Origin of the sequence: Oceanobacillus piezotolerans, from assembly GCF_003665065.1 — a bacterium.
In the GTDB taxonomy this organism is placed as follows: Bacteria; Bacillota; Bacilli; order Bacillales; family Amphibacillaceae; genus Oceanobacillus; species Oceanobacillus piezotolerans.
Window position 1 is genome coordinate 692,060 of the sequence record NZ_RCHR01000002.1, and the last position, 57,671, is coordinate 749,730.

The following is a 57,671-nucleotide window of genomic DNA, read 5'->3' on the forward strand; positions in this document are numbered from 1 at the left end:
TCGAAAGCGAATTGAAGCTTATTTTGTTTCTAATACACCATCCAATCAGACCGATATGGAAGAGCAACAAGCCTCTTTTTTCAAACGTGTAATCCAGCCTTTCTGGATTTCTTTGAAACGGAAATACGCAAAAAGCTTAGAGAAAGAAGAAGCATCCAAGCTTGAACACCTTCTGTTGAAAGCTGGTCAGCCATTTGGATTAAGTCCGGTAGAATTTAAAATGGTGAAGCTGATATTAATGGTTGGTCTTCCTTTATATGGGCTATTAATCGGCCTTCTTACAGGCATACAGACAAAATATATTCTGCTCATTATGATTTTCTTCCTTGGATTGGCGATTCTATTGCCTAAACAGTATTTGAAACAGCGAATTCAAAAACGAAACAAGCTCGCTGGAAAAGAGCTCCCAGATGTGTTGGACCTTTTAACAATTAGTCTTGAAGCTGGATTAGGGTTTGATTCCGCCCTATCCCAGGTGGTCAGTAAGAAAAAAGGTGAAGTCATCAAGGAATTTAAGATAGCTCTAGAAGAAATGAGGTTAGGAAAAACACGAAAAGAAGCCTTATCTGCAATAAATGACCGTCTTGACTCAGAAGAAATGCGATCCTTGGTTTATAATGTGGTGCAAGCCGAAAAATTGGGGATTGGAATGGTGTCTGTTTTACGTGTACAGACAGAAGACTTACGGGAACAGCGCAGGCAAAAAGCCGAAGAGGCAGCGATGAAAGCTCCAATCAAAATGATGTTTCCATTGGTTCTCTTTATTTTTCCAACGTTGTTTATTGTTTTATTAGGACCTGCTATATTACAAATCATTGAAGCATTTACACAATAAAGTTCTTCATTGTCTACGTGTTTGAAATCCGAACTAATTCTATTGAATCTTAGTTTGGATTTATTAGTTTCTAATTCCATCTGATCCAAAAAACAGATAGTTGAGCGAATAACTAAGAGGTTTGCTGCAGTTTTCCCTAAGTTGCTCTGAATCTGTGGAAAATGAGCGGCCTTCGCTAAGGTCACTCCATCTTCCTAAAAAGTTCGGAACCTATCAAAAGCTCACCATCAACTCATCACATAGTCCCCTTCGTTTGCATCCCCTCCTCTAATATAAGAGAATTAAAGTAGATATTCTTCAAAAAGGAGATCACTCAAATGATTCCATTAAATATTCTAGATTACTCCCTTATTGATGAAGGAGAAACTGCAATAGAAGCATTACAAGATACAGTAAGCCTTGCAAAACTTGCCGAAAGACTAAACTTTCACCGGTTCTGGGTACCTGAACAACATCATGCATTTTCAATCGCAAGCAGTTCTCCAGAAATGCTGATGATGTATTTAGCAACACAAACTAAGCGTATTCGCATTGGATCGGGTGGTGTCATGCTCCCACATTACAGTCCTTATAAAGTTGCTGAAAATTTCCGAACACTCGAGGCCTTTCATCCTAACCGAATAGATCTTGGCATCGGCAATAGCCCAGGTGGCAGGCTCGTTCAGCGTGCTCTAAACGAGGGAAAGTCAAAGAGATTAACGTACGAGGAACAGACCGAGGATGTATTGCACTTTTTAAAGGATGATTCTTTGAAGGAACACCGTTTTGGAAAATTAAGAGCGACACCTATTATTAAGACAACCCCTGAGATATGGATGTTAGGAGCTGGTGGAAGCAGTACGAAAATTGCCGCAGAGAATGGAACAGCCTTTACTTATGCACATTTCATTAAACCGGTTGACAAAGGGCGCGAGGTAATAGCAAGTTACCGAGAGCATTTTAAGGCATCTCCATTCCATGCAAGCCCTCTCGTATCCATTGCCGTTTTCGCAATTATTGCTGAAACAACCGAAGAAGCAGAAGAACTCGCGCTTGCCTTTGACTATTGGATGCTATCCCTGGAAACAGCAAAAAATCCGACCTATTTTCCATCTGTACACACAGCAAAACAGCAAACGTATAGTGCATTTGAAAGGAAAAAAATAAGTAATACAAGGAAGAAAGCAATCATCGGAGATCCTGAAAAAGTGAAGGCGGAAATTTTACAGCTTGCAGAGTTTTATCATGCGGATGAAGTAACCATTATACCGAACTTCCCAGGGACGGCGAATCGGATGAAGGGAATTGAATTGTTGGCAGAGGCATTTGGAATGAAATGATTTTCGATCTCGGGAGAATCATTCGCGTCTTCATTCGCCTTGTGAACGCCCTTTTCGCTCACTGAGCTAATAAAGAATACCACCTCTCCAACTTCAATGGACAGTCTCCCATTTTTACCAGCAATTGCAAGCGAACCGAACAGCGCTTACCGCTGTTCGGTTCTTTAATAAGCTTACTATTCAGCCGTTCTAGTAGTTTGAGTCTGCAACGTATCCCAAAAAGCAACATCTTTATCGTGGATCGAACCATCCGAAATCGCTCTGGCTGTTACTTCCAAAGTGTTTACTGTTTGTTTGATCAAATAACCGTTACTTTTCTGACCGAGTACATAAGAGTCATAAAAATGGTCGGACATACCACGCATTTCAAAAAGTAGTGTGGAAATTCCGTACTCAACGGCAATGCCATTACGAGAAATGGTTTCAGCGGAACCTCCATTATATTTGCCTAGATGTCCCCAGCCAGTTGGATCAATCTCATCAAATACGACAGCACCTAATTGTTTAGATTTATGAACGACTTCAGGATCAGCGTTTTCCGTAGTTGGATAAAGAATCGATCCGGACACTAACTCTCCATCACGTTCACTTTGTGCTCCCTGATGATGAAGGTCTATCATATAATCAATATCATATTCACTTAATACATTATTATGAAGCGCCTGTGTTTCCGGGAAAATTTTATTGACATGGTCACGGTTTAAATCTTCCCCTACTGCATTGTATCTGGTTAAATGGCGATCTCCATCCGCAATATAATCATCTAAATCAAAATCGACGTCCCCCATTGCTCCATCGGGATTTAGCATGGGAACAATTAGCACATTAAGATTATCGAGAATCCCTTTTGTTTTCCCGGTTCCCAGGTGTTTAATAAATTCAAGCGCTCCTTCTGTCGTCAACTGTTCGTTTCCATGCTGCTGTGTGAGATAAAGAATTGTTGGGTTATCTGGGTTGGAGATGTATTTTACAAGATATAAATCCCGGCCCTTCATCGATTGACCAATCACTTCTAATTCCATTTGGTCCTGTTTTGCTTCCTGTTTTTCCAGAAAATTAACCATTTCATCATAGGTTTTAAGTATAGAAGTATTAACCTGCTCATTTCCATTGTAATTCGGACCATTACCTACTGCGTTGACAACTGGTGAAGTAAAGCTTGTCCCTCCTATAACAAGCGCCCCCGTAAGACTTAACGTTAATAATGTTTTGTTTAACCTCTTCATTTTATCCCTCCATCTAATCGTAATAATGTAATTTTTCGATAATCATGGAGATAAACCCTTTTAATAATCTAAAAATAAAGAATGTTACCTATATTAAATAATAACAAATGCGTTATGACTAGTTAATAATAGTGAGTAAAAAGAACAAAAGCTTATCTAGCAGCTCTCTGAAATATTTACCTTATTTAAAACTTAACCAAGATAGCGTTTAAGATCCTCGTCTAAAACAGTTAGGGCAAAGGAACGGTGAATAAAAGACAAACCGTACTATAGTTTCAATTATTCTATTTCGGAAGGAAATCCAATAAATAAAAAGAATATTCTTAATATCAAAGATTGGAGGGAATGTTATGAAGAAAAGAAGTAAGATTGCGTTGTTAAGTGGAGCCATCCTATTAAGTGCAGGTCTCGTAACACCAGCATTGAATTCTACAGTTGTATCTGCAAACCCATCAGAAGTTAAGAAACCATCTATCTCAGGGTTCATAAATCATGATGAGCTAAAGCGAAAAATGGAACAATTAGAACAAACAAGCAATGGAAATGTTGAGGTAAATATCGTTGGTTATTCCAACCATGGTCGCGAAATATATAAAGCAACCATTGGTTCAGGCGATAAAGTGGTATTCATCCAAAGTGAAATTCATGGAAATGAAAAGGTGGGTACAAAAGCGTTATTAAATATGATAGAAGAAATCGGAAAAAGCAATTCCCCTGAACTCAGACAATTAAGAGAGGAACTTACCATTGTGGCGATGCCAATGGTCAATCCGGATGCGACAGAATTAAACCGCCGCGGCAATGAAATGACATGGGATGAGGTAGTAGAGCAATTCCCACAGTTGGCAGGTTCGCAACCTTCTTGGAACTATTACACATACATTAATCAATATTGGGATTATGCATCAAACCCTGGATTTGATGTCAATAGAGATTTTAATCCTGACTTGAATTATGTTCCCCAACCAGATGACTTCCCGAACCGCTCATCAGAACCGGGCTGGTTTATTACTCCTGAAGCTCAAACCATCCGAGATGTTTACAAAGACTTACAAAATCAATTTGGTAAAGTAGACGTATTTGTCGATTTGCACCATCAAGGAGAATATGTCATTGAAGGAACAGATGATCCAGTAACATTATCCCTATCTGGTGTCTTTGTACCCGATCCAAACACACCAGAAGGAGAAAAATACCGTGATTATGCCGACACTTATAATGGTGAATTCTCTAAACAGTTAAATATTTCTGCTTATCAAGCATTACAGCAAATGGGCAACTCCCCATTTGGAAATATATCCTTGTATCCGCAAAACCTGGACTTGCCAGGAACTGCCCTTGGATCCTTTGCGCTAAATGGAAGTGGTGCTGTTTTGTTTGAAATCACCGGTCAAACCCAAAGCTATGGACAGAAGAAATTAGGCCAATTAACAAAAGCTGTCAAGACCGGCCTATACGGCATCCTAAATAGCGTTGCAACCGATGAAATCTATGAATTGGACGCAGAAGACTATGACTCTATTCCTTTAACAGAAAGGTGAAGCATGGAGACGGTTCTTTTGCTTCCTTGCTTGAGGATGACTCTGCTCTGGTCATCCGGTTTTGCAGGAATTATGCAATAGGGTAAGGGGCTGTTATTCTGAAGAAATGAGAAATAAGCCATACAGAAAAAGGAGTGGATCTTTCAAAATTAGGTGAAAACTCTGCACAACAAGCGGATTTTATTAGCTTGTTGTGCTCTTTTTTTATTAAATTAACAAATCCTCTTAAAGAGCTTCCCCTCAATTTATTGGAATTTGTCCAACGTTCAAAACCACTGAAAATTAATCCATGAAGATCGCCAGTTTCAGCCTCAATTCCCCCCCATCCTTCATGTTAAACACATAATCCATAGAATAAATTCCGTCGAAACAAAACTGTCCGATATCTTTCTCCATCACAACAACCACAAATTACCGGATCTTATGCACCTACCACCTTCACTTAAATAGGCCCAAAGAATCAACTTCTCCCTAATAAGTTTCTAAATAAATGAAGTGGGGTATTTATCCTCTGAGTGACAAAAATTTACATTAAACAACTTAATATTTAAGAAGGAGTGTACATAATGAAAAAGAAATGGACTTTTTTCCTATTTGCAATCTTACTGCTATTCATTAGTGGATGTTCCAATGATGCAGAAGCAACAAATGCAGATGGAAAAATCGAATTGGACTTTTGGACCTTCTGGGGTTCTGAGACTAGGAGACCAATTATAGAAAAAATGATAGATGACTTTAATAACTCCCAAGACGAGATTGTTGTAAAACATACATATGTACCATGGGGAGATATCTGGACGAAGAATCTGGCAGCAGTAGCGGCTGGAAACCCGCCTGACGTGATCGTCAACGATATCCGTTCTGTTGCTTTGCGGGCAGAAAATAACCAAGTAGAAGACATAACTGATTTAATGAGTGATGGATTAGAAGAAAAATTTGATCCTAAACTATGGGAAACGGTTGTTCACGAAGATAAAACATACGCATTGCCGTTTAACACCGATACCAGATTACTATATTATAACAAAGATGCATTTAGAGAAGCAGGACTTGACCCTGAGAAACCACCAAGAACATGGGATGAACTCAAGGAATATGCAGAAAAGCTAAATATTAAAAATGGTGATACCTACGAACAAGTTGGATTTTACCCAGGCTGGGGCGATTTTGGACCAATTTCATGGATGATTAATGCGGATGATGGTGTGCAATTGATCGATGATGGCGAAGTAAAAATCAATACACCTGCTAAACAGGAAGCATTGCAGTGGATAGTAGATTTTAAAGAAGACTTAGGTGAAGAAACGGTTCAAAATATGTCAGCTGAGTTTGGTAGTGAACAGCAGAATCCATTTATTAACGGCAAAGTTGCCATGTGGATAGAACCTGGTACTTTCTTCACACAGCTTGATCAATTTGCTGGGGACATGGATTATGGTGCAGCACTAATCCCTTCCTTTACAGAGGAGACAGGAAATTGGAGTTCTGGCGGTGGCTTTGTATTGGAAATCCCTAAAGGAGCAAAGAATCCAGAAGCCTCTATGAAATTTATCGAATATATGACAGATGTGGAAGCACAAACCTATTGGGCTGAAAATAACTTTGATAATGTAGCCAATATAGAAGCAAGTGAGAAGGCTCTGGACAACCTAGATGGAAAAGCAAAAGAAGTCTATCAGAAAACATTAGAAAGTCTGGAAGAAACCGACTTTTCAACTGTCCCGTTAGAATATCCGGATTATACGGACTTAGTAAATCCGAATATCGATGATGCATTGCAAGGTGATATGTCAGTGGAAGAAGCATTGGAAAAAGCGCAAAAAGATGTAGAAGCATCGAAACGGGAAACAGAATAAAACAAAAAACATAATCAAGTAATAAATGGCTCCCCATCGTTGTCAATCATGATGGGGGTCACTTGTTTCTAATTGGGAGGGTGGTTAAATATGGAAAGTCTACAAAGGGAAGATAGAGTTGAACAACGTCCGCTTCCATTAAAGAAAATAGAGACAACTAAAAACAAAAAACCTAATAACAAAAAAAGAAAACCTAGCAAACTAGCAGTAAGAGAGAATATTTGGGGATATATCTTTATTGCTCCTTGGATTATTGGACTGCTTGGGCTAACTTTAGGTCCATTACTATTCTCACTCGTTACTAGTTTTACTGATTATAACATTACTTCCCAAATGAATTTTATAGGGTTTGATAATTACATAAAAATGTTCACAGCTGACCCACTATTTTGGACTTCACTGTATAATACCGTCTATTTTGTTATATTCTCCGTTCCTTTAACAACGGTAGGAGGAATTCTTGTTGCGTTGTTATTGAATCAAAAGATAAGAGGTATAAAATACTTTCGGACGATTATCTATTTACCAGCCATTCTGTCGGGGGTTGCTATCTATTTCCTATGGATGCAATTACTGAGCCCGTCTACAGGTCTTGTCAATACAGTACTTGCCTGGTTCGGGATTGATGGGCCTGCATGGCTATTTGATCCAGAGTGGACAAAACCTGCCCTCATTATGATGAAATTATGGGGTCTTGGTGGCGGCATGCTCCTTTATTTAGCTATTATGCAAAACGTACCTAAAGAAATGTATGAAGCAGCAGAACTAGATGGTGCTGGTGGATTTAGGAAATTTATCCATATTACCCTTCCAATGATTACGCCAATCATTTTCTTCGATCTCGTAACGTCAACGATAGGAGCGTTCCAAATTTTCCAAGAGGCCTATGTGATGACTGAAAATGGAGATGGTGGACCATCAAGCTCGCTATTATTCTATAACTTGCATATGTGGAATAATGCCTTTGAAATATTCGATATGGGATATGCATCTGCCATGGCATGGATTCTATTCTTAATCGTGATGGTGTTTACTTTTATTCACTTTAAGGTGAGTAAGCGCTGGGTATATTATGAAAGTGGTGATGAGTGATGGAAACCTATGTTGGAAATAAGAAGAAGATGCGGATTAAAAATTTCTTTATCTATATCCTTTTGATTGGTGTAAGTATAATTATATTGCTTCCAGTATGGTGGATGATTTCCACCTCTTTAAAAAGCCCTGGGGAAATTGCACAATATCCACCAACCTTTTTCCCAGAATCGTTTCAGTTCAGTAACTATATAGAAGCCTGGCAAACTGCTCCATTTACAAGATGGACCCTTAACACGCTATTTATTGCAGGGATTGTAACAATTGGCAGCGTTCTGGCCAACTCATTTATCGCCTACGGTTTTGCGGTAATCCGCTTTAAAGGGAAAAAAATATTATTTGGTTTGGTGATGGCAACGATGCTGATTCCTGGATTTGTTACCTTGGTACCGCAGTATATTATTTTTTCCAAAATAGGTTGGGTCAACACCTATTTACCACTGATTGTACCAGCATTCCTAGGCAGTGCCTTCTTTATTTTCCTGCTTCGTCAATTTATCCGCACGATACCGCGGGCAATGATAGATGCAGCTAAAATAGATGGTGCCAATCACTTCCAGATTTGGTGGAAGATTATTCTTCCACTGATTAAACCGGCATTAATTACAGTAGCTATCTTAGCATTTAATGGATCCTGGAACGATCTATTAGGACCATTACTTTATTTAACAGATGAGAATCTTTATACACTGCAAATCGGATTGCAGACATTTAAAGGGCAAGTTTCCACACAGTGGAATTACTTAATGGCGATGTCTACTACTGTCCTGCTACCAATGATTCTATTATTCTTCTTCTTCCAAAAACACTTTATTGAAGGGAATAATTTATCAGGAGGACAGAAATTCTAGAAGCACGGGGACGGTTCTTTTGCTTCCTTTGAAGAGGCTTATTAGGAAGTATTTGAAAGATTAGCCGCAAACATGGGTGGAATCTCTATCCTTTCTGCAGATTGCGCAGCCTCAAACTTATGTCTTGCCGATGTTTAGCTTCTAATACTAAATTATATAAACCGAGCTCAACTTAAGGTGTTGTACCCCAGATGGTAATCACCACTATGTTGAGCTCGTTTCTATTCAACCAAGCAACAGGTTTCTTACTTCTTACGCTATATCTTTAGCCATGCCACCGGAGCAGATTTTTTCTTTTTCTCCATCTCCGAGTTTAAATTTTGAAGCTCCGAATCTTTTAATCCCTGTATTATTACACATTTGAAAACCATAAAACATTTATAAGTGTTTAGGAAAATATGAAATATACTAGCATAATTTCCCCAAGATAGTTTAGAAACCATTCAAGACATTTATAGGGAGAGCAAGTAAAACTTACCACCCTCTCTAATCTCGTATTCTAGTATGTCTATAGTAATTTTTTTCTATAAATTAATTGACCTGAAACGTAAAAACAGTTTGTTTATTATAAACTTCATCCTTGTTCAACAAGATTGACGGTAATCCCTTGGAATGTAAAGATGCAGGTGATGCTTGTGTTTCAAGACATACACCTAAGTACTTTTTAGAAACACCTCCGGAAAGTTCACAACCTTCTTCCAAATTATTGGAAGTATACATTACCACTCCGGGCTGGTTAGTCTGTATCTTTAATACTCTGCCACTAACTTCATCCTTCACTTCAATGTTTCCTTTTTCATTTTTATCAAATAGAAAGTAATGGTCATAACCGTTACCAACCACTTTGTTCTGTTCTGAATCGGAGGTTATTCCCTCGTTAAGGATTCGACCACGTGAGAAGTCAAAAGGGGTGTTTTTTGTATCTAGCATTTTACCTGTCGGGATCAATTCATTATTAAGTTCTAAATAATTATTACTGTTAATTCTTACTGAATGATGCTCAATTGTATCTTTTAAATTTCCAGATAGATTAAAGTAGGTATGATTTGTTAGTGTCAGAGGAGTTGTTTCATCTGTGGTAGCCAAGTAATCAATAACAAGCTGGTTATCATTTTTTACCACATACGTTACGTTGACCTTCAAATTACCAGGATATCCATTCTCTCCATCTTTACTAAAGTAAGAAAGTTTTACTCCAACGCCATTTGAAGTTTCAAATGGCTCGGCATCCCAAAACACTCGATGAAACCCTTCACCACTATGTAAGTGATTCGTCGCATCATTTCTTTCTAATTCATATTTTTTTCCATTAATTTCAAAACTTGCTCCTTCAATTCTTCCTGCCACCCTTCCAATGATTGCGCCAAAGAAATAAGGATCTGTTCTATATTCTTGATAATTGTCATATCCTAAGACCACATTTTCGAAGTCTCCATGTTTATTAGGAACAATGATTTTTTGAATGATACCCCCCAAATTTAATATATGTACCTCCATACCATGATCATTTCTTAATATAAAAGTTTTCCACTTCTCGTCTAGTTGTTTTATTTCGATATTCATATTCTTAATCTCTCCAATCCTATTTTCTTAGGAGAAATGGAAAAGGACATGGGAATACCAGTCCTTTTTCCACTACACCTATAGATTTTTCTTTATACACTACCTACATTTTTATTTTCATCTATTTTCTCTTTTTCTCCTGTCCACAAACTTTCTAATTGCTCAAGTGATCTCCCTTTGGTTTCAGGTACCATCTTCCAAACGAAGATTGCGGAAATAATACTCATTAAACCATAGAATCCGTAAGTTAATGGGCCACTAAATTCAATCATCGGTGGATACGTTGATGAAATAAAAAAGTTCGCTGCCCATTGCGCTGCAACCGCAAAGGCCATTGCCTGTCCTCTAATTTTGTTAGGAAATATTTCAGAAAGCAATACCCAACAAATAGGTCCCCAAGACATCATAAAGGACGCTGTATAGAAAATAATAAAGAACAATGTCCATATTCCAAACACTCCGTTTAGCGCAAGTAAGGCTACACCAAACATACCGATTGCCATACCAATTGAGCCAACCATTAACAGTGGTTTTCTTCCCCACTTATCGACGGTTTGTATCGCAATAATGGTAAACCCAACATTAACGATTCCCATTATTACTGTTTGCATCATGGATGCATTCTGACCAGCACCCATACTTTCAAAGATACGTGGTGCATAATACAAGGCTACATTAATACCAATAAATTGTTGGAAAACAGAAAGTAGAATACCTACAATAATAACTGTTTTCCCATAAGAAAATAGTTTTCCAGTAGTTGTTGTCGCATTTAATGATTCATTAATTTCAGATAGTACAACTTTCGCCTTTTCCTTAGATCCATTAATTTTCGACAAGACATTAAATGCTTGATCCCCTTTGTTTTTGGATACTAAATATCTTGGTGTTTCTGGAATATTGAATAATAGGATAAAGAATAATAATGCTGGTATTGCTTCTGAAGCAAACATTAATCTCCAACCAATATCATTTACCCATGCAGTTGGTTGACCATTTGCAATACCCCAGTTAACAAAGTAAACAACCAATTGTCCAAATATAACAGCGAACTGGTACCAAGACACTAATTTACCGCGAATTTCTTGAGGCGCAATTTCACCAATGTATGTTGGAGAAATTGCAGATGCCATACCTACACCGATACCTCCAAGAATTCGATATAAATTAAATGTGATTAGTAGGCTTGTTGTTGGCTCCCCCACATTAAAGAATAAGAACTCTGGATAGGCTGAACCTAACGAAGAAACGAAAAATAGTATTGCAGCAATTATTAGTGAATTTCTCCTACCGATACTATTCGAGAAGAACCCAGATATTAAACCACCAATAATACAGCCTATCAATGCGCTAGATACAGTTAATCCATGCACAAAGGAACCTAACCCTAAACTATCAATCAAATATATTTGTATGGATTGCTCAGCACCGGAAATTACGGCTGTATCATAACCAAAAAGCAATCCTCCTAAAGTTGCAATCAATGTAATGGAAATAACATATGAATTATTATATGATTTGTTTTTCACCTTCATTGTTTGTCAGAGCAGAGCTAAGCTCCTTCTCTTTTCTCCCCTTCCCCAACTTTGTTTCTAATAAAGCGTTTACTTTTTTTCAATGAAGATTCATCAATTAGGCTAGTTTCTAAACTCCACCAATCCCTTATTCAACGATTCTGTTGCTGAATATACTAGTTTATATAGTTGAAATAACGTTTGGTATTTTTCCACATTCTCGGCAATCGGATGATACACTCTATCTTCTTTTAGAAATTCATTGGCACATTCATTTAGTGAATTGAACCACCCACATCCATACGCAGCAAGCATTGCAGCCCCCATGCCTGGACCTTGCTCACTTTTAAGTTTCACAACATCCGCGTTAAAAATATCAGCCTGCATCTGTAACCAATCTTCATTTTTTGCCCCGCCACCAATAGAAATAATTCTATCAATGTCTTTTCCGTTTTCACGGAAAATTTGCAACGATTCATTTAGTGAAAAAGTGATTCCTTCCAAAACGGCACGAACAAAGTGTTTCCTTTGATGAGAACTATCCATCCCGATAAAACTTCCGCGAATCGCAGCATCTACATGCGGCGTCCTTTCACCTGAAATATAAGGGGTAAACAATAGTCCATTCGCTCCTATTGATACACTTTCTACCTCATCTAATAACTCTTCAAAGCTTTCATCTTTTGCAAATATATTTTTAAACCATGACAGACTATGTCCCGCTGATAGAGTGACACCCATGGAATAATACGAATTTGGTGCAGCATGATTAAAGTAATGAACCTTCCCTTGGAAGTCTTTATCACTATTTCCCTCGTATGTTAAGACAACGCCCGAAGTCCCAACACTTGCTAACGTCTTTCCTTCTTCTAAGATCCCTGCGCCAATTGCACCACAGGCATTATCAGCTCCACCCGCAAATACTCGAGTGAATGGTGTTAATCCAGTTTTTGTTGCTATTTCAGTTGTTATCATTCCAACTTCTGCATGAGACTCAACCAAAGGTGGACACATATTGACATCTATACCAAGTATGTCACAAATTTCTTTACTCCACTTTTTCTCATTTATATTAAGTAACAGCGTCCCAGCTGTATCGGAATATTCCATATGGAGTTTACCTGTTAAACGGAAGCGCACATAATCTTTTGGTAAAACAAAGTGTTTAGCTTTGTTAAAGGTTTCTGGTTCATGATTTTTCACCCAAAGGATTTTCGGCAAAGTAAATCCCTCTAAAGCTAGATTTTTCGTAATCTTAAGTAAGCGTTCTCTTCCTACCCGCGAGTAGATCTCATGGCATTCTTCTGTTGTACGAGTATCATTCCAAAGAATGGCATTGCGTAATACTTCATGATTTTCGTCCAGCAATACTAAACCATGCATTTGTCCAGAAAAACTTATTCCCTCAATATCTTCTGGGGTTCCCTTAAAGAGTTGGAGTAGGTCAGACAATCCCTCAATTGTCTGATCCACCCAATCTTCTGGATTCTGTTCACTATAATTTGATTTCTCTTTTATTAATGAATAGGCTTTAGAAACCTCTTGCACTACATCACCATGTTTATTTACTAATAATAGCTTAACAGCACTTGTCCCTAAATCTATTCCAATTACATATTTCATATAGCAACATCTCCTGTATAAATAACCTATTTATCCGCATAAACAGTCAGTAAATATTGGTTAACCGTTGATTTGATACGCTCTAATTTCCCGGATTCATTCCTTATTTCCTTAAGCTCTAATGCATACTGTTCTAATTTATTGAAGTCGGTATTACCATTTACAATATCCAAACCGATACCATCGCTATAGCTCTTGTAGCGATCTTCAATAACACCGTCTAATACTTTATCACCAATTAACTTTTGAGCTACCTTTAGTCCAACGGCGAAGCTATCCATCCCTGCAATATGCGCGTAGAATAAATCTTCAGGTTCAAAAGATCCACGACGTACCTTTGCATCGAAGTTTAATCCCCCTCGGCCTAAACCTCCATTTTTCAAAATTTCATACATAGCAAGTGTTGTTGTATACAAATCAGTTGGGAATTCGTCTGTATCCCATCCTAATAAAGGATGTCCTTGGTTCGCATCAACAGAACCCAACATATTATGGATTCGTGCATAACGAAGTTCATGTTCAAACGTGTGCCCAGCTAATGTTGCATGGTTTGCTTCAATATTAAATTTGAAATCATCTTGTAGACCGTAGTTTTGCAGAAAGGCATAACCACTCGCCACATCAAAGTCATACTGGTGTGTTGTTGGTTCTTTTGGTTTTGGTTCAATTAAGAATTGAGCATCAAAACCTATTTCCTTCGCATAGTCAACCGCCATGTGGAAGAAACGGCCTAAATTGTCTAACTCTAATTTCATATCTGTATTTAATAGGGTTTCATATCCCTCACGACCGCCCCAAAATACATAATTCTCAGCGCCTAACTCTTTTCCTACTTCCAATCCCTTTTTCACTTTTGCAGCGGCATAAGCAAATACATCCGCATTATTAGAAGATGCAGCACCATGAACAAAACGAGGATTACTAAAATTATTTACCGTATTCCAAAGCAATTTAGTTTTGCTGTCTTTCATATAATCCTTAATCATAGCAACAATGATGTCCTGATTTTTGTTTGATTCTCTTAATGTGCTTCCTTCTGGTGCAATATCCACATCATGAAAACAGAAATATGGAACATTTAGCTTTTCGAAAAATTCAAAGGCTGCTTCAACCCGAGCCTTCGCAAGATCCATTCCAGTAAATTTATCCCAAGGACGAACCGCCGTTCCCACTCCAAATGGATCAGATAAATCCTCTGTAAAAGTGTGCCAATATGCGACACCAAAACGTAAGATTTCCTCCATTGACTTTCCGCCAATCACTTCTTCTGGATTATAAAATTTAAATGCTAATGGATTCTTTGACTTTGGACCTTCGTAATTAATTTTGTCAACGTTCGCAAAATAACTCATGATAGTGATCTCCTCTCAAATGAGCAGAAAGTCTACTCGATCAGATTTATCGCATCTTCGAAAGGTTTAATTCTCCTACGCACGCAGCTAGACATACTTTGTTAACCAAATTGGTTCGTAAAAGGGAATAATCTAGTTACTGTTAAAGAAATTGCAGGGCATTCGAATATCAACACGATTGCCAGATACAGTAAGCCTACATTTATTTAATTTATATCTATAAACCATAATCCTAACAACTTCCAGAAATGTATCCAGTTGTATTGCTTATATTTATAAACCTTTTAGTATTTCCTTTTTTGTTAAATCTGTTTACCATTGATTTGAATACTATTATTTTTGTGTTATTCTTATCACTTTAAGAATAGAAATTCTATAATTTCACTGATAGAGGAATTTATTTTATCCATTAATAAAATCGATTATCAAAATAAATCATAGCTAAGGCTTATCCACCTGCCGTTACCTGACTAACATGTCGCTGAACAAAACGATGGCATTCCTTTACAATTTGCTCCTTATCATAATCCATGGATGCCACATGGTAAGAGTTTTTCAAAATGATTCTTTTCTTTATGTCTGAACTTATAGTTTTTAGAATAGTATCTGTATTTTCGGGTGGTACAACATGATCCAAAATGGACTTAAAACCTAAAACTGGACATTGAATTGTAGGCAGAATAGCAGGGGTCTGATCCATTAATGTTTGCAGTTCTTGAATTGCATGAATGGTGTTTTTAGAATAGGTGATTTCATAAACACCTTTTGCTTTAATATCAGGATCTCCTTCATCAAGAAATCTCGGAGTAGTTTTCCCTCTTAAATGTTCATAAGCAGGAATTGTTAAAGCTGCATTAATAGAAATGATGCCTTTAATTTCCGGGTACTTATGGGAAAGCCAAAACGCCAATGTTCCTCCCATTGATTGCCCAAAAACAAAAATACTTGTGCAATACTGTTTTAATTCTTGATATCCTTTTTCTAATGACTGGAACCAATCCTTGTACGTGCACTTTTCTAAATCTAAATAATGAGTTCCATGCCCTTTTAATCTTGGAGCCAAAATAGAATATCCATACTTTGCTAATCCTTCACCAATAAATCGTATACTTTGTGGTGTACCCATAAATCCATGGGAAATAAGAATCCCAATGTCACTTCTCTTAAAATAAAATGGTTCTGCTCCCTTCATAATTGGATATTTTTCTTTCATTTTATATTTCCTCCTTATTGGTTTACTTTTTCTTACAGGCTGTTTGTTTTCCATGTATTTTTTCATAAATAGAACTCCAAGACCGTTTTGAAAAATAAATAGGGATTCCTTGTTCTTGAGCCCTGCGCTTAATGACACCAGAAAGGTTGTGGTTGATGGAGTCCGTTAACACTAATATTAAATCCACTTTCTTTGGAATTTCTCTTCGTATCATTGTTTTGTTTCTGCCGTTTACATGGATCACTTCCTTAAAGCCCTCACCTCCCAACTTTTTAGTAATAGTTCCAAGATAATCTCCACCAATAACTAACATTGACTTCATATTTAACTACTCCTTTAAAATAGTCTTTTCTTAATTTGTAAAAAATTTTAAATGCTATAGTCTGTAGTAGTTAGCCATACTTTTATTACTCTGATAATGCTCATTAATTTAAGATGGGCTAAAAGGATAAAAATCTTCCATACTAATTTATAAGAAGATTTTTTACCAATACATATATTAATCATGTAAAGCCAAGGAGATCTGTATTGGTTTACTTAATCGGAAAACAATTCCAATAGCGATTTCTTCTTACTTATGATTCTTTTTTCAATATTTTTTTACCTTGTTGATACGTGTTATTAATTTGTTCTGCATAAGGAACAAAGGTTTCCCCTTCCGCGGTTAATATCAAACCTCTCCCTTTTCGCAAAAATAAATGAATGCCAAGATTACGTTCTAGCGTTTTAATTCTCGCTGTTACCGCTGGCTGAGATAAACCCAAAGCTTCAGCAGCTTTTTGAATACTTCCCAAATGGACTACATACACAAAAGTTTCAATATGATCAATATTCATTAACCAACCCCCTATTTAATACATACTATTCGCTAATGAAAAGGGCCCCTATGCACTTTACAGCGCAAAGGAGCCTTTGGATGACCAATCAGCTATTTTACATTTATTATAAATTTATTGAATTTCTTTTAATTAATCCGATAAATAAAGTATATTTTTATAAAATTCATACAAAGGATATAAAACTGTTTAAAAAATCGTAGAAAATCAATAAGTGGAAAGGGAAGATAACATTATTACGATCTTTTATCTCTAGATAGAAATGCACTGTAAATTAAGTTGACAGCTAGACTTAAATACTCTCAACTTGAGGTAATTAAGCAAAGGATTACTTCTTTTATTAAATACTGTTATTAACTCATTACTATCTGATCAATTCTATTAGTAAATGAATCATTTATTATCCATATCATGTTCGCATTTAACCAACTTATTTTTAAAACGCATTTTGATTAGAATTATATTCCAGCTGATGAATTTACTGACCCTTCAAATACAACTTCTTTTAATGGTCTTCTACTGCTTGGGTTCTCACGCACTTGCAAATTCTCATCAAGTGTTTCTTTTTCTCCACGATAGCCAATTGTAATGACTGCATGAAGATCAAAATCATCTGGAACATTTAACAAGCTACGGGCTTTCTCTTTGTCGAACCCTCCCATAGCATGTGTGCTAAGTCCCAGTAAGGTGGCCTGAATAGCTAAATGCCCCCAAGCGGTACCAGTATCAAATACATGTGCTCCATTTATATCGCCATTCTCTCTTAGTTTAGTTGATGCTACTAGAACAAGAACAGGTGCTTTTTCTGCCCAAGCTCGATTAAAAGGATATAAGAATTCATGAAAGGTTTTCAGTTGTTCTTCTGTTTTAGCTACAATAAAACGCCATGGCTGATCATTGAAAGATGAAGGAGCCCAATGTGCAGCTTCAATAACACTATACAAATCATCATCGGAAATCTTTTTATTAGAATAGGCACGAGGAGACCAACGATTTAAAAATAAAGGACTAACAGAATGCTCAGCTTTACGATATTCTTTAACCTCACTTGTAAGTTGCTCAACAGGTTTAACAGTTAAATTCATTATATATAACCTCATTTCCTATAGAATTAAATTTTATTCTATTACATTTTAAAGACACATATACTCCAATCTCTAACCAGCTGACATTTTTCCGTAGAAATTCGAGTTCCCGTCCCTTTGGTATTCCATAAACCGCTACTCCGGAATTTTAAACTATGAAGGCTCTCCATTCAAAATGTTATTATCTTGAATAAAGAGCCTCTAGTAGTCCAGTTAGCACTTTTAAAAATTATATTTATTTTTATATATCTTAATTATATAATTCCAATAAGTCAAGTAAGAATTGAAACAAAAAAATATTACTGAGATTTGTGTATGAAAGATTCCATAGCCAACTTAAAGGGTTTGAAAATCCGCGCATATGACAAGGACCTGATTTGGGATGACATGCTGGGAAGTTTGTAGATGCAGGTGTAAGGGCAAGAGCGGCGGCGACTTTTGCGCAGTTGCAAAACGCTTCCACCTCCTAATGCAACTGCAAAATAGTAATGACCATGTAGCAAAACAGTTAAACAATCGTCCGTATTCTGGGTTGTTGGATTCGGCTGAAACATCATGCATCAATTTTCCCATTACTGCTGACTAGAATTGTTTCAGCATTTTTATTTTGAATCATTGACTTAGTTGTAATTAATAAACCCTTCTCAAAACCAAAGTGTTCAACAATTTTTGGTTAATGTTGTAGTCTGTCAATACCAAAATCAATCGAGACACTTTGGTGATAAAGAAATGAAGACACGTACAACTCTCCTTTAGTAGTAGCCGTTAATTGGTAGATTTTCGTTATTTACAAGATAATTTCCAATGTCTTTGAGCTTATAGGAGCTCGGATTATGCGATGCAATGGTACGGATATTGCGCCAATGTCGGTCTAAATACAATCCTTGACGTGTGGCAGATGCACCACCAACATCAAATAATTTCGTCGATGCTTGAAGTGCAAGTTGTTCACCAATCACTTTTACATAAGCTACTTGTAGAGCAGCTTCATGCTTCGTCTCTATTGAAGGATTTTCAAGAGTGAGATCAATCGCTCGCGCTGCTTCACGAATTAATGATTTTAAAGTGAAGGCTGTTGCTTGAATTTCACCGATCGTTTGTAAAAGTAATGGATCATCCTGTGCTATTTCTGCTGCACCATGTGTAAAAGTACGTTTCCTATTCTTCACTAGATGAACACTATCTTCGACAATCGCCTCCACGATTCCTGAAATAACTGCTTGCAAAAAAATCTGGCGAATGGGAACATAATTTTGTTGTTCGCGTTTTAATTCAATGGTTTCATGCCGTTTGACAAGTACGTTTGTAAATGTCGCTGTTCCACTTGCGGTTAATTGCTGTCCGAATCCGTCCCAATCGTCATATACGTCCACACCTTCCCGATTCGTTGGAATGACGCTAACAAAAACCTTGTCATTTTCACCTGCTGACACGACGTATACCCAATCGGCATATAGAGTCCCTGTTGTGAAATACTTTTTTCCATTCAATTCGTAGTCTTCATTTTTTTCCGATAATAGTGTCTCGTATTGTTTGGAACCTTGTGGTTTTGAAGATATTTCGGTTGTTGCATTGCCAACGAGCTCACCTTTTGCAATAAATTGAAGGCGTCGTGTGCGTTCCTCACTAGTTGGTGCAGCTAAATTATCCTCGGTAAAGATAAAATGTGCACGTAATGCGTGTGCTACATCGGGATCGACACTTGCTAATCGACGTACAACATCCAGTAATTCGACCGTTGTCACGTCTGCACCACCTAGTTCCTTCGGTAAACGGATTGCACCTAGCTTCGCTTCCTTAATTAATTGAATTGCTTTTAACGGGAGTAGGCGTTCTGGCTGCGCGCGACGAGCTTGTGCATCTTCTTTAATAGTTGATAGCAATGTTTCAAATGACTCTGAGTGGATATCAATGGGCTCTGATAGTATTTTAACCATATTAACTTCCCCCTATATATTACGACGATCTAATTTTTTAGCTACGAGGGTTCCAGCAAACTGTACGATTTGCACAATAATAATTAGGATAACCACCATGAAAATCATGACATCGGTTTGGAAACGGTAATAGCCATATCGAATAGCTAAATCCCCAATACCGCCCCCTCCAACAATGCCAGCCATTGCCGAATAAGAAATAAAACTAATCGTCGTAACCGTCAACGCTAAAATAATTCCTGAACGTGCTTCATTCAAAAAGACATCTTTGATAATGTAGCGCTTTGGTGTACCTAAAGCGATGGCAGCCTCAATTGTACCTGCTGGTAAATCTTTTAACGCTTGTTCTACTAATCGAGCAAAATAGGGGATTGCTGCGACAGATAATGGAATAGATGCTGCTAGAGGGCCGACTGTTGAACCAACTAACAAACGTGTAAATGGAATCAATACAACGAGCAGTATGATAAACGGAAATGAACGAATTAAATTGATTGCATAGTTTAATAGACGATTTAAGATGGGACGTGGTTGAATCGACAACCGATCTGTCATAAAAACATAGACTCCAAGTGGAGTCCCAATCAGAATTGCTGCACTTAGGGAGATTGTTACCATTAAGATGGTTTGACCGAAACTCTCATATATTTCCGGCAATAACGAAGCGATGTTATTAAACATGAGCAACCCCTCCTAATTCAATGTTCTTTTGATGGTGATGAAGCTGCTCTTTATTGCGATGTTCAATCAGTAAATGACCAATGCTTGTTGCTGCCTTAGGAGAAGGGGATTCTGATAATATAATTTCCTCCTCAATGGAGCCTTTTTCCATAACGGCTACACGGTGGCACAATGTATTTGCGACTTCTAATTCATGCGTTACGATAATTAATGTAACTCCTAGCTGTTCATTAATTGATTTTAAAAACTGTAAAATATTTTCTGTAGTATGTGGATCAAGTGCTGATGTTGGTTCATCACATAGTAAAACCTTGGGATTCAACACAAGGGCACGTGCAATGGCTACCCTCTGCTTTTGCCCGCCACTTAATTGAGAAGGGTAATAATCTATTTTGTCACTTAGTTCAACAACTTTAAGAATACCTTCAATACGCTTACGATGCTCCTTTTTCGGAATACCAGCTGCTTTTAGGGCAAACTCAATATTGCCATACACGGTTTTATTAAGAAGTAAATTAAAGTGCTGAAATATCATGCCAATTTGAGGGCGTTGCTTTTGTAATTGTTTTGGTGACAATTTGGTTAACTCTACACCATCAAACCATACTTCACCTGTTGTTGGTGTCTCAATCAGATTAACCATCCGCAGTAGTGTTGATTTCCCAGCACCACTAAAACCTATGATACCGAAGATTTCTCCTTTTTTAACTGACAAAGAAGTAGGACTTACAGCTTGTAACGTCTCTTTTTTGGTTGAAAAAGTTTTACTAATATTCGTTAATGTAATCATTTAAAAACTCCTTTCTTTACTTTATAAGGTTTCATTGGTATTAAACGTGAAAGACACTGTTTTTGGTACAACATGCTCAAAGAATAATGGTAATTCCTTTATTGGATAACGCAACGCTAGCAAAATTTTACTTACCCCAATACTTTCGAGCTCAAGTATTTTTTCGGTTACTTGTTCGTAACTGCCAATTAAACCGGTGCGGAATCCTTCGTTATTTGCTACAAAATCACTAATCGTTTTGGCGTTCTTCCACATTCCTTGCGTTTCTTTGCTCTTTTGAAACTGAGCAATCGAAGCTTCATCAGCATGTTTTAAAATCTCTTCGTATTCTGTTAGTGCTTCTTCTTCCGTTTCGCGTGCGATGACGTACGCCGCTACCGCAAATGATAATGTTCGATTTTTCTCTGCTGCTAATTTCGTCACTGCGTCAATTTGTGGCTTTAGTTCTTCAATTGGTGCGCCGTTCATAAAATAAACATCAGCATATTTAGCAGCCACTTGTTGAGATGACGTTGAATTCCCACCTTGATAAACCGCTGGGTATGGCTTTTGAAGTGGCTTTGGATGTAATGAAGCATCTTGAATTTTATAAAATTTACCGTCAAAGCTAAAATTGTCCTCGGTCCATAAACCTTTTACCACTTGTAAAAACTCGTCTGAACGCCGGTAACGTTCTTGATGTTTAATCCAATCAATGCCAAATGCTTCTTGTTCTGATTTAAACCAGCCACTGACTAAATTGATGTGGAATCGCCCATTAGAAATGTGATCAATGGTTGCACCAGCCTTTGCTAATGTAACTGGGTGGATAAACGCTGGCAGAATCGCTGCTAAAAAATGAATACGTGATGTATGTGTTGCCATTGCACTGATAAGCGTCAATGGATCAAACTGTCCATCAGTATTGTTGCTACCACCAATACGTCCGACATAACGTATAGGATATAAAATCCCTTCCATCCCAAGGTTATCAGCAAGCTGAGCTAGTTCTATGTTATAAGGGACATCATTGCTCGTTTCTTGGGGAATTTTTGAGCGTAGATACCCGCCATTAATATTTGCTCCCCATGTTAAATAGTTCATATGGAATAACCTCCTTATACAGTCACTTTTGTGAATCTTGGTAAAACGCCTCTGCCGAAACGACGTGCTTCGTCAGCATGTGGGAATCCAGATAATACGAGATGACTTACCCCTGCATCAATATAATCTTGCAATGCTTCAGTGACTTGATCAGGTGTACCAACTATTGCAGTACCAGCCCCTTTTCGCTTCAAAGCCCGCTTCTTCTTTGCTTGAGCGACCTCTATTAAATTTTCCAGTGTGGGCTCAATTTATGGTAATCCAATCCTAAAATACGCCATCTCCATTTGTTGGAGCAAACCAATAAAAATGTGTATTTGTCATAATAATGCCTCCTTAAAAATTGATGTTGCAAACTCTTCCAAAGCTTGTTGCTGTGGGTGTTGGTTGTAATAGTTCGCATAGGTGCGAACAGGATCACCTGAATAAAATCTTTCATATAGCTCGTGACGAGAACCAAGTGAACTACCAAAAAAATCCCATGCAAGCTTATTCAGTAGAGTTCGTTTGTTACTATCAAATTCGTCAGAGGCTGTAAAATATGGCTGCCATTCTGGGAACTTTTGCAATTCCTCCACGGTTGCAGGAGACTGTAATAGACCTGAGGCCCCAATTTGTTGAATTAAATCTATTCCTTTTGGATAGTAGACTGTTCCTAAATTACGTGCAGTCGCTAAATACTGCTTATTGGGAATATAGACTCCGTTATGCTCTGTGGCTAAATGCTGTGCGGTACGTAAAAGTGCTTGAATCGTTTCTACTTGCATAATTAGTTCGGCTAGCATATTTTGTACATGTAAAAACTGCGTGACATCCGCACTTTTTGCTAAACCCAATGCAATCGCCGTAACACTTTTTAATTTACTTACTAGACGAACAACTGTCTGATGCTGACTTAGTGCACTTGCAATAGGATCTTGCTGTAGTTGCCATGCTACATCAGGGTCCTCATGTACCAACACAAGCTCCCAGGGAATCAAAACATTCTCAAAAATTAATACGGCATCCATTTCATCAAAACGTGCACTTAATGGATTATTCACCTTATTTTCATGTGCAAATGACTGTCTACAAATAATTTGTAGTCCATTTAGGTTTGCTGGAATGATAAATACATTCGCTAATGCTTGCTGTTCATCACTTCGCTTATGGAATGATGAAATAATAAACTCATCCACATAAGGTGCCGCTGTTGCAATGGTTTTTGCACCGCGAACAATGACACCCTCAGTTGTTTTTTTGACAATGCGTAATTGCCCATGCTGTTCCGTGTCCGATTTACTGCGATTTCGTTGTAAATCTTGTGCGGCAACAGTTGATAATAAATCATGCGATCGCGAATTTTTATAGATGGCTTCAAGCTTCGTATCAATATGTGGAGCAATTGTTGCTAAATGATTTCGATTAGCATACCAGCCTGTTGTTATCTCGCGTGAATATTCCGACAACCGACTCATCATGCCAAATGTTGCGTCCACCCAAATCTCGTAGGCTCGTGCTTTCTGCAGCAAATGCTGTTCATGTTGTGGGACTAAAAAAGACAAATGAGCTGGCTCATTTAGTTCACTTTGAAAGGTAAGCTGCTCTTTCAATTCACCATGCTGTAGAGAGAGCAACCTATCTATTGTTTGAATGGTCCCTTTAAAGGCATGATGCTTAACTAAGTGAGTGACGCGTTCTCCTCCATACCAAACATTTCTCCCATCTTGCAGCCGATCTTGTAAACGAGTCATATATTCACTCCCTCATAAATAGGGTTTTGAATTTTTTGTAAAAAGCCCTGTAAACGCTCTTCGTATGGCGTTTTATCGAATTGTTCGAAAAATAATCCTTGAATACGTAGCGGGTCACCTGTATAAAAGCGTTCGTATAAATCATGACGACTGCCGATTTCACTTCCTATCAATTCCCAACCTAATCGAAAAAGTTTAGTTTTTTGCATTGCTGAAACTGTAGCACCTGCATAATATTGCGTCATCAAAGATTGTAATTTCTCTTCTTCAAAACGGTCTATTGCTGTTGATGGTAATTGTGTGAAACCGCCAGCACCGATATCTTTTAAAATGGACATCGCACGTCTGTAATAACTCGTACCTAGATTGCGTGCCACTTGAAGAGGAACTGCATTTGGATAGTACACTCCGTTTGAATGTACTGTGCCCTCAACTTCAGCCGCCTTCAGTAAGCCGTTAATAGTGTCTACTTGCATGTACAGCTCGCCTAATTTTTGTTGTACGTGTAAAAAAGAATCTGCTGCGATACTTTTAGCAATGGCAGTTGTGACACCTGCAATAAACGTTAGCTTTTTTGCTAAACGCACAACCGTTTGATAATGAGCGAGTGCATTTAACTGTTGATGCCGATGTGCTGCTGTTACGCCAGCTGCATTTCCCCGAATAAAAATGCGCTCATTTGGAATAAAAACCCGGTCAAATAAAACAACAGCATCCATTTCATCAAACTGGCTTGCAATTGGGTAAAGCTCCTTATCTTTTTCTGCATGGCTTTTTCGGCAAATAATTCGTAGGCCTGGAGAACGGGTAGAAATAATGAAGAAATTTGCATATTTTTTCTGTCCTTCCTCATGTGGATAAGGTGTATTAATCAAAATATCATCTACATACGGAGCACCTGTTGCAATCATCTTTGCACCACTAACATAGATACCTGCACCGTTCTCTTCAACTACATGTAATAGTGCATGCTCTGGTCTTTCTGTAATTGGTTTTGAACGATCGATTTGTGGATCGGAGATAGCGGTAGTAATTAATCGACGCTCACGCTTTACCTCTTCAAAATAAGCGGTTATTTTTTCTGAGAATGTTGAATCGTATGCATTGAATTTTTCTCGATCAATGATATATCCTGTAATAAGCGAATAAGCGTAATCTGACAAACGGCTCATCATACCAAAAGTGTGACCTGCCCATGTATCGTATGCTTGCCGTTGACTACGTAAATCCTCTAAGGACTTTGGAATTAAAAATGCTTTATGAACCTTGCGTTGTACACTGACATCATCGAAACCTACTTCGTCATGGTCGATTAATTGGATTAGCTTGGAAATCGTTTGAAACGTGCCCTTAAATGCTTCATGCTCTGCAGGATTAGGAACTCTCTTGCCATCAAGCCAAATATTCTCTGCTCCATTAATGATGCTCATCAATCATCCCTCCTAAAAAAAAATGCTCCTAACAAGGCCTACTTTTACAGGTAGGTTGTTAGAAGCTCTGGTGTTCCAGTCACTTAGCCATATATTTACCAACAAAAACTCCTTTGTGAACAATTATGCTATTGCACACTTTATTTATGGGCTCTGGCTGGTGCGGTTTATTATATTCAAAATTTAGAATAAACTAATTAAACTGATAAGTCAAGTAGGAATTAATATATTTTTAAATATTCGATTAATATATTTAATATAGTGATATAAAAATAAGAAAAATATTATAAAAAAAGTATTGCGAAAAAAAAATTTACTTGATACAATCCTATTAATTCCAATTGGATAACTTTTATTTCTGACCGGAAAACCGGAGGCACATTTGTTTACAAAATCAACTGTAAACAATGTGCCATTTTTATTTTAATTAATGGAGGAATGAAAATGAAAAAATTAGCATGGGTACTTATCTCGATTTTTGCTTTATTGGTAGTTACAGCTTGTAGTTCATCAGAACAAACGGCATCTGTAGATGAAACAAAACTAATAAGAGTTGGTTTTACACCAGGACCATATAGTGACCAAGTCCGTAAAGGGATTGAGCCTATTTTAAAAGAAAAGGGCTACGAGATTGAATACAATGAATTTACGAATGGAAACGAAATAAACTTTGCTCTAGAAGAAGGTTCTTTGGATGCAAATATATATCAGCATACTGCCTATTTTGAGAACTTTATCGGACAGAACAATTTGAATTTAGTCGAAATGATTAAAGTACCAACAGCGCCAATGGGTATTTATTCAGATCAATATACATCATTTGACAATTTAGATTTAAATAAAACATATAAGATTGCCATTCCAAACGACCCACCGAACATTGCACGTGCACTAAGAATTCTAGAAGAAGCAGGGTTTCTTAAGTTCAAACAGGATTATGAGCCGATTTCTGTAAGTACAAAAGATGTAGAGGAATATTACGTTCAAATTGAATTTATAGAGGTAGAACAAGCACAACTTGCACGAGTAATTAGTGATGTGGACTTTGCTTTGGTAAATGGTAACTACATTTTAGCTTCAGATCGTAAGCTTTCGGATAGTTTATTACTAGAAAATCCACCATTTGAGTACCAAAACTTGGTTGCGGTGCGTGCAGAAGATCAAGATAAACAATTTGTGAAGGATCTAATTGCTGCTTATCAAACAAAAGATTTCCAAACATTAATCGAAACGGATCCGCAGTTTGAAGGGTTTTGGCATCCTGAGTATTTTAAATAAACTAGCATTATAATTCACTAGCTTTTATATTTAAATAATAATAAGCCACTATCTGTTAAAATTTTTACTTCAGGTTTCCAACACTCATTTAAAATTTATGAATGTGAAAACTGCTCAGATTGTCCATCCCCTACACAAGTTGTACCAAGGAAGGATCAATTTTTCGTCAATAAAAAATTGAGGTTAATCTAAGTTTTGGAATTCTCAAGCCTAATTCCGGTTTCACACGCTTTACAGAGCGTGAAAAGTAAACGTGAATTACAATAAGCACAGAGATCTTGTCAAAATGAGGAGTATTCGCAGCCCGGAGGATGGCGCAGATATCGCAAGGTGCTTCATTGCTGACGACGACAGAGAAGTGTTTTTCGTCGCATGTCTGAACACGAAAAATCAGGTTGTGGCAGTCCATCGGTCGCATGTCGGGTCATTGAATTCCAGTATGGTGCATCCAAGAGAGGTGTTCAAGGCAGCAATAATGAACAATGCAGCTTCCATTATTCTCTTTCACCAGCATCCTTCTGGTGATAGCAGTCCCTCGCAAGAAGATATACATGTCACTAGACGGCTTGTCGAAGTGGAAAGATACTTGGAATTAACTACTAGATCGTCTGATTGTCGGTAGAAATCAGTTTACCAGCTTGAAAAAAAAGGATATTTATAAGCAAATAAGGGGAGCTTCTCCCCTTATTTGTTTTTTATTCGATGTTTCTTTTTCAAAACTTGCGTGATTGAAAAAGAAATAAAGAAAAATACTAAAATACTTAACGTTGTTAACAAGGCATAGCAAAATCTTTCTAAAATAACTTCAGCTAACGATTGGCCAGAATTTTTATTAGAAGGGATGCTGAAAATCTTTTCAAACGATTGTTTTTAATCCAAAACCGGCATGCTTCATTCGTTGTCCCATGTGGTTTTATTCTGCACAATCCCTTTTTGGTTTCCCGTGACTTACTCCCAGTAAATACAGTTTCTTAAATAAAGACGAACGAATAAGCTATAGAAATTAATCAAACAGGAGGTGTTTATAATTCATGCAGCCTCATTGCTTTCTATCTCGCTATCTCCCCTGAATTCCTCTCTAATGTTTTCATGTTTGCTGCATTTGATGTAGAATGAATCGTCATCGCTTTTTCCAGAAACGGCTGTATCACGCCCGGGGCAATTACTTTGTCATTCGGAATCGTGTATTCACCCTCCGGAATTGTCAGGGTTACTTCACCATTATCAATACTGACTATTGCACCGATAATCGCATTGTCCTCCAGCCAATTGCTGACATGAAGACTGAGCACATAACCGTCATCGGGAATTGGTGAGTTGTTGCCCCCCATTTTAACTACTATGTCATCCACAACTGTGATTTCATAGCCATAAATATTTGTGCGGGTCGTCGCGCCATATTCGGGCGTATATAGAATGAGCTCTGCTGCGCCACGGAAACGGTTAACGCCGTCAAGAGCTTTGGTTGCCACTTTAGGCTCGTCGAGGTCCAGTTCAATTGTGTCATTGGCAAGAATCTCATCAAGATTTGACCGGTGTTGATCGGCTTCTTCTTGGTCATTATTTTGTAAATCCATCATCATTTTCACAGTTTCCTGCCCAGCTTTCCCCTGAATTTCAAGCTTTTTGAGCCAGGCATATGTTTCGTCAAGGAAATTTTCATTATCTAAGTTTTCCCGTAATAGGGCTGGCGTCTCTTCAAAAGTCTTGAATTCGTCTAGCAATTGATTCGCTGCATCCTCGGCATTGTTATTTTCGTAGGCCTCCCAGAATTCGTCAATCAACGTCGTGAGTGTAAGTGCGCCTTCGTTACCATTCAGATTGGAGGCATAAGAATTTTCCGCAAACGTCTTCAGGGCACTTGCAGCATCACCGCCAAACGCCTTGAGGCTGCGTTCCCATGATTCTTTAGAATTGTAATCAGCCGGGTTCCATGTATAATCTGCTACCGTGTAGAGAGCAATTTTTGACGCTTCCGCCTGTATCATTGGATTGGCCGTTATCCCCAGTACACCATGCTCAGTTAAATCACTATCCCGATTTTCAAGCGGGCCAAGGAACAGCCGGCTCGTCTCAAAATCGTTTACCGGATAGTTGTCCCAGAGGAGCAAATCATGATTGAACATGTCTGCTGCTTCCCGTGCCTGTTCTCCAGTAATTTCAGGTGAAACCACAGCAGGTCCTGTCCAATCATCAATCACACTTGGATTGACCAGCTCCCCAAATTGCTGTTTATAGGCCGTGTCTCTAAGCCCAGAATATTCAGTCGGCACCGTTATCAGCCGCTCGGTATCTCCATGCGTTTCAATGAATTCTTTCTGGAAGCGATTTAATAAATATGCTTGGGCTGCAGCAATCGGGCTTTCTTCATCCCCAAACCGTTCCTGATCCTCTTTACACTGCAGGGCACCTGATATATCGTCATAAAAAATCGCAAACGAGCGGACGCCAATGTCATACATGGATTGCATCTTGTCCATCAACAGCCTAAAATCCTCATTCCCCGAATAGCAAACACTTGACCCTGGAGAAAGCGCAAATACAAACTGCACATGGTTTTGTTTGCTTTTCTGTACAAGTTCCTCTAGCTGATTAAAGCGATCTTCAGGATATGGTTCACGCCACTTGCTGAGATGGTACGGGTCGTCTTTTGGAGCATACACATAAGTATTCATCTTGTTTTGACCATAAAATTCAATCTGGCTCAGCCGATCTTCATGCGACCATGGCTGCCCGTAGAATCCTTCAATCGTTCCGCGGAGAGGCATTTCCGGCCAATCGCGAATGCTAACTGATGGCATCCAATCACGTCCCTGACGCTCCTGAATGACCTGTCCAAATGTCTTGGCAGCATAAAAAGTTCCCTCCTTATCTTTCCCGGCAAGAATGATTTCCTTCTCACCATTATTGCTTGTCGCCAGCACGTATCCTTCTTTGTTCAGCGCTTCTGGTCCATCAACTTCCAATTCGTTTAGGACGTCAATGGCATCAGGATTATCCGAGGTGCTGCCAATCCAGATTGTTACAGGCGTATTCGGTGCCGGTTCACCGGGGGTGCTGCGTACAATGCGATTAACACCTGAAGCTTCTAAAGTTTGTACGACTTCTCGTATTGCTGCTTCATCGGTGTCTTCACCTGCCACCAGCCCGACTACCGGAGTAATCGGAAAACCTTTACCTGTTACCTCCAGTTGCTGCGGTATTGGTGAAACCGTGATATCATCTTTATTTTGCTCTTTTGCTTGGACTATATCACTGTTTGCCGCTGACATCAGAAGTACTGTGCCGAAAAGAAGCAACAACAGCTTTTTGCCCATAAGTCTTGTACAAAACATAAATATCACCATCCTCACTTTATTATGAATCATGCTATAAACTTCCTACACATACCTTTTCTTTACCATTTTAATTCAGTTAAATTTTCCCTGTGGCAGCTTTGATGCTATCCATAGGAGAATTTAGGTTTCTAGCTTGAGAAGGAAAGCACCTCCCCTCCAGTAATAAATGGAATTTGAAATTTACATTTTATTGCAAAGGCGATGAATGATGTTCCAGGTTTCTTTCTGATTTCTAAAATGAAGGATTAAACAGCCTCTTTTGAAGGATATTTGTCATTTGGCCCGCCTCCATAGTAAAATGTTCTTTACCCATAATAATTAGACAAACAATTCTGAAATCCTCTTTTCCATTTATATAGAACCTAACTTTCCCTGCAACAGTTAATGGAAACTCAGGACAATAAGGAACGTCATCAGACGTTATCTAATATTGACGCGGATACAAACATGGTCAATAGAACACTTTTTAGAGAGATAGGGTTTTATTTCAATGCACTATTGGTGTTAATTTCCTTATTGTCCATCTTTGCTACCAGAGTTGCACTAGACAAATTGGAACCATTTTTTTGAAATCCCGATTAATGTATGATTATCGGCTTTGGTCTTATACTCTACATATCAGATGTACCTATGATTATGTTGGTCACCAAGGAAACCGATGGCTGTTACTTTTCTCTTAACGGACTTACTAGCAAAAATTGATGCTATCAATATTGGTAAGATATTAAAAGAAGAACCTCAGCCTATCCTAAGTGCTTCTCATGAATATCATTTATGTATAAAGTAGCCATTTCCTGTATAACCTTTTAATTCTATATTCCTTTTCACATGTAAATCTCCTTTACATTCACCATAAAATCTTATAAACTATAATATTAGTAAATCCTATTAAACTAATACGAATAAGGAGGTTTTTTTCATGGAACAGCAAGCAGCTGTATCATCAAAGACATTGATTAAACATCCAACCACAGTTATTAAAGAACTCCAACCGGTTCAAAAGCCGTTTTTAACAATCGGAATTATTGCTGCAGTTATCTTATTTATTGCTATTGTCAGCACGACGAACATGGTTCAAGGCGTGCTTTACTTAATAGGAATCGCATTAGGTGTTACTTTATTACAGGCTCGATTTGGTTTTACATCAGCCTTCAGACGACTAATGTCGGTCGGAAACACACAGGGGCTCCAAGCGCATATGCTTATGCTCATTGTTGCAACCACATTATTTGCCATTATTCTCAGTACTGGATTTTCATTTACGGGAGTGGAGCCTGCAGGTTATGTTTCACCAGTAGGAATCAGCGTTATTGTTGGTTCATTTATATTCGGCATCGGCATGCAGCTCGGAAACGGCTGCGCTTCTGGAACGCTTTATAATCTTGGCGGTGGTTCCAGCTCTATGATTCTTACGCTAATAGCCTTTATCATCGGCGCAACCGCTGGCGCATATCATCTTCCATTCTGGATGGGCACACCGTCACTTGAGCCATTTTCACTTGCTACATCCACTAGCTTAGGATATGGTGGAGCGTGGGCTGTTCAGGTCATTGCGTTACTTGTTATTTACTTTATTCTCGTTCAATTTGCAAAGTGGAAGAACCCTCCGATGATGAAACCACTCGCAACAACAAGCGGCTGGAAAAAGATCTTTCGAGGAGCATGGCCACTATTTGCTGCTGGAATTGTTTTAGCAATCTTAAATGCTCTAACACTAGCAGTCCGTGGACAGCCATGGGGAATCACATCTGCCTTTGCTTTATGGGGAGGAAAAGCTCTTGACTCTGTAGGAGTTGATGTCGCTTCTTGGGGATATTTCCAAGGGGCAAACGGAGAGGCGCTAAGTCAAAGTGTTCTAGCAGACTCTACTAGTGTCATGAACTTTGGAATTATTTTGGGTGCCTTCATTGCAGCAACAGCACAAGGTAACTTCAAACCGAAGAAGCTAAAAGCTGGTCCTGCCAGCGCCGCTATTGTTGGCGGACTATTAATGGGATATGGGGCTCGTCTTGCTTTTGGCTGTAACATCGGTGCATACTTTGGCGGCATTGCATCCTTTAGCCTGCATGGCTGGGTATGGATGGTAATGGCAATGCTCGGTACAGGAGTTGCCTTGTTTATCAGACCATTATTTGGACTGAATAACCCGAAGAAAAACGATCTGTTTTGCTAAGAAAATCCTCGTCCTTTGGTGGGCGAGGATTTTTTGATTTATGTTTGGATGATCACTGGAGGACTGTGGGGACGGGTTCCTATCCCTTTCAACCGACTGACACAACTTCCTACCGAGCCGGTTTTCCAGTTCCACTGGACTATTTAACTATCTAATGTAGTTAACTTGGCAGCTTTACCTTAACTCCTCGATAGTAAAAACTGTATATTAAAACAGCAATCATGATTATAAGGGAAAAACAAATAAATATATTTCTATATATAATCTCTGAAGATAAACTTTCTTGAAGTGTTAATAATAGCCCGGAAATTGCGACTCCGACTCCCCCACCGAAAAATTGTATTAATTGTACGATACCTATCCCTGAACTGATTTGGGCCGTTGGAAGAATCCTTGTTACCTCGTTAGGAATACTTGTAGAAATTGCTGTAAAGCCAATACTTGCAAATATATAACTAGAAAGTATCGAATAGGAAGCTAAGGTAGATAACCCTGCAAATAGGATGGTGGAACTTAATAAAAATAATAGGCCAGCAATAATGATAGGCGCATTACCATAACGATCGATTAATCCTCCTATAAAATACCCACCAATCATAGCAATAACGGCTCCTGGAAAAATCATTATTCCTACCTCAATGGGCCCTTTTTCGAAAACAGTTGTTAAAATAATGGGCATTAAAAACAGATTTGAAAAATTGATGAAGAAAGCTGAACAACCAACAAATAGCAGCTTTGTATATTGTTTATTTCTTAGGAGAATCGGTGGGATAAACGGCTCTTTCGTTTTATTAAGATATCTCCACCATACTACAAAAAGGAAAACAGTTCCTACTAAAATACGATATGAAGATGTGGATAGAGAAAGTAACAGCCCTGTAACACTAAGTCCAGTTAAAATGGCACCGTATAAATCGAAATGTCCTTTTTTAATAACCTCTTTCGGTAATAACTTTTGGAAGAAAGGAATAGTTAGGACAGAGAATCCGGTCACAGCGAACAGATAATTCCATCCAAAATTTTGAGTGATTACTCCCCCTATTACAGGGCCTAAACCAAATGCCAATGAAGCAGCAGAAGCAATCATTGCCATCGCTTTTCCACGGTTTGATAAAGGTATGTAGCGCCCAGCCATAATCATGCCCAATCCCATAGCAGCTCCTGCCCCAGCTGCCTGAAAAATACGTGCTCCCAATAATATTAAAAAATGAGTTGAAAAGAAACCGATTATCGATGCTATGCCTAAAATGCTAATTCCAAAGTATAGAAGTCTTAAAAGGGGAATAAAATCAGATAATCTACTAAATGCCAAAGTTGAAATAGCAAACATAATGGAATAACCGGAAACGAGCCAAGATGCCATCGATGAATTTAAGGAAAAATCTTTAATTATAAAGGGTAATGCCACGTTAAACATTGTTGTATTCATTACGACTAGCAAGGTGGTAAAACTCCAAATGATAATGAGTTTATTCTCTTGAAAGGACACGTTACTTTCAGTTTGGGAAGAAGGTAAAGTAGAAGACATTTGATCCCATCCTTATTTTTAGATCAATCAATGATTCCTTTGGATCCATGAGATAATACAAAAGCTAGTCATTGTTATTCTATTTTTAATCTTCTTCCGGCAGATTGTCCCTTTAAAATCATACATGTACTAGTAGAATGGGCCACGAGACTTTGCTTTTCATCATATACATGACATTCCAGTAATCCGATGGATGAGCCTTTTTTTATTATTTTCCCCTCAGCTCGAAGTTTCGATTTAAAAATGGGCTTAAGAAAATTTAATTTAATTTCTACCGTCGTAAAAATTTCATCGTCAGCAAGTGTACTAGAAAAAGCATAACCCATAGCAGCATCAGCTATATCGCACAATATCCCGCCATGTAATGTACCCATCGGATTATGAAGTCTTTCAGAAGCTTCCAATTCTAAAACAACTCTGCCTTCCTCAACCTCTACCACTTTAAATCCAAGTACCTGTGCCACTGGTGGACCAGGATTTTCTCCTGACATCATTTTCTTTAGACTTTCTAATTTACTCAATATTTGATCCCTCCACTTTTTAATATAAATGATTAAACAAAGCCAAAGCCGCCCATTCTAGAACGCTCATTCTAAAAAGGCTAATCCAATACAGCCAAAGTCGAATCTATAATGTTTAGAATCTTCTCTTTATCATCTGTTGTTTTAGCCAGAACTCTTATACCAATAAATGAATTATGAATAGAGGCAGCTAATTTTCCCAGGTCAAGTTGATTGGATAATTCTCCACTCATTTGGCCACGTAATAATAGTTCGTATATGAATGTTTCTGTCTTACTAAAACTTTTACTAATCCTATCAGCAATTTCTTGATTATGTGCTGTTAATTCTATTGCTGTATTTACAATTAAACATCCTGCTGGGCTTCCATCATTAGAGTAAACCGCCATTTCGAATAATTCTCTTATCGCTAACCTGACTGAAGTTATCGGTTTAATTTGTTGTTGTATTCTTCTCTCAACGTTCTCTTCGAAAAGCTGCAAAGCTCTTAGAAACAACGTCTGCTTATCACCAAATGTGTCATAAATACTTCGACGGTGTATATTCATATGGTTAACTAAATCTTGCATCGACGTTTTTTCATATCCATTTTGCCAAAAGAGCACCATTGCTTTTCGTAAAACCCTGTTTTCATCGAATTCTTTTTGCCTAGCCACTTTTCCCCTCCTTTAAAAGGATAGTATCATTCTCAGAACATTAAGTAAAGAATAATCAAATTATTCTAATAAATATATTGAGTTTCAGTCGGATTTGTCAGACCCATTGACCTTAAAATTGCGTTAAAGTCGCTCCCTTCATTGGATGTAGTTCAATGCCTTTGGGGCGACTTTCGGGTGGTCTTGCTCAACTTTTCTGTGTTTCGGAGTGACTTTCGGGTGTCTCGCTTAACTTTCCAGTGTTTTGGAGCGACTTTCGGGAGGCCTCGCTCAACAAATCATACATTCAGAGCTAGATTTTGAATAATAGCTTACTTTTTCGCCTTATACTGAGCTAAATCCATTTATTTCTAAATTGATCTTTCACTATCTTTTCTCTATAGTAAAGATTCAAAGTCAAATTTTTTAACTACGACATATCTCGTACTTTTTGTAACAGCAACTTCATACTCTATTAAAGCTAACTTTATAACTGTCTTATATAATACAGGTGAAACAACTAAAAGGAGGAGATAGCATTGTCAAATAATCAAAAAAGAACACTGTTAACAGTTATTCTATTGCTTGCATCGGTGTTATTGTTTATCCAGCCGGCACAAACAATTTTAGTGAATGCTACGTCAGGGAATGGCTCATGGTCTTCGCCATACACAGTTGCACAGGCAAACAGCAATCAGAATAATTCAACAAAAACAGTTGAGGGGTATATTGTTGGGCAACCAGTATCCACCACTTCTGTCATTAGAAGCAACTTTCCAAATGATTATGCTTTTGCTTTAGCAGACAGTCCTTCTTCCACGAACACTAATGAAATGGTTTATGTTCAAATTCCATCTTCCTTCCGAACTTCATTTGGGCTAAAATCTAACCCTTCCTTATTAGGAGAGAAAGTAAAAGTAACTGGAACACTAACAGACTATTTTGCACATGCTGGACTAAAAAGTGGCTCTGCTTTTGAATTACAGAATGACGGCACAGCGCCGCCGGAAACGGAACCAGCTCCTGAAAATCCAGACACAGACGACTATTATAATGCAGCATATGGTAAAACAGGGGAACAATTAAGATCAGCTCTACATAACATCATTGATGATCATACTGAAATCTCTTACTCCAATGTTTGGGAAGCATTACGCGAAACAGATGAAGATCCTAATAACTCAAATAATGTGATCCTCCTTTATACTGGCCGTTCGCAAGGAAAAAACACAAATGGCGGAAATGCGGATGACTGGAATCGAGAGCATGTCTGGGCGAAGTCGCATGGTGACTTTGGCACCTCAATGGGTGCTGGGACTGATCTCCATCATTTAAGACCAACAGATGCTTCAGTCAATAGTACAAGAAGTAACCTCGACTTTGATGAAGGTGGCAGAGAGCATACAGAGGCCTCTGGAAACTACTATGACTCGGATTCCTGGGAACCAAGGGATGAGGTTAAAGGGGATGTAGCTAGAATGCTTTTCTATATGGATGTACGCTACGAGGGTGATAGCGGTGAACTTGATTTGGAATTAAATGACCGGGTGAGTAATGGATCGGCACCCTACCACGGCAAACTATCTGTATTGCTACAATGGCATGAAGAAGATCCAGTTGATGACTTTGAAAGACGAAGAAATGACGTTATATACAATGATTATCAGCATAACCGTAATCCATTTATTGATCATCCGGAATGGGTAACAGAGATTTGGGAATGACTAGTAGATACTAATACCAATAGAAAATAAAAAAACGGGCCAATCTATGATGATTGGCTCGTTTTTTATCTAAATGCATCAAAAACTACTTGTCTTCCACAAATATACCAAACGGTTTCCCTACTGGTAAAACAACTTTTCCGAAGTGTGGGTTTAATACAGCTGCAGCAGAACCGTAGAACGAGAGTAAAGCAATAAGCAACTCAGAGATTGCTGCTAGCATATGTGAAAATTCGTACATAATACCAAACGAACTTAGGGACAATCCGACAAATAAGAGATCAATAAATACGAAGATGGAGAACAATACTTTATGAGTTTCCATGGCTCCAACTGTCATAAATATACTAAAAATTAAGTAGCCGACGAATGCGACACCCAATTGTTTCGAATCTGCGTTCGCAAGTAAGGGCTCACCAAATGCTCCCATTTGGATCATCCAAGTGGCACCAACCCCAAACCAGAATAGGCCAAATCCTCCGAATGCTGTTGTACCAAATACATTGTTATGCTTCGAATCTAAAAAGCTTGCATATAGTTGAGCAAGACCGCCTAAGAAGAAAGCCCACGGTAAGATTAACGAGGTGCCATCTGTTATTCCTAATTTTTGTGATGATGCTACTAACGTAACCATTGCCAAACCAAACAGCCCTATTGCTGATGGATCAGCTGTTACGATTTTTACTGAGTTATGATTTTGATTATTCATAGATGCTATTTCCTCCTTGATGACATACCTACTAAGGATACCTAAGGTTGTCCACTTTGTCTATAAGAATTTGGCGGAGGAAAAATGTGTTAGTGCAATGGGGCTGTGCATTGGGGAGAATCAAACGTTGAACCATGATCCGCAAGCAAATTATTTCTACGATACTCTGCGTTACTTACAGCTATTTTGGTCTAATTTCTTATTGTTCTTCTACGGGTATAATGATTAGTTTCCTTATCCCTTGGGAGTCTTCTGTCTGAGAATAATAAACTAACCATTAAACTATATTAATTACCCGTTTTGAAGTATAAATAAACCTTATCGGCAAATATTTTTTGCTATTATCAAAATATTTGAATTCCCAAATATTAACAACTATAATGGACGTGACTAATAAATTAGAATAATTTTCGTTTGAATGTTATTCTAATAAACCCTTATCGTTAAATGAAGGGTTATTACAATAGGGAGGTTTTCATTTTGGCAGAGAATAAAGATAAGAATATTCCACATGCACAAGAGGTTGACCGCGAGACATTAACCACAAGACAGGGTCACCCTGTCACAGATAACCAAAACTTACGTACAATTGGGAATCGCGGCCCAGCTACTCTAGAAAACTACCACTTTATTGAAAAGATTTCACATTTTGACAGGGAAGAAGTCCCAGAGCGTGTTGTTCATGCTCGAGGAGCAGGAGCTTTTGGATATTTCGAAACGTACGGAAAAGTTGGAGATGAACCAGTTGAGAAGTATACACGTGCGAAAGTATTCTCAGGCGCGGGCAAACGAACACCATTATTAGTTCGTTTTTCTACAGTGGCCGGTTCGAAACAGTCACCGGAAACAGAAAGAGATCCGCGTGGATTTGCAGTCAAAATGTATACCGAAGATGGAAACTGGGATTTGGTTGGAAACAACTTAAAAATCTTCTTTATCCAAGATGCTATGAAATTCCCGGATATGATTCACGCATTTAAAGCAGACCCTGCTTCAAACGTGCCAAATCCACAACGGATGTTTGACTTTGTATCTCGTTCACCTGAGGCAACTCATATGATTACATTCCTTTTCTCTCCGTGGGGTATTCCAGCAACATACCGTCACATGCAGGGTTCAGGTGTAAATACGTATAAATGGGTTAATGAGAAAGGCGAAGCAGTACTAGTGAAGTATCATTGGGAGCCGAAACAAGGAATCCGTAATTTAACGCAAGAAGAAGCAAATGAAATCCAAGCGAAGAATTTCAGTCATGCGACACAGGATTTGTATGAGGCAATCGAACGCGGTGACTATCCAGAATGGGAACTATTCGTTCAAATTATGGAGGATGATTATCATCCGGAGCTTGATTTCGATCCGCTTGATGATACAAAACTGTGGCCTGAGGACAAGTTCCCATGGCTTCCAGTAGGTCGTATGGTACTTGACCGCAATCCAGTCGATTACCATGCAGAAATTGAACAAGCTGCTTTTGGTACAGGGGTTCTAGTTGATGGAATGGACTTCTCAGATGATAAGATGCTGCAAGGACGTACATTCTCCTACTCTGATACACAGCGATATCGTGTTGGGGCGAACTATCTGCAGCTTCCGGTGAATGCACCGAAAACGGACGTTCGAACAAATCAACATCGTGGTCAAATGGATTTCCGCGATAAGAAAGAGAATGGTGAAAATCCACATATTAACTATGAGCCATCCATGCTTGGCGGCTATCAAGAAGCAAACAAAGAAGAACGTGTACAGCATCGTCCACACTACAATGCTCAGGCCATGAGTGAACCAATTGACCGTCCAAATTACTATGGCCAAGCAGGCGAAACATATCGCAGCTTTGAGGATTGGGAACGCGACGATTTAATAAATAATTTATCCAATGCTCTTGCTGTCTGTGATAAGAAAATTCAAGATGCCATGGTTTATCACTTCACTCAAGCAGATGAAGACTATGGTCGCCGTGTGAAGGAAGGCATTGAGAAGAAAATGGAAGAATTGCAGAAGATGGAAAATAAAGTTCCTGGCCGTGAAGCAGGTCAATCGAAATTCGGTCAAGGTTCGTTAGCAGCAAATGAGGCAACAAAGGAAGCTGTTGATAAAGGGCATGAAGCTGATCCATATTAATAGAAAGTAAAAAAATAAAGGGGACAGGATTGGCTTTCTGTCCCCCTTTTTAATTTGAAGAAGAAGTGCTCCTGTAGAACAATAATTTTATTTGAGCCGTTTACCTCTAAGGTGCCCTCCCCTTTCCATTACACTTCGTCCCAGAAACAACATAGTAGATAACTATGAATTAAGATTCTCCTTCTCATATGATGCCTGTTCCACGTTAAATTCTATCATGTTACCATCCGGATCCTGACAAAATATTTGCGCGAACCCACTCTTACTTTCTGGTTTTAATAATATATCTACACCTGCTTCTTCCAAATAACGACGGGTATCGTTATAACTTTTAACTCGAATCGCTAAGTGGCCGTCCCTGGAATCTAATTTCCGGCTTGTTCTTAATGTTTCTGAATCTTTATAAACGATTAAATGCAACTGTTGGTCGCCAATTTGGTACCAGGCCCCTGGAAAGTCAAAATTAGGCCGATCCAATTCTTTAAAACCAAGGATGTCTCCGTAGAAATCCTTTGCCTTTTCCAAATCAGTTACTGGTAAACTTACATGATGAAACTCTTCAATATGAATCATATCTTTAAACACCTCATTATAAGTTTCTTGTACCATTTAATAGGATGTGCTCCCCTTGTTATGTGGTTACTTTAATTTTATCAAAGGGTGTCCTTTTTGTGTGCAAAAAAGCGTGATACTCACCAATTTATTGGAGGGTATCACGCTTTTAATTGCTGGGGTTTTGTCCCAGCCTCTTTTAACTTAATCACCAGGTGTGTAATCCACACCTTCCGTATACGTATTGCCTGCATCCCAAAGTAGAAATTCATTCACGCCGTGATCTGCGAGTGCTCGAATTTGTGCTTCCACTTCTTCTGCACCGTAGTTTTTATAATTTCCGCTGCCAAGATACGAGGCAGTAAAGTCCTGCAGCCACGGCCTGCTTGTTGGCGGGTCTTCCATCTTACCGAGCACTTCTTTTTCTACTTTCATATATTCATCAATCACCTGGTATGGCTCAAGATCAGGTTTTGCTATATTAAAATAGCCGTTTCCCCAGTGGCTTGGGTAAATCATCGAAGAAATGACATCAACATTTTCCGATATTTTGGTAAAGTTCTGCCCAATACCCGGTGCTTCCGGTAAGGTTGCTGAATAACCAAAAATATCAACTGAAACATCGACCCCATATGGTTTTAATTCCTGATAAGCATGTGCAACAAAATCCGTTACCGCATTTACGCGCTGCTGCACATCATCTTCTTCTCCTTCATAATCACCGTGAGTATAATTTAATTCATCAGCCCGATTTTCAAATCCTTCTGGGAAACGAACGTAATCAAATTGAATCTCTTTGAATCCCATTTTTGCTGCTTGCTTAGCGATTTCAATATTGTAGTTCCAAACATCTTTCGAAAATGGATTAACAAAGTTTTCACCGCGCCCATTTTCCCAAACACTTCCATCCTCATGCGTAAAGGATAAGTCCGGACGTTCTTGGGCCAGTCGAGAGTCTTTAAATACAACAATTCTCGCAATCGGGTAAATACCATTTTCTTCCACCGTCTTCATAAGCGACTCGCCGTCTACAATGTCTTTAGAAAATTTCTGCACGAGTTCATTTTCAGATTGCAAATCTAACATCATATCGCCGAAATCATCCTTCACATCAATGACCATCGCATTAAGCTCTGTATCGTTTACTAAATCAACGAGTTTATCCATGCGCGCCCCGCCGGCTGAGTGACCGGTCACATAAATGCCTTTCACTCCCTCTTCAGGGTAAGGGATTTCCACGCCACTGTCATAGGTAAATTGTTCGGGAATTTCCTCTGGCACTTTTAGAATTGGCTCTTCATTTATTTTCAGCAATTTTGTTTCTAAATTTTCCTCCGCATACGCACCGTCTGTGGGCAGGCAGAACATAGTGATGAGCACTGCAGTACTAATTAAAAATTTCTTCATCATTCCGCCTGTCCTCCTTTATTCGGACTATAGATCAAATCTGGATCAACTAATGTATAGCCTTTTTCACGCAATCCGGTAATTATCCCATCCAGTGCCTCTTTCGTCCATTCACGATCATGCATGAGTAAATTGGCGCCATCATTCAAATAGGCTGTGTTCACCATGATATCCGCGAGTGCCCCTGGCTCCTGATACTCCGGTTCCCAGTCATAGCCATATGTCCAGTTCATTAGCACCATATCTTCCTCTTCTGCAACCCGTTTCGTATAATCCGTATTCAAACCATGCGGCGCACGAAAGAAACGCGGACGCTCGCCGGTAATTTCCTCAACCAGATCATTTACTTTAACGATTTCCTCTCGTTGCTGTTCCTCGCTGATATCAGTCAAAGTTGGGTGAGTATATGTATGATTGCCTATTTCATATCCCATTTCATGGATTTTTTTCAGCTTTTCTTTCCCTTCTTCAGATTCCAAATACATCCCATTTACAAAAAAGATCGCCGGTGCATCATGCTCTTTTAGAATTTCTGCCATTTCTACCGCATTTCCGTCTGGTGCATCATCAAATGTAAGCAATGCAACTTGCGATTCTGCTTCTTCTGTCAGCGGTTCAACTGTGAAGTTTTCTGGGTTTACTTCATAAGAATAATCAACATTACTTTGCTGTGAATCTTCAAGTTCAGCTGTACTATGCTCATCAACCGCTTCCTCTTCTGATTCCGTTCCCTCTGATTCTTGCCCTTCTTGATTCTCTATACTGCTTTCATTTTGCGTTTCTTCCTCTTCTGCAACTGCGTGCTCTACTTGGCCTTCTGCTGTACTTTGACAGCCGGACATTGCAACTAAAGCTACGATTGCAATAACTGATATGATTCGTTTCTTCATGTGGTACTCCTCTCTCATTAAGACGCATTCGCTTTTTCATTTAATGCTACTTGAAGTGATTCATAATCGTTCTGCAGTGCAGCAAGCTGTTCATCTAATTGAAGTAAAAATTCACTCGTTTTCTCATCATTTGAAGCAATACTTTCGATTCCTTCTGTCATCGTCTTATATGTTGCATTGTCTTCAGCAAGTGACTTAAAAAACTCCTCTTGCTCTCTTAGTGCATCTGCATAATGGGACATATAATCAGAAATTGATGATGTTAGCTGATCGAGCGACTCAGTCAACGCGCCAACATCCTCTTCCGGCAGATCACTGGTATCATTGTCTGTAAAAGCTGTATAATTTTCCTCCAGCTGGTTCCTATATTCTTCTATTCTATTAAGCGATTCCTTTCTCGCCTCAATATTTGCAAATACAGTCGATGATCCATCTGCCAAACTCTTTAACTCCTTATCCTCAGCCAAAGTCTGCTCAAAAGAATCCTGCAGCTCAGATTCTTGTTTCACAATAGAATTGAGTTCGTCAACCAGCCCATTCCCGGTAGTATGTACGGACTCCGTTACAGCCATCGCATTCTCTACCTGATTGGCACAGCCACCGAGCAAAAATAAACCTAAAAAACTAGTAACAATAACAATTAACCTATCCATGATCTACCCCTTTTTTATAACAGATGATATTGATAATAGTCAGCTAGATTACAAGAAAAGAGAGCAGTAAATCAAAGCATACAGGAGCGGTTTAAGATTTTTCCTTTCCTAAACCTCTTCTCAGTTGTGCTTTAATCTGTTGTATTATGTATTTTTGCAAAAGCTTATGTTTTGTCTCTCTTCTTTTCTTGTCGAACTCTATACTATTTTCAATATCTTCTCTGTCGTTTCTTACTAATAAATGATTTTAATAACTTCTTCCCTTATAAGAAAACTATTAAACATGCATTGATTAATATAACTTTAATAGTATCACAAAACACCTTTCCCAACTTATTTGCTGCCGAGACTAGTTTTCAAATTAAACCTGCAATTTTCAATAAAATCATCTAACAATAATTTTTGATCGAGCATGTTGAATAATGTTTAATTTGTACATGAATTGTAGAAAGTATTTAGAAAACAGGTCGAATCCAGCATATCTTTATCTTGCATCTTATTCTTAAATCCTGATTATAAACAAGGCCTCCATGAACCATCCATTCTATGTCTACAACTATCAATAGCAACTTAACCAAATGATGTTATCATAAAAAGAACCAGCAGCCATGTTACTGGTTTACACTTCCAGGGTAGTGTTATAATGGTCAAAACTTAGAATCATCATACATAATATGTGAATGACTAAACAACGATTGGAAACAATAAAAGGACATTGGTGCATTTGCCCTTGTCCCTATAGGAGGAATTCGATTGGCAACATTAAAGGACTTGGCATCTAAGCAAAAATCGAAAATCTTTTCTCTCGTTATTATCGCTGTGTTGTCCGGCTTATCTATAATTCTTCAGGCCTATTTATTTGTAGTGATTGTCGATCTTATTTTTCTAAAGCAAGAACCCTTCTCCGAGGTCCTCTCCCTTTTAATAGGATTATTAGGTGTTATGTTTGCAAGAACCCTTTTTCAATATACCAGCGGGAGAATTGGCATCAAAATGGCCTCGAAAGTAAAGAATGATGTAAGAAAAGCTTTACTGCATAAATTCTCCAATAATCCAATTCTAGCCTCCACAAAAGGACAATCGGGGCAAAAAGTAAGTGTAATGATGGATGCAGTCGATGAAATTGACAGTTATTTTTCAAGCTATATTCCACAGGTGATCCAGGCTTCCATCATTCCGCTCATGATTCTCATTTATATCTTCACCCAGCATTGGATGACAGCAGTTATTATTGTAATTACAGCACCATTCATCCCAATTTTCATGATGATTATCGGCTTTCAAACGAAAGATAAAGCAGAGCAGCAATTGGATAAAATGGCGGCCTTTTCGGGCAAGTTTCTGGACACCTTGCAGGGGCTTACGACGTTAAAACTATACGGTCGTTCCAATGAGAAAAAGAAAGAAATCGAAAAAAGCAGCCTTGATTTTCGAGATGCAACGATGGAAGTATTAAAAATCGCCTTCTCCAATTCGTTGGCATTGGAATTCATCTCCATGTTAAGTATTGGGCTTATCGCTTTAGAGGTAGCAATTCGTTTAATTATTTTTCAGGATATATCCTTTTTCATCGGATTTCTTATGTTAGTACTCGCACCAGAGTTTTATACAAAATTAAAAGACTTGGGCAGCGCATTCCATACAGGAAGAAGCAGTATGGGTGCGGCTAAAAAGATCCAACACGAATTGGCTGAAGAGCAGCAAGCTGTGACTTGGGGTAATGAACGGCTTCCAACAGATCAACCACCGAAAATCAGCTTAAAAAATGCTGGCTTTTATTATGGAGAAGCTACTTTTTCCCTAAAGCAAATCGATGTCGAAATTAACCCTTATGAACAAGTAGCAATTGTTGGAAGAACAGGCTCAGGGAAAACGACGTTGCTCCATCTGATTGCAGGACTGCTTCCATTAGCAGAAGGAGAAATAGAAGTAAATGGGCGCCCGCTTTCTTCTTATCGTGAGAATGATTGGTATGACAGGTTAAGCTATATTTCACAGGATCCATATTTATTTTCTGGAACAATCGCAGAAAATATTGCAATTGGCACTCAGATGAACGCGACGAGACAGGAAATAGAAGATGCAGCTCGTCAAGCAGGAATTTCTGATCTCTTTGAATCTCTTGAAAATGGATATGACACACCCATTGGGGAAGCTGGAAGAGGACTTTCAGGTGGGGAAAAACAGCGAACCGCGATTGCAAGAGCTTTTCTTAAAAAGCCATCGATTATTCTCTTTGACGAGCCTACAACCGGACTGGACTTGGAAACAGAACGAATTTTACAAGCTTCCATCAAGAAACTGGCAAAGCATTCCACCATTATCACGGTCGCACATCGGCTTCATACGATTCAACATGCGGATAAAATTTTATTTATGGAGAATGGACAGGTCTTAGCAGTTGGCACTCATGAGGAATTGCTGCAAACGGTGACATCCTATCGACAAATGGTTGAAGAACAACAAGGAGGTGCCTTACATTGAGAGATATATCTGTCATTATCAAAGTATTGCTTATGGAAAAGAAAGATATTTACCTCTCTGTTTTATTTGGCGTCATTGCGGGATTAACAGCTGTAGGATTGTTTTCTTCTAGTGGATATTTAATTTCAAAGGCCGCATTAGCTCCTCCGATTTACACTTTAATGATACTCGTTTCCATCGTAAAATTATTAGGAATTATATCGGCATTAAGCCGCTACGGGGAACGCTTTTTTTCCCATCGTGCGACATTTACGATGCTGAGTAATTTACGTGTATCCTTTTATGAAAAATTAGAGCCGCTGGCACCGAGATTATTTCATCGTTTTCGAAGTGGTGACCTTCTAGCAAGAATTGTTGGCGATGTGGAAACACTGCAAAATTTCTTTTTACGTGTCTTCTACCCTCCCATTGTGTTAGCTCTTGTTTTCTTTTGCACGATTCTATTCACTTCTGTCTTTTCTGTTCCTGTTGCGCTGATTCTTTTAATCGGATTTTTCCTTACCACCATTGTGGTACCAGTATTATTCGCAATAGGTCAACGAAAGGTTAAAAGCAGCGTTAGAAAGCAACGAGGTGATTTGTCGACTAAGCTAACCGAGTTTCTTTATGGCTTTCGTGATTTAAAAATCTATCAGCAACTGCAAGTGAAAGAGAATGTAATCGATCAATCTTCCCTTGCATATTCAAGGGAGCAGGAACGGAACGGAATTCATCAACTATTCAGCGAGTCGATGAATACATTCCTTTCCCTCGTGGTTTCTTGGGTTGTTCTAGGCGTGGCAGCTTATCTGGTCACTACTGGACAATTAAACGGGATTTTTCTAGCCTTGCTTGTGATGATTTCGCTAACCGTTTTTGAAAACACTTCACCTATGGCTGCTTTTGCAAGTCACTTTGAAGATAGCCGCCAAGCAGCAGAACGGCTAGGAGCAGTAGTAAGTGAGAAATCATTCGATAAAAAGATACAAAAAATAGAGCAGAATTACGATAAAGCCCCGTCGATCACGATGGAAAATGTAACGTTTGGATTTCCTGGAGAATCCCGGGCAGCCCTGAAAGACTTTTCTGCAGTATTTCCATCTGGATCAAAAACAGCAATAGTCGGTCCAAGTGGTTCGGGAAAATCCACGGCGATGCAACTGTTCTTAAACATCTATTCTCCTGACGCGGGCAGCATCAATATTAATGGGCAGCCAATAGAACAGATTACAAATGAAAGTATTTGGAAACATACAAATGTAGTTTTGCAGGAGAATCACTTTTTCTACGGAACAATAAAAGACAATCTATTACTCGCGAAAGACAATCTCACCGATCAAGAAATGGAATTAGCTCTGGAGAATGTAAAGCTAGGACATTTTTCATTGGATGATGAAGTACTCGAGAAAGGAGAAAACCTTTCAGGCGGCGAGAAGCAGCGTCTTGCAATAGCAAGAGCAATGTTGAAAAACGCTCCAATCTGGATATTGGATGAACCAACCTCTTCCATGGATGCACTTACTGAATCACATATATATCAAAGAATCTTCCAGCAAGCTAAAGATGATACGCTCATTTTAATTAGCCATAAATTAACTGGGTTAGAAAAAATGGATCAAATAATGGTGATGGAAAATGGCAAGCTTATTGAAAAAGGAACCTTTGATGAGTTAATGAAAGAGCAAGGTTATTTTTATAAAATGAAGCAAATTGAAAAAAGCGTGTTTTTAGCGGGTAATGGCAGTTAGAATATAGGTTATCTTTGGTATAGAGTTGTGCGGTTTTGTGTAGCGGGGTTAAATCCTCTTGGTAATGGGATAATTTTTGGCACGGAGGGAGCTACTTTTCTAATGTCGTGACCGCTTGCACGGTAGTAGAGCCGCCCCATAATTCACAAGGTATTTCACAAGATTTCCACGACTGTTTTCACAGTATAAAAAAATTAAGAAGGCTCAGAGAACTAAAATCCTCTAGCCTTATTTTTATTCTACTAAAGCACACGTTTGTTTAATAACATATATAATGAAATAGGTTTTTAATAAACTTTTGGATTTATTCTCTTTTAAGTTCGTGTCACGGCAAACTTCATTCTTCCATAAAAGCAATAATATCATGATACAGCTTCTCAGGATGGGTGAGATTTGCCATATGGTCAGCACCTGGAATTCCTGTGATTCGAGCGTCTGAGTGCTTACGAAAATAATTGGCAACACGAGGATTATCGGATGAATCCTCCTTACCAATTATCAATAATGTTTTGGCCGTCAATTCTCCTAATCTTTCGATAGCCGGTGGCTGTGGCCAAATCAATTTAATAAGCGAACATTCGGTTCATATGGGGCCGAAGTAATTGAACCATTCAATCGCGGTGAGGACTGGCTATATAGGAGTTGATAAATTTATATACTTTCAGGTAAATAATGTTTATACATTTCTAATGCATCAGTGTGCTCTTTTAAAACCTTAATTGTTTTAGGATTTGGCTTTACATAAATAACAGGATAGTCCTTTTCATCAAACTTCTCATTAACTGAAAAGGCTAATTTCTCTTCCTTTATCGAAAATTGAGCATCAACACCAGTTTTGTTTCCACGAGCATCTAATCGTATCCATTTTTTAAGAGTTTCGAAATAAACAGCATTCAAAGTATGGAGTGAATATCCTTTTTCAGGGGTGTCAAACAACATCAATCGTTGATAACAGAAACCTGTTGGTATTCCTTGCGAACGTAATAATGATGCTAATAGATTTGATTTTGCATAGCAAATTCCTTCATTATACTTTAAAACATCTGATGCTTTACAAGTAACTTGTTTCCCTTGAATATCCCAAGAATGTGATATTTCATCACGAACAAACTCAAAAGCAATTTTTGCTTTTTCAATTCTGTTTGAGTTGGGATGAAAAGTTCCTCAATTTTTTCTTGAACAATTGGATTAGAGAAATTAATTTCATCTAATTCAAGCAAATAATCTTCTAATTGTTCAGATTCACAAACCATTTCCATTATGTCCGTCTCCCTTGAACATCATTGTATAAATATTCATAAATAAGGATTATTATACAGTGAAATAGAATGAATTTATAGATGTATTTTTTAAATTAAACTGCCCCGTTAGATATCTATTTCGTCTTTTTCCTATCGTCAAGTTTTCTTGAACAGCAGAAACCAGAACTTAAAGGAAATAGAAAATGAATGATTGCTAGTAAAGACATAATAATTGTCCAATATCAACAATAAGAAAAGTATTACTGCTATTCCAGTAAAGCTCCCTATAGTACAACAAGATTGGTGCTTCTATTAGCTGGTTTTTCTGAAAAAGAATAAATCAATTCAGCTGCCTGTTATGGCAACTGAATTGATCTATTTTACTGATTTAATCTTGAAAGATGAGCCTCAAATAAATCGATAATTTCCAAAAACCTTTCAGCTTCTCTAAATGTATGATCAGCTAGGAGTGGATGAATATTACTTTTAATACGACAAGCCTCAATTAAATCTCTTGCTGTTTTCTTAAAGTCCCGTAAGGAAACTACTGAAACTCTGTTTTGATCCAAGAATTGATCCAGTATTGGAACAGTTTCAGATTGCGGACGCATTGAATCTAAATCAACAGCCTGGAAAACCAGTTGATCAAAATCATGACTAAATTCTCTTGCTTGTTCTACTAGCTTCCTTTCGGATGGATCTAAAAGATGTCCAATAAATTTAGAATGGTCAGCCATAATCTTTAAGAAGAATAGATTTTCTTGAATAATGGTATCAGGTTCAGGGGCAAGTTTTCCTTCGTTGAGGTCTTTTAGTCTATTGGCAAAATAAGCTGCTTCTCTGCTAATGTGGTCAACTAATAATGGAAAATTATTTGATTGAATTTCACAACGTAAAGTTAATCCTAAAACTTTTCTTTTGTAACTCCAAATTGCAACAGCCGCTTGATAAACCTCACTATTAAAAGCTTGAACTTGTCGTAAATCCGAATTCACCGTAAATTTTGCCAACTTTTCTTCTATTCGTTCAAAAAGAGTGATGAACTGTTGGGCTTCTTCAATCAATTTGTTCTGTTCATAAGTAAAGCCCAAGCTTAAAAATAAAGCATGCTCCTTCATAATCCTCGACCAAAATTGAATTTCGTCCAAAGATCTCATGACGATTGGATTCGACATTACGCCCCCTCCTCACTTCACACTTCCTTCCCAAATATATGTAAGTGTACTTGTCCTTATTCTTGCTATTCTATAAAATTACTTAGATTACACTTACTTCTTAAACTATTCTGCCATTTAATACAATAAGAAAAGATAGCTGCAGTTAGATTTCACCTTTAACTCTTGCACAGTTACTTTAGTATATTCTTTCACTATTCATCGGGTAGGTGGCCAGTCGCTTGGTAGCTGACAGGAAACGATAAGAAATACCAAGGTCAAAGCCTCGTGAGAAAGCAACTCCCTAGCGAAGCAAATCATCATACTGCAACTGATTGGCATTCTTTCCTTTGTACAATACAAAAAGCCATTTTATTCATATTACAAGTAATTTTCAATTCTATTACATCCCTAATAAGTCAGATAAATTTCCGAATCTATATAATGCTAATACTTTTAAAACAAAATAAATTTGGAGGGCTTTTTTTTATGAAATATATTATTCTAGTAACTTTACTTACAGTTGGACTGTTCCTGTTACCTGATTCAGCTTCTGCTCATGGAAAGTATACAGTTCAATCAGGGGATGTTTTATTAAAAATTTCTAAGAATCATAATGTAGACATTGATACGTTACTTGCTTCGAATCCTTTTATAGAAAATCCGGATATCATTTTTCCTGGACAAATTATAACAATACCGGATGGAAACGGACAACAGTTTACAGTTACTGCCTATACAGCGGGTTATGAGTCAACCGGAAAACGACCAGGCGATCCTGCTTACGGCATTACCGCATCAGGTACCAAAGTAAAGGAGGGTCAAACGATAGCTTGTCCTCCATCCATTTCATTTGGAACTACAGTACATATTCCAAACTTAGGTCAAACATATACTTGTGAAGATCGGGGAAGCGCAATTACAGAAGGGCGATTAGATGTATATATAGCAGATCTGGATCAAGCTTTACAGTTCGGTGTAAAAGAATTGCAAGTACATATTTTAAATTAACTTAAGTAATTTAAAGACTTACGATAACAAACGTAGACCCCACTAACAGAGTGGGGTCTACGTTTGTTGCGGGGAGATTAACCATCTATTGTTGGTTATTTCATTTTCAAGACTTAAATCATAAAAAAGTCATAAAATATAAAAGGTGATACATATTTGTCATGTATAATATTTATCGCCCTTTTGCTTGTAAAACTAAAGACACCAGTTAGTGGAAGAAGAAAAGTGAATCCTTTTCCACAATCACGCCCCATTATGAATTAGTTATTGTCTTTTTTACTTTTCTAGGATGTAACGTCATTAGTATCTAGTTATGGATGACCTTATCTTTCCATCTCTATCCACGGCTCAAATTCAGGCATAACACTGTATTCCTTTCCGTTGGTTTCAACTACCACATTTCCAGATTTTGCAGTGGAATAAATCTGTGTTTTGAGTTTACCCAAGTTCTTAATTACGCGATCTTCCGGATTTCCATATCCGTTTGCTTGACTGTAGGTTATAACCGCCGCCTGGGAATTCACTTCTTTTAAGAACTTCATGCTACTCGAACTAAAACCATGATGAGCTGCCTTAAATATCTCTGCCTCCACATCGTATTTTCTCCTGATATCTTCTTCCTGTTCCGCCTCAACATCACTCATAAACAGAAAGTCAATTTCGTCATAGGATACTTTCAAAACAACGGAAGACTGATTATTGCTTTCTATATCCCCGCCTGCATTCAATACTTGAATATCCAATTTATCATCCAATTGGAGCCTCTCTTTTTCCTTCGCTGTTTTAACAGGAATTTCCTCTCTAAGAATAACCCATAGATAGGCAGCATATGTCCTTGTCGAATCGGCCCTACCATTGTCGATGAGTTGTTTGACCGGAAAATTTTTCATCACTTCAATGAGTCCTCCAATGTGATCAAAATGTGGATGCGTTGCAACCATCAAGTCAATTTCTTCAACATTGGTCTGTTTTAGATACTCCACCAATTTAGGTCCCGCATCCGGCTGGCCTCCATCTATTAAAATAGATTGTCCCTTTGGAGTCTCGATCAATACACTATCTCCATGGCCAACATCAATGAAATGAACACGCATAGGGGGATTTGAGTCAGCGTAGATGCCGGCTGGAAAGACGAAAATTAGAATAAAGAGGAAGCTAATCCATCTTTTCATAATAAAGTCCCTCCTTTATGTGTGATTCTTCCCTAGGTAAAAGCTGATTAAACTGCGAAAGACGAGACATATTTAAAACAATCAAGAAATGAAAAATAACAGGCGTAGATTCGGAAGCTATCCTATATGGAATCAAGGTGTGCCATTATACATAAAATGGATTCCTTCTTTAAGGAAAGCACCCATTTGTTGAAGATGTATTACCCAATAATCGGTGCCCAATAGTTAAAGCGTAAATCCTGGCAATATTCACTTTCCTCTAAAGTTGCTATTAAACAATATAGCCCGATTATTGAATAAGAGCAAAGGCGCTTGTTCAACTATTCTACCTCTTTAGTAAAAGAAGACCGTCACATTGACTATCCTTGTTCAAGTTAAGCACCCTATAGTTTAATAAGCCATTGGCAATGTAGATATAATAAAAACTATAATTAAAACTAATTTAATATAACCGCCATATTTTGGGGTTCCGTGCTTCTTTTCTAACATAGAAACGTAAGTAATTAGCAAGGTCAATCCAATGACCAAAATGGTAAATCCTACCTTGTCATCTTGAAGAAGCAAAGCCCTCAGTGCAAAAAATCCTATTAACAGATATCCAATATATCCTAATGTAAATTGAATAACTTGCTTCACTCTTCATCCTCGCTCCCTTTTAGTTATTACTCACTATTATTTCTTGTTGTTGCATATATTCCTTTTTATATGTCCGTAGTTTATCAGCTTTAGTAAAATAACTTCGACATAAAAAAGCGTTAATCCTTCTTGAATTAACGCACCCGTTACTTTAAGTACAATTATTCTCAAACTACAATAGCGACTGGATAAAGAATTGCATTAACTTTATAATTTAAGCACCTTGTAGATTAAAGAAAACTTTTTTATTAGATAACCACTTCAAATTCATTTACATATACTGCATTTCCTGTAATTTCTATTTTATAATTTTCTTGTGTCTTAGAAACGTGTACCAATACCCTACCATCTTTATCAATTTCCTGCCCTTGTTCTACTACAAGGTTTAAAGATTCTTCAAAATTTCTTTTTATATAATTAGCAAAATATGCTCCCATTACCCCTGAGGCAGTTCCTGTAACAGCATCTTCTATTGTACCAGAGAAAGGTGAAGAGAAGTGTCGAGCGTGCATATTAGCATCCGAATCATAGGTTTCTAAACAAAATGGGTGAAGGGATGCTTTTGGTATTTCTTTTAATATTGTAGGAAATAACTTATTATTTGGTCTCATTTTTTTAAAGGCATCAAGTGTTTTTATTGGAATTAAAAGTGTCCAAGTCCCTGTACTACCATATATAATCGGTAATTTATCATCAATATCCTCTTTTGTTATCCCGATGGAGTTAGCTAAGTCTTCGATAGAACCTTTATAATCTTTAAACTGTGGTGAAGCCTGTTTCATAGTTATAGATGTTTTATTATCAAGTGTTTTAACAATCTTTATTGGTAAAACACCTGCTTTTGTTTCAATTGTAAAATCCTTTTTATCCCCTAATAATCCTTTCGTTTTTAAAGCGTACACAGTTGCCATTGTGCCGTGTCCGCAAAGGTTCATTTCGTGACCCGGAGTAAAATACCGTATTCCAAGGTCAGCTATTTTAGACTTAACTGGAAAAGCTGTTTCATTAAACCCTACTCTTAGAGCAACTTCTTGCATTTCCCTATCTGTTAAGCCATTTCCATATAAAACAACCCCAGCTGGATTCCCTTTATTGGGTTCTTTACTAAAAGCATCATAATGATAAACCTTTACCGATTTCACGAGTTAATCCCTCCATTAAATTAGAGAATTATTTATATATTCTTTATCTTATTAAGATTTACCACTCGTTACCGCTGCATTTACCAATGGGATAACATCAAGTCCGGATTGGAATTTCGTTTTCTTTCACTGGTTAAGAAATGGACAGGAATCTAGTAAAAGAAAGCGTTCCTTGCTTTCTATTTAGTTATAGATTATCGGACATTTTAAAGGGGAGCAAGATGTCATAAGGAGTTAGGTAGCGTATTGTGATGCTTACAACTTAATGAGCCCGGACACCAATCTCCAACCTGGTGTCGGGCTCATTTAAATTCAAGCAGTAGGCAATGGTTTTTTCAGCCAATCTTTGTAAAAAGTATCGATATCGGGTTCAAAATCAAGTAGAATCGGATACCATGGTGGGACAGCTTCTGTTTCCAATTGGGTTGCGCAACCAGGACAATAGTATTCTCGAATGACTTGCCATTCTGGGTCTGGCGACATTAATTTTGGATAAATTTCGTTCATCAATTCCTCTGTATTACGTACAAATATTTTTGCTTCTAGCTTCCAATTTTCTCTGTAATCGCAAAATTCATGTCCGCAATCACATTTAACGATGCGATCACCGTTTTTCTTTTGGACAATATAGAGATGTAATCCGTATGGGAGTAGGATTGGATCATCCCATGGGACGCGCTCTTGTAAAACGCTCAAATGTAAGTCGAAGCGCTCGGGATCTTTAAAGTCGGACATCATTTCTTTTAATTGATAAAACTCTAATGTACCGTCCACTAATTCTGCAATTCTCTTTTTATCGTATTTTGCCATGTTCCTTCACCTCACTCGTAATTTATTGTTTAATCCGTTCTTTTTTCTCTTTGAAACGATTAATTCGCGATCCTAACAATGGTACATCTAAATCTTCTTCATATATCATCCATTCTTCAGGCAAATTCCAGAACTCTTTAAACTCATCGGTAAATTTCTCACTGAGTGCGAAGCTTTCGGCATACATATGTCTGACTTGTAATGCCGCATCCATATTGACAACATTGTCACGTGAATGGTTAATCCATTCCTTTGTACTGACACTACGATTCAATCGGTCTTTTCGAATTTGTTTTCGTTTCTTTTCAGTCGCATTAAGATCAATAGCATAGGTACCATTATTCTCGGTGAATACACAACCATACACTTTTTCAGCATATCTTAATAAAATATATTTTTCATTTAAGTCTGCTTCGACGTCTTGTGGTCTGCGGTCAAGTGGATCACCAAATCCTGGACCACCACGCAAGTAATTCATGATAACATCATAGTCTTTGAATTCCTCTTGAGTTGTCACTGCTTGGCGATCACGATGGATAGCTTCGGCATTCATTACTGTTTCAAAAACTGGGTTATCGGGATCGGTATCTCCACCTAATGGAATCGGTTGTTTATTTTTAATTCGGTCTTTAATATCTGTCTTGTTTGCTTGGAAGCGATATCCTGCAGCAGCTGGATAACCACCCATTAGTCCACCATCTGTTGCCATCACTCCAGAGCCAGCCATGAACATCGTCCATTCCTCAGCGCCCCAGCCAAGGCGTAGCGATTGCCAGCCATTTCCACCGCGGTATTTTCCTGCACCACCAGAACCTGGTAGAATTTGTCTGCCTAAAAAAACGAGTGGCTCTAACAATTCCCAAATTTCCATGTCACCCATATCACCCTCTGGATTCCAAAGGGCAGCGGTATGGCTTTCCCCGTCTTGAACAGCACTTGCTCCAACACCACATGAAGATGTTTCGAAGCTATTCATCGCAGACAATTGACCATATTGATCATAGCCTCCACCCATAAGCCAGTTGGAAGTATGGGCATTTCCGGCATTTATCTCTTCTAAATAACCACGACCATAGTATGCACGTGACAGACCGCGCCAAAGTGGCGACCATGCGGCTACAAGGGCATGCCATGTATTGGAATGGGCAGAACGAAGGTCGTCAGGGTTAAACCAAGAACCGAGTGGTATACCAAATTCACTTGCATAATAGGCACCATCATTGATCCGGTCATTCGGTACTAGTGTTTGTGACAGCATAACCCATATTCCACTCGTAATTGATACAGGTGTTGCATTAAATGGATGCCAGCCCCAACGATTCGATCCTTCAAAATCAATTTTTAGTTTTCCGTCTTTATGAACAGTAATCTCAGACGGGGTGTGCAAAATTGTATCAACCTTAGCAAAAGATGGTAAATCTAAGTCTTTAAATGGAACGTCAACAAAAGAGGCTTGACGATATTTTCCAGGTATTAGCATCGTTTTTGATTGGTTTACAAATCCACGACGCCCGTCTTCAATGATTTCACGTATAAACTGTTTATATGCGTCAACGCCTTCTTCTTTGACGACGTCTAAGACTAAATCACGAATCATATGACAACCAGCAATCCGTGTTTTTTCATCCAAGGTCCAATATTTTACAGCACGGACAGAACGTGTACTTTCCAGTAACCAGTCTTTTGATAAAACGTCGTTCTGACCAATTTTACGACAGGTTACTTGATAGCCATCATCATAGCGCTGCACAGGGCCCATCGGCATACTTCCCGGGGCACTCGCACCCGTATCAATTACGTGGGTTACCCCACCTGCCCAGCCAATTACCTCACCTTCCCAAAAGATTGGAACTAATGTATGGACATCACATGTGTGTACATTTCCAACATGATTATCATTATTACAGAAAATGTCTTTATCATTGATTCCAGGATTGTCCTCGTAATCATTATTAATCATAAATTTAATAGCTGCGCCCATGGTTCCTACGTGAATAATAATTCCTGTTGATGTAACAATCGAATCTGCTTCAGGTGTGTATAAACTAAAACATAATTCTCCTTCCTGCTCGACAATAGGAGAAGCAGCAACTTTTTTCGCTGTTTCCCTTGCATGTACAACACCGCCACGAAGTTTAGAATATATTTTTTCAAAACGAATTGGATCCGCTTCTTTAAAGGGAAGCTTTGTTAACCCAGCATAGTGACCTGTTTCTCGACTAATTTCATCTATTTCATGGCGCATTTCCTTTAACGTTTTTCCGTCCCAGCCAATCGGCTTTTTTGTTTGCTGTATTTCATTAAGCACTTTCGCCAAATTCATTACCTCCTCAAATTTTTGTAAAACTGCAATTATAACTCTTTTAGGTGGAAAATTCGCTTTTCATCCAGATATGCTTCGAATCCAATTGGAACAACAAGAGTTGTTGCACTTGATTCAATAATTGAAAAAGCTGTGATCGTATTTCCAGGCTTAAGTTTTTCCATCTCATAAATAGACGCATTTAGAAATTCTCCATCCCAATACACTTCACGATTGCCTAGGTAAGCTTCTTCAGGTGGCTCTTTACTAGATAATGATTCCTCTGGTATTTTCGGTTTGGGCACTTCAACGACACCACGAACAATTGCCCCTGTGATTGAATAACCTAACTCTGGTGATAAGGCTGACTTCGAATATACTTTTGAATATGTTTCTTCAAATGTTTTTACTAGAGTTTCATAATCGGAAATACTCTTAAATTCTTTAATCGGTGCTTCAATTTCAAGGTCATTGAGTTGTCCTTGATATTGCATTCGATATAAAAGTTTGAAATCAACTTCATTATTAGAATAACCGTTTTTCTCAAATTCCTCGGCAACCTTTGTTTTTAACTCCGTCCAAGCCGCCTGTAATTCTATTCCTGCATTAAGAATGGCATCATCTTCCGCATGTTCCTCAACGTTTATATCTAAGGTTTTATCATAACGATATTCAAAATCTGCAGCGCCACAGCCAAATGCAGAGAAACCAGCAGCCCATGCTGGGATGAGAATATCTTCAAAGCCTAGCCCTTTCGTATATCCCGCTGTGTGTAAGGGTCCACCGCCACCATATGAAAAACATACATATTGTGAAGGAGAGTAGCCTTTTCCAAGAATCATAGATTCGAGGTAATTTCGCAGTTGGGATTCCAATAACTCGGTTACCCCGAAGGCCGCG

General features: G+C 38.2%; 47 protein-coding genes and 3 pseudogenes (2 of these 50 running past the window's edge). 14 read left to right on the forward strand and 36 right to left on the reverse strand.

Annotated elements, in window-relative coordinates; genetic code table 11:
- Window positions 1-835: the 3' portion of a type II secretion system F family protein gene (locus D8M04_RS07555; protein WP_121522287.1), read on the forward strand. It extends 89 nt beyond the left edge of the window; 835 of the gene's 924 nt are visible here — the last part of the coding sequence; the start codon falls outside the window, past its left edge; the stop codon is at window positions 833-835.
- Window positions 836-1,152: 317 nt separating this feature from the next.
- Window positions 1,153-2,154, forward strand: coding sequence for an LLM class flavin-dependent oxidoreductase (locus D8M04_RS07560; protein ID WP_121522288.1), 1,002 nt, complete (start codon window positions 1,153-1,155; stop codon window positions 2,152-2,154).
- A 176-nt stretch (window positions 2,155-2,330) separates the two neighbouring features.
- Here D8M04_RS07560 and D8M04_RS07565 read toward each other — a convergent pair whose 3' ends face one another.
- Window positions 2,331-3,380, reverse strand: a complete 1,050-nt coding sequence (locus D8M04_RS07565) for a M14 family zinc carboxypeptidase (protein WP_121522289.1) — start codon at window positions 3,378-3,380, stop codon at window positions 2,331-2,333.
- A gap of 350 nt (window positions 3,381-3,730) precedes the next feature.
- Here D8M04_RS07565 and D8M04_RS07570 point away from each other — a divergent pair, with 350 nt between their 5' ends.
- From D8M04_RS07570 to D8M04_RS07585, 4 genes are all read left to right on the forward strand, one after another.
- Complete coding sequence (locus D8M04_RS07570) at window positions 3,731-4,921, forward strand: M14 family zinc carboxypeptidase (protein ID WP_121522290.1); 1,191 nt, start codon at window positions 3,731-3,733, stop codon at window positions 4,919-4,921.
- Between the two features lie 566 nt (window positions 4,922-5,487).
- The gene (locus D8M04_RS07575; protein ID WP_121522291.1) at window positions 5,488-6,777 is read left to right on the forward strand and encodes an ABC transporter substrate-binding protein; all 1,290 of its coding nucleotides are present in this window, start codon (window positions 5,488-5,490) and stop codon (window positions 6,775-6,777) included.
- 90 nt (window positions 6,778-6,867) lie between these two features.
- Window positions 6,868-7,869 (forward strand): carbohydrate ABC transporter permease, encoded by a 1,002-nt coding sequence (locus D8M04_RS07580; protein WP_121522292.1) that lies wholly within the window; start codon window positions 6,868-6,870, stop codon window positions 7,867-7,869.
- Window positions 7,869-8,720: a carbohydrate ABC transporter permease gene (locus tag D8M04_RS07585; RefSeq protein ID WP_121522293.1), complete on the forward strand. Its 852-nt coding sequence runs from the start codon at window positions 7,869-7,871 to the stop codon at window positions 8,718-8,720. The genes D8M04_RS07580 and D8M04_RS07585 overlap by 1 nt, the downstream gene beginning before the upstream one ends.
- A 531-nt stretch (window positions 8,721-9,251) precedes the next feature.
- On the opposite strand, the gene D8M04_RS07595 is transcribed toward D8M04_RS07585, so the two are convergent.
- From D8M04_RS07595 to D8M04_RS07665, 15 genes and pseudogenes are all read right to left on the reverse strand, one after another.
- Entirely contained in the window at window positions 9,252-10,283 is a 1,032-nt protein-coding gene (locus tag D8M04_RS07595; RefSeq protein ID WP_121522295.1) for an aldose epimerase family protein, read from the reverse strand.
- A gap of 92 nt (window positions 10,284-10,375) precedes the next feature.
- The gene (gene xylE, locus D8M04_RS07600) at window positions 10,376-11,818 is read right to left on the reverse strand and encodes a D-xylose transporter XylE (protein WP_121522296.1); all 1,443 of its coding nucleotides are present in this window, start codon (window positions 11,816-11,818) and stop codon (window positions 10,376-10,378) included.
- Window positions 11,819-11,920: 102 nt separating this feature from the next.
- On the reverse strand, window positions 11,921-13,420 hold the full coding sequence (gene xylB / locus D8M04_RS07605; RefSeq protein ID WP_121522297.1) for a xylulokinase: 1,500 nt from the start codon (window positions 13,418-13,420) through the stop codon (window positions 11,921-11,923).
- A gap of 26 nt (window positions 13,421-13,446) precedes the next feature.
- Entirely contained in the window at window positions 13,447-14,772 is a 1,326-nt protein-coding gene (gene xylA / locus D8M04_RS07610; protein WP_121522298.1) for a xylose isomerase, read from the reverse strand.
- 448 nt (window positions 14,773-15,220) lie between these two features.
- Complete coding sequence (locus D8M04_RS07615; RefSeq protein ID WP_121522299.1) at window positions 15,221-15,985, reverse strand: alpha/beta hydrolase; 765 nt, start codon at window positions 15,983-15,985, stop codon at window positions 15,221-15,223.
- A gap of 22 nt (window positions 15,986-16,007) precedes the next feature.
- Window positions 16,008-16,307 carry a DUF2325 domain-containing protein gene (locus tag D8M04_RS07620; protein WP_121522300.1) on the reverse strand — a complete coding sequence of 100 codons (300 nt, stop codon included), beginning with the start codon at window positions 16,305-16,307 and terminating at the stop codon, window positions 16,008-16,010.
- A 262-nt stretch (window positions 16,308-16,569) separates the two neighbouring features.
- A pseudogene (locus D8M04_RS07625) lies at window positions 16,570-16,821 on the reverse strand (LysR family transcriptional regulator); the annotation flags it as partial.
- 458 nt (window positions 16,822-17,279) lie between these two features.
- Window positions 17,280-17,906 carry a nitroreductase family protein gene (locus D8M04_RS07630; protein ID WP_121522302.1) on the reverse strand — a complete coding sequence of 209 codons (627 nt, stop codon included), beginning with the start codon at window positions 17,904-17,906 and terminating at the stop codon, window positions 17,280-17,282.
- A 752-nt stretch (window positions 17,907-18,658) separates the two neighbouring features.
- Complete coding sequence (locus D8M04_RS07635) at window positions 18,659-19,843, reverse strand: acyl-CoA dehydrogenase family protein (protein ID WP_121522303.1); 1,185 nt, start codon at window positions 19,841-19,843, stop codon at window positions 18,659-18,661.
- A gap of 12 nt (window positions 19,844-19,855) precedes the next feature.
- The gene (locus tag D8M04_RS07640; protein ID WP_121522304.1) at window positions 19,856-20,524 is read right to left on the reverse strand and encodes a methionine ABC transporter permease; all 669 of its coding nucleotides are present in this window, start codon (window positions 20,522-20,524) and stop codon (window positions 19,856-19,858) included.
- Between the two features lie 127 nt (window positions 20,525-20,651).
- Window positions 20,652-21,314 (reverse strand): annotated as a pseudogene (locus tag D8M04_RS07645) (methionine ABC transporter ATP-binding protein); the annotation flags it as partial.
- A 21-nt stretch (window positions 21,315-21,335) separates the two neighbouring features.
- Complete coding sequence (locus D8M04_RS07650; protein WP_121522306.1) at window positions 21,336-22,397, reverse strand: LLM class flavin-dependent oxidoreductase; 1,062 nt, start codon at window positions 22,395-22,397, stop codon at window positions 21,336-21,338.
- 14 nt (window positions 22,398-22,411) lie between these two features.
- The gene (locus D8M04_RS07655) at window positions 22,412-22,591 is read right to left on the reverse strand and encodes a hypothetical protein (RefSeq protein ID WP_187695422.1); all 180 of its coding nucleotides are present in this window, start codon (window positions 22,589-22,591) and stop codon (window positions 22,412-22,414) included.
- Window positions 22,592-22,717: 126 nt separating this feature from the next.
- Window positions 22,718-24,130, reverse strand: a complete 1,413-nt coding sequence (locus D8M04_RS07660) for a 4-hydroxyphenylacetate 3-hydroxylase N-terminal domain-containing protein (protein ID WP_121522308.1) — start codon at window positions 24,128-24,130, stop codon at window positions 22,718-22,720.
- The gene (locus D8M04_RS07665; RefSeq protein WP_121522309.1) at window positions 24,127-25,560 is read right to left on the reverse strand and encodes a 4-hydroxyphenylacetate 3-hydroxylase N-terminal domain-containing protein; all 1,434 of its coding nucleotides are present in this window, start codon (window positions 25,558-25,560) and stop codon (window positions 24,127-24,129) included. The genes D8M04_RS07660 and D8M04_RS07665 overlap by 4 nt, the downstream gene beginning before the upstream one ends.
- A gap of 444 nt (window positions 25,561-26,004) precedes the next feature.
- On the opposite strand from D8M04_RS07665, the gene D8M04_RS07670 reads away from it, so the two are divergent.
- Window positions 26,005-26,838, forward strand: a complete 834-nt coding sequence (locus D8M04_RS07670) for a MetQ/NlpA family ABC transporter substrate-binding protein (RefSeq protein WP_246001148.1) — start codon at window positions 26,005-26,007, stop codon at window positions 26,836-26,838.
- 286 nt (window positions 26,839-27,124) lie between these two features.
- Window positions 27,125-27,460 (forward strand): JAB domain-containing protein, encoded by a 336-nt coding sequence (locus D8M04_RS07675; protein WP_246001149.1) that lies wholly within the window; start codon window positions 27,125-27,127, stop codon window positions 27,458-27,460.
- Window positions 27,461-27,887: 427 nt separating this feature from the next.
- Here D8M04_RS07675 and D8M04_RS07680 read toward each other — a convergent pair whose 3' ends face one another.
- Window positions 27,888-30,206, reverse strand: a complete 2,319-nt coding sequence (locus tag D8M04_RS07680; RefSeq protein ID WP_246001150.1) for a glycoside hydrolase family 84 protein — start codon at window positions 30,204-30,206, stop codon at window positions 27,888-27,890.
- An 889-nt stretch (window positions 30,207-31,095) separates the two neighbouring features.
- Here D8M04_RS07680 and D8M04_RS07685 point away from each other — a divergent pair.
- Entirely contained in the window at window positions 31,096-32,349 is a 1,254-nt protein-coding gene (locus D8M04_RS07685; RefSeq protein ID WP_121522311.1) for a YeeE/YedE family protein, read from the forward strand.
- Between the two features lie 160 nt (window positions 32,350-32,509).
- Here D8M04_RS07685 and D8M04_RS07690 read toward each other — a convergent pair whose 3' ends face one another.
- The 3 genes from D8M04_RS07690 to D8M04_RS07700 form a co-directional block, all read right to left on the reverse strand.
- Entirely contained in the window at window positions 32,510-33,877 is a 1,368-nt protein-coding gene (locus D8M04_RS07690; RefSeq protein WP_121522312.1) for an MFS transporter, read from the reverse strand.
- Window positions 33,878-33,951: 74 nt separating this feature from the next.
- The gene (locus D8M04_RS07695) at window positions 33,952-34,398 is read right to left on the reverse strand and encodes a PaaI family thioesterase (RefSeq protein ID WP_121522313.1); all 447 of its coding nucleotides are present in this window, start codon (window positions 34,396-34,398) and stop codon (window positions 33,952-33,954) included.
- An 80-nt stretch (window positions 34,399-34,478) separates the two neighbouring features.
- Window positions 34,479-35,054 (reverse strand): TetR/AcrR family transcriptional regulator, encoded by a 576-nt coding sequence (locus D8M04_RS07700; protein ID WP_121522314.1) that lies wholly within the window; start codon window positions 35,052-35,054, stop codon window positions 34,479-34,481.
- A 518-nt stretch (window positions 35,055-35,572) separates the two neighbouring features.
- Here D8M04_RS07700 and D8M04_RS07705 point away from each other — a divergent pair.
- Window positions 35,573-36,757: an endonuclease gene (locus D8M04_RS07705; RefSeq protein WP_121522315.1), complete on the forward strand. Its 1,185-nt coding sequence runs from the start codon at window positions 35,573-35,575 to the stop codon at window positions 36,755-36,757.
- 85 nt (window positions 36,758-36,842) lie between these two features.
- Here the strand turns inward: D8M04_RS07705 and D8M04_RS07710 are convergent, their stop codons facing one another.
- A complete protein-coding gene (locus D8M04_RS07710; protein ID WP_121522316.1) occupies window positions 36,843-37,466 on the reverse strand; it encodes an acetate uptake transporter in 624 nt (207 codons plus the stop codon).
- Window positions 37,467-37,946: 480 nt separating this feature from the next.
- Here D8M04_RS07710 and D8M04_RS07715 point away from each other — a divergent pair, with 480 nt between their 5' ends.
- The gene (locus D8M04_RS07715) at window positions 37,947-39,590 is read left to right on the forward strand and encodes a catalase (protein ID WP_121522317.1); all 1,644 of its coding nucleotides are present in this window, start codon (window positions 37,947-37,949) and stop codon (window positions 39,588-39,590) included.
- 162 nt (window positions 39,591-39,752) lie between these two features.
- On the opposite strand, the gene D8M04_RS07720 is transcribed toward D8M04_RS07715, so the two are convergent.
- From D8M04_RS07720 to D8M04_RS07735, 4 genes are all read right to left on the reverse strand, one after another.
- Window positions 39,753-40,199 carry a VOC family protein gene (locus D8M04_RS07720; RefSeq protein ID WP_425464003.1) on the reverse strand — a complete coding sequence of 149 codons (447 nt, stop codon included), beginning with the start codon at window positions 40,197-40,199 and terminating at the stop codon, window positions 39,753-39,755.
- A 147-nt stretch (window positions 40,200-40,346) separates the two neighbouring features.
- Window positions 40,347-41,552 (reverse strand): putative glycoside hydrolase, encoded by a 1,206-nt coding sequence (locus tag D8M04_RS07725; RefSeq protein ID WP_121522318.1) that lies wholly within the window; start codon window positions 41,550-41,552, stop codon window positions 40,347-40,349.
- Window positions 41,549-42,439: a polysaccharide deacetylase family protein gene (locus D8M04_RS07730; protein WP_121522319.1), complete on the reverse strand. Its 891-nt coding sequence runs from the start codon at window positions 42,437-42,439 to the stop codon at window positions 41,549-41,551. The genes D8M04_RS07725 and D8M04_RS07730 overlap by 4 nt, the downstream gene beginning before the upstream one ends.
- Before the next feature lie 17 nt (window positions 42,440-42,456).
- Window positions 42,457-43,092: a YkyA family protein gene (locus D8M04_RS07735; RefSeq protein ID WP_121522320.1), complete on the reverse strand. Its 636-nt coding sequence runs from the start codon at window positions 43,090-43,092 to the stop codon at window positions 42,457-42,459.
- Window positions 43,093-43,845: 753 nt separating this feature from the next.
- Between D8M04_RS07735 and cydD the strand changes: the two genes are divergently transcribed.
- A complete protein-coding gene (gene cydD, locus D8M04_RS07740) occupies window positions 43,846-45,576 on the forward strand; it encodes a thiol reductant ABC exporter subunit CydD (RefSeq protein WP_121522321.1) in 1,731 nt (576 codons plus the stop codon).
- A complete protein-coding gene (cydC, locus tag D8M04_RS07745) occupies window positions 45,573-47,303 on the forward strand; it encodes a thiol reductant ABC exporter subunit CydC (RefSeq protein WP_121522322.1) in 1,731 nt (576 codons plus the stop codon). Before cydD ends, cydC begins: the two co-directional genes overlap by 4 nt.
- Window positions 47,304-47,640: 337 nt before the next feature.
- Here the strand turns inward: cydC and D8M04_RS07750 are convergent, their stop codons facing one another.
- The 5 genes and pseudogenes from D8M04_RS07750 to D8M04_RS07760 all read right to left on the reverse strand — a co-directional run bounded on the left by D8M04_RS07750 (window position 47,641) and on the right by D8M04_RS07760 (window position 49,719).
- A complete protein-coding gene (locus D8M04_RS07750; protein ID WP_121522323.1) occupies window positions 47,641-47,823 on the reverse strand; it encodes an alpha/beta fold hydrolase in 183 nt (60 codons plus the stop codon).
- Between the two features lie 131 nt (window positions 47,824-47,954).
- Complete coding sequence (locus D8M04_RS20660) at window positions 47,955-48,200, reverse strand: hypothetical protein (protein ID WP_342772634.1); 246 nt, start codon at window positions 48,198-48,200, stop codon at window positions 47,955-47,957.
- A 9-nt stretch (window positions 48,201-48,209) separates the two neighbouring features.
- Window positions 48,210-48,440 (reverse strand): annotated as a pseudogene (locus D8M04_RS20665) (transglutaminase-like domain-containing protein); the annotation flags it as partial.
- The gene (locus D8M04_RS20670; protein ID WP_342772635.1) at window positions 48,338-48,562 is read right to left on the reverse strand and encodes a hypothetical protein; all 225 of its coding nucleotides are present in this window, start codon (window positions 48,560-48,562) and stop codon (window positions 48,338-48,340) included. The gene D8M04_RS20670 and the pseudogene D8M04_RS20665, both read right to left, overlap by 103 nt.
- A 362-nt stretch (window positions 48,563-48,924) precedes the next feature.
- Window positions 48,925-49,719: a DUF2935 domain-containing protein gene (locus D8M04_RS07760; RefSeq protein ID WP_121522324.1), complete on the reverse strand. Its 795-nt coding sequence runs from the start codon at window positions 49,717-49,719 to the stop codon at window positions 48,925-48,927.
- Window positions 49,720-50,187: 468 nt separating this feature from the next.
- On the opposite strand from D8M04_RS07760, the gene D8M04_RS07765 reads away from it, so the two are divergent.
- Window positions 50,188-50,709 (forward strand): LysM peptidoglycan-binding domain-containing protein, encoded by a 522-nt coding sequence (locus D8M04_RS07765; RefSeq protein WP_121522325.1) that lies wholly within the window; start codon window positions 50,188-50,190, stop codon window positions 50,707-50,709.
- A gap of 323 nt (window positions 50,710-51,032) precedes the next feature.
- Here D8M04_RS07765 and D8M04_RS07770 read toward each other — a convergent pair whose 3' ends face one another.
- The 6 genes from D8M04_RS07770 to D8M04_RS07795 all read right to left on the reverse strand — a co-directional run.
- Window positions 51,033-51,881, reverse strand: coding sequence for a ComEC/Rec2 family competence protein (locus tag D8M04_RS07770; RefSeq protein ID WP_121522326.1), 849 nt, complete (start codon window positions 51,879-51,881; stop codon window positions 51,033-51,035).
- 390 nt (window positions 51,882-52,271) lie between these two features.
- Window positions 52,272-52,517, reverse strand: coding sequence for a hypothetical protein (locus D8M04_RS07775; RefSeq protein ID WP_121522327.1), 246 nt, complete (start codon window positions 52,515-52,517; stop codon window positions 52,272-52,274).
- Between the two features lie 248 nt (window positions 52,518-52,765).
- The gene (locus D8M04_RS07780) at window positions 52,766-53,659 is read right to left on the reverse strand and encodes a PhzF family phenazine biosynthesis isomerase (protein WP_121522328.1); all 894 of its coding nucleotides are present in this window, start codon (window positions 53,657-53,659) and stop codon (window positions 52,766-52,768) included.
- A 312-nt stretch (window positions 53,660-53,971) separates the two neighbouring features.
- Window positions 53,972-54,469 carry an acetone carboxylase subunit gamma gene (locus D8M04_RS07785; protein WP_121522329.1) on the reverse strand — a complete coding sequence of 166 codons (498 nt, stop codon included), beginning with the start codon at window positions 54,467-54,469 and terminating at the stop codon, window positions 53,972-53,974.
- A 22-nt stretch (window positions 54,470-54,491) separates the two neighbouring features.
- A complete protein-coding gene (locus tag D8M04_RS07790; protein ID WP_121522330.1) occupies window positions 54,492-56,786 on the reverse strand; it encodes a hydantoinase B/oxoprolinase family protein in 2,295 nt (764 codons plus the stop codon).
- A 35-nt stretch (window positions 56,787-56,821) separates the two neighbouring features.
- A protein-coding gene (locus D8M04_RS07795; RefSeq protein WP_121522331.1) for a hydantoinase/oxoprolinase family protein crosses the window boundary here: on the reverse strand, window positions 56,822-57,671 show its final stretch. Its footprint extends 1,307 nt past the window's final position; only the last 850 of its 2,157 coding nucleotides appear in the window; its start codon lies beyond the right edge, outside the window; it ends in the stop codon at window positions 56,822-56,824.

Coding starts and splice junctions, on each gene's coding strand:
- xylA (WP_121522298.1), bottom strand. CDS start 14,772: ATGAGTTATTTTGCGAACGTTGACAAAATTAATTACGAAGGTCCAAAG.
- D8M04_RS07570 (WP_121522290.1), top strand. CDS start 3,731: ATGAAGAAAAGAAGTAAGATTGCGTTGTTAAGTGGAGCCATCCTATTA.
- D8M04_RS07765 (WP_121522325.1), top strand. CDS start 50,188: ATGAAATATATTATTCTAGTAACTTTACTTACAGTTGGACTGTTCCTG.
- D8M04_RS07635 (WP_121522303.1), bottom strand. CDS start 19,843: ATGGTTAAAATACTATCAGAGCCCATTGATATCCACTCAGAGTCATTT.
- D8M04_RS20670 (WP_342772635.1), bottom strand. CDS start 48,562: ATGGAAATGGTTTGTGAATCTGAACAATTAGAAGATTATTTGCTTGAA.
- D8M04_RS07595 (WP_121522295.1), bottom strand. CDS start 10,283: ATGAATATCGAAATAAAACAACTAGACGAGAAGTGGAAAACTTTTATA.
- D8M04_RS07680 (WP_246001150.1), bottom strand. CDS start 30,206: ATGATTCATAATAAAGTGAGGATGGTGATATTTATGTTTTGTACAAGA.
- D8M04_RS07710 (WP_121522316.1), bottom strand. CDS start 37,466: ATGAATAATCAAAATCATAACTCAGTAAAAATCGTAACAGCTGATCCA.
- D8M04_RS07620 (WP_121522300.1), bottom strand. CDS start 16,307: ATGAAGTCAATGTTAGTTATTGGTGGAGATTATCTTGGAACTATTACT.
- D8M04_RS07580 (WP_121522292.1), top strand. CDS start 6,868: ATGGAAAGTCTACAAAGGGAAGATAGAGTTGAACAACGTCCGCTTCCA.
- D8M04_RS07560 (WP_121522288.1), top strand. CDS start 1,153: ATGATTCCATTAAATATTCTAGATTACTCCCTTATTGATGAAGGAGAA.
- D8M04_RS07725 (WP_121522318.1), bottom strand. CDS start 41,552: ATGATGAAGAAATTTTTAATTAGTACTGCAGTGCTCATCACTATGTTC.
- D8M04_RS07720 (WP_425464003.1), bottom strand. CDS start 40,199: ATGGTACAAGAAACTTATAATGAGGTGTTTAAAGATATGATTCATATT.
- D8M04_RS07730 (WP_121522319.1), bottom strand. CDS start 42,439: ATGAAGAAACGAATCATATCAGTTATTGCAATCGTAGCTTTAGTTGCA.
- D8M04_RS07660 (WP_121522308.1), bottom strand. CDS start 24,130: ATGACTCGTTTACAAGATCGGCTGCAAGATGGGAGAAATGTTTGGTAT.
- D8M04_RS07630 (WP_121522302.1), bottom strand. CDS start 17,906: ATGAATTTAACTGTTAAACCTGTTGAGCAACTTACAAGTGAGGTTAAA.
- D8M04_RS07735 (WP_121522320.1), bottom strand. CDS start 43,092: ATGGATAGGTTAATTGTTATTGTTACTAGTTTTTTAGGTTTATTTTTG.
- D8M04_RS07665 (WP_121522309.1), bottom strand. CDS start 25,560: ATGAGCATCATTAATGGAGCAGAGAATATTTGGCTTGATGGCAAGAGA.
- D8M04_RS07575 (WP_121522291.1), top strand. CDS start 5,488: ATGAAAAAGAAATGGACTTTTTTCCTATTTGCAATCTTACTGCTATTC.
- D8M04_RS07685 (WP_121522311.1), top strand. CDS start 31,096: ATGGAACAGCAAGCAGCTGTATCATCAAAGACATTGATTAAACATCCA.
- D8M04_RS07615 (WP_121522299.1), bottom strand. CDS start 15,985: ATGAAAGAAAAATATCCAATTATGAAGGGAGCAGAACCATTTTATTTT.
- xylE (WP_121522296.1), bottom strand. CDS start 11,818: ATGAAGGTGAAAAACAAATCATATAATAATTCATATGTTATTTCCATT.
- D8M04_RS07690 (WP_121522312.1), bottom strand. CDS start 33,877: ATGTCTTCTACTTTACCTTCTTCCCAAACTGAAAGTAACGTGTCCTTT.
- D8M04_RS07565 (WP_121522289.1), bottom strand. CDS start 3,380: ATGAAGAGGTTAAACAAAACATTATTAACGTTAAGTCTTACGGGGGCG.
- D8M04_RS07650 (WP_121522306.1), bottom strand. CDS start 22,397: ATGAACTATTTAACATGGGGAGCAAATATTAATGGCGGGTATCTACGC.
- D8M04_RS07670 (WP_246001148.1), top strand. CDS start 26,005: ATGAAAAAATTAGCATGGGTACTTATCTCGATTTTTGCTTTATTGGTA.
- D8M04_RS07675 (WP_246001149.1), top strand. CDS start 27,125: ATGAGGAGTATTCGCAGCCCGGAGGATGGCGCAGATATCGCAAGGTGC.
- D8M04_RS07770 (WP_121522326.1), bottom strand. CDS start 51,881: ATGAAAAGATGGATTAGCTTCCTCTTTATTCTAATTTTCGTCTTTCCA.
- xylB (WP_121522297.1), bottom strand. CDS start 13,420: ATGAAATATGTAATTGGAATAGATTTAGGGACAAGTGCTGTTAAGCTA.
- D8M04_RS07785 (WP_121522329.1), bottom strand. CDS start 54,469: ATGGCAAAATACGATAAAAAGAGAATTGCAGAATTAGTGGACGGTACA.
- D8M04_RS07760 (WP_121522324.1), bottom strand. CDS start 49,719: ATGTCGAATCCAATCGTCATGAGATCTTTGGACGAAATTCAATTTTGG.
- D8M04_RS07585 (WP_121522293.1), top strand. CDS start 7,869: ATGGAAACCTATGTTGGAAATAAGAAGAAGATGCGGATTAAAAATTTC.
- D8M04_RS07640 (WP_121522304.1), bottom strand. CDS start 20,524: ATGTTTAATAACATCGCTTCGTTATTGCCGGAAATATATGAGAGTTTC.